The organism is Pontibacter flavimaris, assembly GCF_001907195.1.
GTDB lineage: Bacteria > Bacteroidota > Bacteroidia > Cytophagales > Hymenobacteraceae > Pontibacter > Pontibacter flavimaris.
The window spans coordinates 172,377-228,520 of record NZ_LVWA01000010.1 but is presented as its reverse complement, the minus strand read 5'-3'; the positions used below and the strand labels follow the sequence as shown (position 1 = coordinate 228,520).

Below are 56,144 nucleotides of genomic sequence, written 5' to 3'. Positions count from 1 at the left end.
ACTTGCCGATGCTGGTAACAGAGCGGTTGAGCAGCTGGAACAGCGAGTTGTGCCCGAAAATATCCAGGTCTGAAGTATAGGGGTGGTGATCGTCCACGAACTCCTGCCCGCCGTCGAACTTGCTTAGCTTGCCCTGCAGCCGCTCCACCTCCTGCTCGTTTACCTGCCGCAGCAGGCGCAGCTGCTGGTACCGAAAGTCAAGCCTGCTGTGCCAGCGCATCACAAGTATAAAAAGGGAGTAAAAGCCAAGTATGGCCAAGGCACCGACCGTGTTGTTACCACTCTTAAAGATAAGATAAGCCAGCACCGCGCCAGCCACAAACACACCCACCCGCAGCCACGATACGGCGCTGGAGGTGGAGGCGGCTTTCTTCTCCTGTTCGGCAAAGGCCGAGGCTCTGTCTAGGTATAAATTCTCTCTGCTTTCGCTCACAAGTATGTTTTTTGGCGCTGTTTATACTTTAGTCGATCATGGCGATGCACTTCAGCTCGATGGCGATGGGCGTGGGCAGCCTGCTTACCTCCACGGTAGTGCGGCAGGGCTGGTTATCCTGAAAGTACTCGGCGTACAGGCGGTTGTAGGTGGCAAAGTCATCCTTCATGTTCGTCAGGAAAACGGTTACGTCCACCAGGCTGTCCCAGCCGGATCCGGCATCTTCCAGAATGTAGCGCACGTTCTGAAACACCGCGCGGCACTGCGCCTCTATGTCGTAGCTTAGGATGTTGCCCTGCTCGTCCAGTTCCACGCCGGGTATCTTTTTGGTGCCGCGCTCCCGTGGCCCCACCCCCGACAGGAACAGCAGGTTGCCCACGCGCCGCGCGTGCGGGTACAGGCCCACCGGCTCCGGTGCCTTACTTGAATTGAGTAGCTCTTTGTTAGTTGCCATAGCCAAATATACATAAATAATGAGTGATCAGGTACGACCGCAAACAGGAAGAGCCGGCGGTTGCCAGCTCTTCCATCACCTTAAACAAACTATTATAAATGCTTTTTATTACTTCGTAAACTTCACATCGCCATACTTGGAGGTGATGCTTACCACCCCTTTGGGCGACGCGCCCCCGAACCTGCCTTTGTATTCGGCTGAGGTATAGTCTTTTTCGAGCGACGTTATAGTAACCAACGACTTATCCACGTTAAAGTTGCCGAACTGCACATTCACATCGAAGTTGAAGTTGGTATTATCCGCGAAGTTCAGGTTCAGCGGGGTGAACCCGCTATCCAGGGATATCTTGCGGATGTTGTTGCTGATATTGTCGATCCGGAAGGAGCCGTACTGTACCTTCATGTCCATTGTCTCCTGCAGGCTGCCCAGGCTAAAGTCACCATACTGAGAAGAACCCTGCAGGCCGCCGGCCTCCCCGACTTTCATGTCGGCATAGGCCACTCTGATAATACCGCCGTTAATATAGGCACAGTTACCGGAGCCGTACGTCAGTTTTACGTTGTTGCTGGCGTTTGCCAACCGGTCGCACTTCAGGTTTCCGTACTGCATGTCTATATCCACCTTCCCTTTCATGGAGGCCAGGTACACGTCGCCGAATTTGTTCTGTACGGCAAGGGCATTCTCGGCTGGCATGTAGATGGTATAGTTTATCTCCAGGCTTCTGTTGTTGTGCCCGTTGATGCGCATCGGGCTCTTTTCGGTGCGGAAAGAGTAGGTACTGCCTTCGTGGCTTTCCTTGATAGTAACGTTGTCCAGCATCATCTGGGCTCTTTCGTCGGTGACGGCGCGGGCAATCACCTCCACCTTTACCCTTATCTCCTTTTTATCCCAGGTGTTCACGTGCACCTGGCCCCACTGGTTCTCAATGTTAAGGGCATCTTTGCTGCTCACCTTAAAGGTTTTGTCGATGGTCTTGCGCTTCTCGGCATCGAACATGGCCGCTTCGGTTTCAAGGTTACCCGTTGTACCGGTCTGGTCAGTTATGACCAGGTGTTTCATCTCTGCCAGGTGCTTCAGTTCTGAGAGGCTTTCCAGCGCAGCCAGGCTCTTCAGCTCCTTCAGGTCAGCCAGGTTCTCCAGCTTCATATCCTCCAGCACGCGCAGTCCGGACAGGTCCACGGTTACATCGGGACAGGGCGCACTGTCTTTGGCCTGTGCCGTGGCCAGCATAGGTGCCAGTAGCAGCACCAGCGTAAGGCGTAGAGCGTTATACATTTGTGGTATCATCGTTTTGTGGTTCTTGAATAGGTTGTTGTTTGTTTGGCTCCAGTTTCTGGAGTACTTCCAGTTGACGGTTCAGCACCCTGATCCGTATCTGCAGGTTTTGGATCAGTGCACCTACTATCTCATTGGTATTAGGAGAAGTATAGAGTTGGTTTTTGAGGGAGACATAGCTGCTGTCGAGGCGGATGAGTTCGTTGTCGATCAACTGGTGCTCGTCCAGGCCCAGCACCTTCAGGTCGTACGCGCTCAGCTCCGACTTTTTGGCCTTTATCTGGCTGGCGTAGTAGGCCTCTATTTCCGGTAGCTCCGGCGCAATAGCGTTCACGTCTGCCGCAGGGGCGTTTATACTTTGATTGGATGCCAAGGTGTTGGCGGTATCAGGGGTCTGCTGCTTCATCAGGAAAATGGTGAGGCCGCAACCCAGCAGCAAAACAATGGCCGCCGCCACGCGCATAAAGAAGAAATCGGCGCTGAAGCTGGCGCGCTCGCCAAAGTTGAACTTAATAACTTTGGCCTCTTTTTCGGGTGATGTTTGCGGCAGCTCCTGGCATATGTGCTGCCACAGTTCCGGCCGGGGCTCGAACACATCGAACTCCTCCCGGTTATTCTGTACAAACTTTTCTAAGCTATCTTTCATGGTAAAGTTCTGTCATAGTTCAGCTCATCTTATACTTTCACTCAGGCCACAAACTGCGGCTCCTTCATTATCTCCAGTAGTTTTTTGCGCGCCCTGCTGTACTGCGATTTGGAGGTAGACTCCGAGATGCCCAGCACCTCGCCTATCTCGGCGTGGTCGTAGCCCTCCAGCAAGTATAAACTCAGCACCACCCGGTAGCCATCGGGCAGCTTCTGGATGGCGCGCCGCACCTGCTCCACCTGCCACTCCGAGTCATCCTCCGTCACCTCATCCGGCACCTCGGCCACCGAGCGCTCGTCCATCGGCACCAGTTCCGCACGGCGCTTGCGCACCGCGTTGATAGCCGCGTTGATCACGATCTTCTTCAGCCAACTGCCAAAGCTCGCCTCGCCCTTGTAGTGGTGCATGTTCCGGAAGGCACTCAGGAAAGCCTCCTGCAGCACATCCTCGGCCTCGGCGTAATCGTTGGTGATGCGCATGCTCACGTTAAACATGGCCTTGGAATAGAGCTTGTACAGTTCATACTGCGCCCGATGGTCACCGCCCTTGCAGCGCTGCACCACTTGCTGGTTCACATCCTGGTAGCCAAGTTTTTCCAAAGTTTACTGCTTAACCGGTTAATCGCGCTTCACTCACTTCGTGTATTCCCCTCCGCCTCTCCTAATCTCTGCCTTAAAGACACGCGGCTCTATCTGAAGTTGCATATGGGTTACAAATATTCTTAGAAATTTTTCGACAAGCTCCCTTATCCACACTATCCACAGCCCTGTGTGGAAAAAATATAATGCCTTATCTGCTTCATCTTCTTTACATTATACTTTAAAAGATGCAATAACACAGGAAATGGCTGCTTCCCTGGTTGGTCTTTATACTATCTCAGGCATGTATGAGCTTAGGTTTTCCACATATCCACATACTGGTTATTCACAATTGTGGATAAGTATGCCGTATTCCTTCTGCATGGCGAGAGTATAAAAGTATAAATATGGGTAAAGGAAGTATAAGCAGGGGCAAGTTTGAGAAAACTGTGTAGAGCAGGAAAGGCTACGGAAGTATAAATGCGCAAGAACTGTGGCATAACAGACAATACTTACACAGCCATACTTTATACACAGGTGTTCATAAAAAAACGCCGGCCCTGGGTAGAACCGGCGTTTTATACTTGTAGCTAACAAAACGCCCGCAGGTGCTGCGGAGTTTGTAGCTTAGCTTTAGTCCATGATATCAAACTTGATGCCCTGGGCAAGCGGCAGCTCACGGCTGTAGTTGATGGTGTTGGTCTGGCGACGCATGTAAATTCTCCAGGCGTCGGAGCCGGACTCGCGGCCACCGCCTGTATCTTTCTCGCCACCAAAAGCACCGCCGATCTCGGCACCCGATGTACCGATGTTCACGTTGGCAATGCCGCAGTCGGAACCCCAGTGGCCCAGGAAAGCCTCTGTCTCCAGCAGGTTGGTAGAGAAAATAGCCGAGGACAGGCCCTGACGCACGCCGTTCTGCAGCTCAATGGCATTTTCCACATCACCGCTATACTTGATCAAGTATAAGATTGGGGCGAATGTCTCCTCCTGCACCGTCTCGTAGTGGTTCTCGACCTCCACAATGGCTGGTTTCACATAGGTGCCGGTCTCGTAGCCTTCGCCGCTCAGGATGTCGCCACCAGTTAATAAGGTGCCTCCCTCCTGCTGCACCTTCTCCAGCGCACTGGTGAAGGCATTCACGGCGTCCTTATCGATCAGCGGACCAACCAGCGTTGTGCTGTCCAGCGGGTGGCCGATCGGCAGGTTCGGGTATACTTTCAACAGGCGCTCCTTTACCTGCTCAAAGATGTTCTCGTGGATGATGAGGCGGCGGGTGGAGGTGCAGCGCTGGCCGCAGGTACCCACGGCCCCGAACACGATGGCGCGCAGGGCCATTTCCATGTCAGCGCTCTCGGTAAGTATAATGGCGTTGTTCCCGCCCAGCTCCAGCAGGGATTTTCCTAAACGGGCTCCTACCGCCTCGCCTACTTTCTTGCCCATGCGCGTGGAGCCGGTAGCCGACACCAGCGGCACGCGCTTGTCGTGGCTCATCAGGCTGCCGATCTCGGCATCGCCGATGATCAGGTTGAAGATTCCCTCCGGCAGCTCGTTCTCGGCCAATACCTCCCGGATGATGTGCTGGCAGGCGATACCGGCCAGGGGCGATTTCTCAGAAGGCTTCCAGATTACCACGTCGCCGCACACGGCAGCCAGCATCGCGTTCCAGCTCCAAACCGCCACCGGGAAGTTGAAGGCGGAGATCACACCCACGATGCCCAGCGGGTGGTACTGCTCGTACATGCGGTGCTGCGGCCGCTCCGAGTGCATGGTGTAGCCGTGCAGCTGGCGCGAGAGGCCAACGGCAAAGTCGCAGATGTCAATCATCTCCTGCACCTCGCCCAGGCCCTCCTGGTAGATCTTGCCCATCTCGTAGCTCACCAGTTTGCCCAGCGCCTCCTTGTGCTGGCGCAGCTTCTCGCCTATCTGGCGCACGATCTCGCCACGCTTCGGGGCGGGCACCTTGCGCCATACTTTAAAAGCTTCCTCGGCCTGCTGCACCACCTTGTCGTAATCTTCGGCGGTGGCCATGTGTACGGTGGCAATGGTGTTACCGTCTGCCGGTGAGTTGATGGTGCGGGAGGTGCGCCCTTCGTGGCCGCCCCACACCAAGCCGGTGCTATAGGCCGGGTTTACTTCTTTTATGCCCAGTTGGTGCAGCACGTCGGAAATTTCTTTTACCAGCGGGGCTGCGTCTATGGTTTGCTTCATGGTTTTATCGCTTTACGTCTTTTTTAACAGGCTCTTATACAAAGCTAAAAAATAAAAAAGCTTCTGCAAGGCTGCAGAAGCTTTCTATGGTATTCGCTAGAATTTATTAACCTTTGCCAATCGGGTAGTATGCCTTCAGGCCATCCGGATAGACGCCCTCAATGTATACCACTCCGCCGTCGAAGTTCTTCAGGTGCTTCTCCACATCGCCTGGCTCTTTCACTTCATACTTGTCGATGCGGGTAATGATGAAGCCATCCTTCATGCCTGTGTCGCGGAACTTGCTGTCGGCAACGTCCTTAATCTTGGCGCCCCCGGTAATGCCCAGCTTGCTCATTTCCTGACGCGTCACCGGCTCAAAGGTAGCGCCATCAAAGGTAACGGCCTTGGCATTGCTGCGCTTCACCAGTTCTGTGCTGTTCTCCAGGTTCTTGAGCGTCACATTAGTTGATTTGCTCTTTCCGTCGCGCTGGTAGGCAATCTTCACTTTATCGCCTGGGCGGTAGCGGGCAATCTGCTCCAGCAACTGCGATGACTTGCCCACTTTCACGTCGTTCACGGCTGTGATCACGTCACCGGCCTTCAGGCCAGCCTCCTCGGCACCGCTATTTTCCTGCACGGCCGCCACGTAAACCCCGTTCAGGGTTTTAATGCCTTTCTCCTTCGCAAAGGCTGCGTCAATCTCCTGGATAGAGGCTCCCAGCAAGGCACGCTGTACTTCGCCATACTTCAGCAGGTCATCCACCACCTTGCTTACGATAGCCGACGGAACGGCAAAAGAGTAACCGGCAAAAGATCCCGTCTGCGAGGCGATGGCGGTGTTGATACCCACTAGGTCTCCGTTCAGGTTCACCAGGGCGCCTCCAGAGTTACCCGGGTTCACGGCGGCATCTGTCTGAATAAACGACTCGATGCTCATGTCTTGGGTGGCGCTGGTGCGCAGGATGTTGATGTTACGGCCCTTGGCACTCACGATACCCGCGGTAACGGTAGAAGTCAGGTTCATGGGGTTACCCACGGCCAGCACCCACTCGCCCACCTGCAGGTCATCGGAGTTACCGTAGCGGATGGTTGGCAGGTTTTCGGAGTTGATCTTTAGCAGCGCGATATCGGTGGTAGGGTCGGAGCCCACCAGCGTAGCCTCAAACTTGCGCTTGTCGTCCAGCACTACCTCAATCTTGTCGGCCCTGTCGATGACGTGATTGTTGGTCACGATGTACCCGTTAGAGGCCACGATTACCCCGGAGCCGGAGCCCACCTGCGGGCCACGCGGCACGCTCTGGCCAAAGCCGTCGCCGAAGAACTCACGCAGGAACGGATCCATCGGGCTGCTGTAACGATCGGAGGAGCGAACGCTGTATTCCGTCATCACGTGCACGACTGCGGGCGTGGACACCTGTGCGGCTTTTATAAAATTAAGGCCTTCCGGCACGATCACGTTGCTGCTGCGCATGTCGCTGGTGTAGCGCACGGTTGGGTACTGCTGCTCCGTCTGAACAACCTTGCTATCATCTTCCAGCAGTTTGTAGCTTCCGACAGCCACACCACCGCCTACCACAGCCGAGAGCGCAACGCCAAGTATAAACTGTTTCGTCTTCATATGTTATTTTTAAACTTTACTATATATAATATTCTAAATGAGGTATATTCCCAGTTACTGAACGCTATAATCTTATACGATAGTATGATACCGCCCGGCAGATATTTTGCGCACTTCTGTTTATAAACAAAAAGGAGGCCAATTTTGATGGCCTCCTTTTAAAATTCATACTTGCTCCTTACTTAGACGCGCCGTTTTCCGAGAGTGCTTTTTCTTTTTTCTTCTCCGGTTTTACTTCTCTGGTCTCTGCGGATGCGATGTTGATCTGGCGCTTCATGGTCTTCTTTTCATCCTTGGGCACACGCACCAGCAGGATTCCGTCCCTGAACTCAGCCGAGATATTGTCCGGGTTCACGTTATCGGGCAAATAAAACGTCCTGCTGAAGGAGCCATACTGGGTTTCCAACATGTGGAAGCGGCGGTTCTCCTCTTTCTTCTCAAACCTACGCTCCCCGGTGATTGTCAACCTGCCTTCCTGGAAGTCGATGGAGATATCCTCTTTCTTCACGCCAGGTAAGGCAGCCTCGATCTCGTAGCCGCGCTCTGTCTCGCAGGCATCCACATGGGGGGTAAAGCTGGAAAGGCCCCTGGAATTAACAGACTCGTTGAAGAACCTGTCCAGCATTGCGCTGAACGTGTTCGGCATGTTCTCCTGCATGCCGTTGTATCTTGTAAGTGCCATTTTAACCTCCTTTTTTAAGTCCTTAAACTCATTTTCAAGAAGGATACCGTAAAAAGCGTACCAATCGGATTATCATGCTAAAACATGAAATAATGTCATTTTAGAAGTATGGAAAAAGATAACTTCCTGACTAATTTACAGTTGCATTATACTTTAGTACGAAATACTGGCAGTGCTGGGGGCACGGTTAATGGTATACTTCAGTTCCAGGCCCACCACCGGGGTAATGCGATTGCGCTTGGTGGTATAACCCTCCTCCTGTAGCTGCCCCTGTTCGCTGTATACCGGCGGGATGAGCACGTAATAGTAATCCGTTTGCCGCATAAAGTATGGGTTGAGGCGCAGTTTCTCTGTCAGCTCATAGTTCAGGCTGAGGCGCAGGCGCGTGCGGTCGATGGTGCGCTCCTTGATGAGGCCGTCGTATTGCTTGCCCAGGCTGGAGCGCAGCATGGCTTCGTAGTTTATACTTGGGGTGATGAATTTGCTGCCCAGCGGCAGGCGCTTGCCAAGTTCCGCCGACAGCCGGAAGCGGCCGGACGCGTCCCGGTCCTCCTGGTCCACATACTCGAACAGCAGCTGCTTATTAAAGTACAGACCTTTCACCTCGCCGTTGTGGCGCAGGAACAAGGCATAAAAAGTAGTTTTAGGGTAATCCTCGGCGGCATAACGCACTATGGCCCCGCCCCGCCAGTGCTCCGACAAGGTATGCTCGTAGCCCAGGCTCAGCTCCACCCGCTCAAAGTTACTCAGGATGCCGGAGTCCTTCAGGTCGTTAAAGTCGCCGTCGGTGTTGATGCGGTAGCCGTTGCGCAAAAACAGCAGCCCCTCCTCGCCTAAGCCGTAGCTTGCCTGCAGCTCCGGCCAGATGGTGGTGGGGGCGGTAACCTTGCTCTGTGCCTGCGCCAGCACGGGCAGGAGAAGCAGCAGTATAACGTATAACTTTTTCATACTTATTTGTTGAGTTCTCCTGTAGTGCCTTATCCCGCCAGTTGCTGCAGCGCCACCCATGCCATCAGGCCAATGCCCGTTTCCAGCGCGGCCTCATCCACATCAAAGGTTGGCGTGTGCACGCCGGAGGTAATGCCGCGCTCCTCGTTGCGGGTGCCGAGGCGGTAAAAGCAGGCGGGCACCTGCTGCGTGTAGTAAGCAAAATCCTCCGCGCCCATCCACAGGTCCAGGTCCACCACGTTCTCCGGGCCTAAGTATGCTTCTGCGGCCTCGCGGGCTATACTTGTCACCTCCGGGTCATTCTGCAGGAACGGATAACCGAACTTGATGTCGATGTCGCAGCTGCCGCCCATACTTTCGCAGAGGCCCTCGGCCAGTTTCCTGATCTTCTGGTGTGCCTCGCGCCGCCATACTTCGTTCATAGTCCGGAAAGTGCCTTCCAGCTTTACCTCGTTCGGGATAACGTTGGTCGCGCCCCTGGCCTCCACCTTGCCAAACGAGAGCACCGTCGGCACCTTCGGGCTGGCGTGGCGGCTCACGATCTGTTGCAGCGCCACGATCAGGTGGGCCGAGATCAGCACCGGGTCGATGTTCATTTCTGGCAAGGCAGCATGGCCTCCCTTACCCTTTACCGTGATGTAGATCTCATCGGCACTGGCCATGTACATACCCGACTTAAAACCCACCTTGCCGGCAGGCAGCAGCGGGAACACGTGCTGCCCGATTATACTTGCAGGAGCCGGGTTCTGTAGCACGCCTTCTTTGATCATAAGGGAGGCGCCGCCCGGAAATTTCTCCTCCCCCGGCTGGAAGATCAACTTGATGGTACCCTCAAACTCCCCGCGGATTTCCTGCAGGATACGCGCCGTGCCCAGCACCGAGGCCGTGTGCACATCGTGTCCGCAGGCATGCATCACGCCTTCGTTCTTCGATTTGTACGCCACCTCATTCGCCTCCACTATCGGCAGGGCATCCATATCAGCGCGCAGGGCTATCGTTTTCTTCTCAGGATATTTGCCCTTTATCAGCGCCACCAGACCCGTGTTCGCCATACGTTGTGCTTCTATTCCAAACCTGGCAAGCTCCTGCTCTACATAGGCGGCGGTGTTGTGCTCCTCAAACGAGAGCTCGGGGTTGGCATGGATGTGGCGGCGCACCTGCACCGTATCCGGCGCATAGGCTTTGGCAAGTTCCTTTATTCTGTCTATGGATATCGGCATGGGACTTCTTTCTGAAAACTGGTTACTTATACTTTGGCCTGGCACACAATTACTGTAAAACAAGGTAGCAATTATACTTTATGGCATCAAACATAAAAAGCGTTGCAGCCTCTCCGCCACAACGCTTTTAAAGCCTTTTGCCTTACATTACCTTAGTTCTTCCGGAGGTTGATCTTATCGGGCACGATCTGCGCATTTGGTATCAGGTCTGAGATCTGATTGAGCACCTGCTGGGCCTCCACACGGCTAAAGAAATCACCGACTACCAGGCGGAAGTTGGGTTGCTGGTAGGTGAGGTAATCCTGCACATCGGGCACTCTGGAGATGATGGCCTTGCGCAGGTCCATCACCATCTGGCGCTGCGATCCGTTGTAGGCCAAAATGCGGTAGCCCTGGGCATACTTGATGTTCTTGTTCACGCTGGCCACGGTGTCCATCAGCACGGCCACCTGGTCATTGTTATGCTTTGTGGGCTCTATGCGTGCCATTGCCCCTGTTTCGGTCACCTCATACGTTGGGCGGAACTGGCTCAGGTCCTCCATCACCCGCTCCGACTTGCCTGTGCCTACTTTTGCCTCGCTGCCCACGCGGCCACCACCTTTGGAAGGGGCGCAGGACGAGACTGCCACAAGGAGCAAAACGAGCGAAAAACTAAGAATTCTATTCATGGGAAACTATTTGGATGCTGGCCGAGCAGCCTAACCTGTCGGCGCCAGCCTTTATTAATGCTTCTGCTTCTGCTTTTGTCCGTACGCCGCCGGCAGCCTTTATCTTCATTTTACTGGGCAGCACGCGGCGCATCAGCTTTATGTGCTCTACGGTTGCCCCCTTGGAGGCAAAGCCCGTGGAGGTTTTCACGAAGTCCACGCCGGCGCTGGCGCAGATGCTGCAGGCTTTCACGATCTCCTCCTCCGTTAGCAGGGCGGTTTCGATGATCACCTTCAGCTCGGCCTCCTTTAAGTGGCAGAACTTGGCCAAATCGCTCAGCTCGTTCTCCACCTCCTTATACTTGCCCGATTTAAAGTAGGAGATGTTCATCACTACGTCTATCTCGTTGGCGCCGTCCTCAATGGCCTGGTGCGTTTCCAGGAACTTGACCTTGGGGTGCTGGTAGCCCAACGGAAAGCCAACCACGGTGGCGATCTTAACCAGCGTGCCCACGCCCAGCCGCTCTTTGGCCTGAAGCACGTAGCAGGGCGGTACGCAAACAGCCGCAAAGCCGTAACTCCTGGCCTCGTCGCAAAGCTGCATTACCTGGTCGGCGGTAGCCTCGGGGCGCAGCAGCGTGTGGTCTATGTAAGCAGCGATGTCTTCTCCTGCCATAACGTTAGATAAAAGACAAAGGACATAAGATGAAAGTATACTTCCTCCTATATCCTCTGTTCAGGACAAACATGAAGCCGCCACTAAGTATACTTAGTGGCGGCCGTATTCTTTATTCCTCAATAAGTACGCAGCGGTTGTTGTGCAGATCGTCTTCCACGCTCTTAAACTTCACGTCCTTCAGCACACGGCCATCGGTATACTGCACGCTTACGCGCTCGTTGCGCCCGGCCACCTTCTGGGAGTGGGCCGGCAAAATGCGCTCCGGCTCGGCGGCAGGCGCCGATGTGTGGCCAGCCTCATCCTCCAGCGAGGAGTGTACCTCCTGCTTCTGCTCCTTCAGCACCGGCGGCTTGGGGGCCATCGGTGGTTTTATCGGCTGCTGCATCTGTTGCGGGGCCTGCACAGGTATAAACGCACGGAACAGGAACTCAATTGTCTGCTCGTTCACTTTTCCGATCATGCGCTTAAAGAGCTCAAACGACTCAAACTTGTAAATCAACAGCGGGTCTTTCTGCTCGTACACGGCGTTCTGCACGCTCTGCTTCAGGTTGTCCATCTCGCGCAGGTGGTCGGTCCAGGCCTGGTCGATGGTGCCCAGCGTGATGATCTTCTCCATGGAGCGGATCAGCTCGAGGCCATGCGTTTCGTAGGCCTTGGTTAGGTTCGCCACGGCGGCCAGCTGGCGCTTGCCATCCGTAAACGGCACGGCGATGTTCTCGATCATCGGCCCACGGTTCTGGTGGATGTCGGTGATGATCGGGTACGCCTGCTCCCCGATCTGCTTGTTGCGGTTCAGGTAATGGTTCAGGGCCTCGTTGTAGAGGCGCTCTGCCAGCTGGTTGGCCGGTGCGGCTTTGAACTCATCCTCCGTAATGGCGGACTCGATGCCGAACACGCGCAGCACGTGCAACTGGAAGTTCTCGTAGTCGCTGGTGTTCTTGTAGCTCACGATCACGTCCTCGCTGATGTCGTAGATCATGTTCCAGATATCGAGCTCCAGACGCTCGCCATAAAGCGCGTTCCGGCGGCGCTTGTACACCACCTCCCGCTGGGCGTTCATCACGTCGTCGTACTCCAGCAGGCGCTTACGCATGCCAAAGTTGTTTTCCTCCACTTTCTTCTGGGCACGCTCAATAGAGTTCGTGATCATCGAGTGCTGGATCACCTCGCCTTCCTCCAGGCCCATGCGGTCCATCAGGCGGGCAATTCTGTCAGAGCCGAACAGGCGCATCAGGTTATCCTCCAAACTCACGAAGAACTGCGAAGAACCCGGGTCACCCTGGCGGCCGGCACGGCCACGCAACTGGCGGTCTACGCGGCGTGACTCGTGGCGCTCCGTACCGATAATGGCCAGACCACCCGCTCCCTTCGACTCCGGCGTCAGCTTAATGTCGGTACCACGACCAGCCATGTTGGTAGCGATGGTTACCGTGCTTGGCTTACCGGCTTCGGCTACAACCTCGGCCTCTTTCTGGTGCATCTTGGCGTTCAGAACCTGGTGCTTGATGTTGCGCAGCTTCAGCATACGGCTCAGTAGCTCCGAGATCTCTACCGACGTGGTACCCACCAGCACCGGACGGCCTTGCTCCGTGAGCTGCACAATCTCGTCGGCAACGGCGTTATACTTCTCGCGAACGGTTTTGTATACTTTGTCGTGCTCGTCTTTTCTGGAGATAGGGCGGTTGGTCGGGATCACCACCACGTCCAGCTTATAGATGTCCCAGAACTCGCCTGCCTCTGTCTCGGCAGTACCCGTCATACCAGCCAGTTTGTGGTACATACGGAAGTAGTTCTGCAGCGTAACGGTGGCGTAGGTCTGCGTGGCGTCCTCTACTTTCACGTTCTCTTTTGCCTCAATAGCCTGGTGCAAGCCATCGGAGTAGCGGCGGCCCTCCATGATACGGCCCGTCTGCTCGTCCACGATCTTCACCTTGTTATCCGGCGTCACGATATACTCGGTGTCCTTCTCGAACAGCGTATAGGCCTTCAGCAACTGGTTGATGGTATGGATACGCTTCGACTTCTCCTGGAAATCGGCGATCAGTTTCTCTTTGGCGTGCAGTTGCTCCTCATGCGCCATTGTTTTGTTATGCTCGATCTCGGCGATCTCGGTGCCGATGTCTGGCATGATAAAGAAGTTCGGATCTTCGCCCTGGCCTGTGATCAGGTCGATGCCTTTCTCGGTGAGCTCGATCTGGTTGTGCTTCTCATCGATGGTGAAGTAGAGCGGCTCGTCGGCCTCCGGCATCTGGCGTGAGTTATCCTGCAGGTAGAAGTTCTCCGTTTTCTGCATGATGGCGCGGTTACCCGTCTCGCTCAGGAACTTGATCAGCGGCTTGCTCTTGGGCAGGCCACGGTAGGCGCGGAACAGGGCCAGGCCACCGTCCTGCGTGTTGCCTTCCTTTATCTGGCGCTTGGCCTCTGTCAGGAAGTTCTGCACCACCTTGCGCTGCGCTTCCACCAGCATCGAGATGCGCGGCTTCAGCTGGTAAAACTCGTGCTCATCGCCGCGCGGCACCGGGCCGGAAATAATCAGCGGCGTACGGGCGTCATCTATCAACACGGAGTCCACTTCGTCCACCATGGCGTAGTGGTGCTTGCGCTGCACCAGATCCTGAGGTTCGCGGGCCATGTTGTCGCGCAGGTAGTCGAAGCCGAATTCGTTGTTCGTACCGTAGGTGATGTCTGCCCTGTAGGCGTTGCGGCGGGCTTCGGAGTTTGGCTGGTGCTTGTCGATACAATCGATAGTAAGACCATGGAACTCGAACAAGGGCGCCATCCATTCTGAGTCACGCTTGGCCAGGTAGTCGTTCACGGTTACCACGTGCACGCCGCGCTTGGCCAGGGCATTGAGGTAAGCAGGCAGCGTGGCCACCAGCGTTTTACCCTCACCTGTGGCCATCTCGGCAATCTTACCGCGGTGCAGCACAATACCACCGATCAGCTGTACGTCGTAGTGCAGCATGTCCCAGGTGATCTCGTTGCCGGCAGCCATCCATTTGTTGGCCCAGGTAGCTTTGTCGCCCTCGATCTGCACGTTTGGCTTGCGGCCTGCGATCATGCGATCGTGGTCGGTGGCGGTTACCACCAGCTGGCCATTCTCCTTCCAGCGGCGGGCTGTTTCTTTAACAACGGCAAAACCCACCGGCAGCACCTCCATCAGCACTACTTCCAGGTCTTTGTTGCGTTGCTTCTCCAGCTCATCGATCTCCGAGAAGATGTTCTCCTTCTGCACGATGTTGAGCTCTGTTTCTTCGGCCACACGCTTGTGCAAGGCCGCGATCTTGTCGTCGATCGGCTTGAGGCGCTCATCAATAATGCCCTTAATCTCGAATGTCTTCTGACGAAGCTCGTCGTCTGTAAGTGTGGTTAGCTTGGCGTATTCCTCGTTTACTTTAGATACGTAGGGTAGTACCTCCTTTATATCTCTGTCGGACTTGGTGCCGAATAGCTTCGCAACGGTTTTACCGAAAAAATCAAACATCTGTATGTGTTGTTCTTAAATGAATTCTTCTGTTCGCAATATCGTCAAAAATAGCTGTTTTTCCGATATTTCTAATGTTCTGTACTAAAACAATACCAGAACAAACGGTGTTTTGTCCTTCTGCCATATTTACCGGTAAAGTATAGCGGTTTTGCTATTAATGGCTTCAGGGGCTAATTCGTTATGCCATAATAGGTAACATGTGGCAGTGTGGCAGAAGTTCGTTTTGAGGCTGAGGTTATACTTTATACTTCGGATGTACCTGATGCTCTGTGTTTCTTGGTACTGAGTTTTTCAGCTGCGGATTTTCTGATCCGGGTAAGTCATACTTTTACACTCCGGCTTTACTTCTCTGGTGCAAGCTGAAAGTCACGGAGCATTTCGGGGCGCCCACTTGTGCCTTTCCCTGCTTCTGGCGCAAGTCTCCAGACTTGTGTCCTTTTATGATATCGAGTTTGTAACTCGATTGGCTTGAAAAGCCATACTTGCTTTGACTATACTTTCATACTTGCGCAAGCCTTACTTTATGCTTTCTCTGGCGCAAGCGTCCGCTTGTGCCTCTTTATACTTAAGTTATACTTTTATACTTGCTGGTTTTATACTTCAGTCATACTTCCCTGGCCGCCGCTTCATACAACTGGACACAGGCTATACTTAGTAGCTTCCGCTGATCCTCTAGTTCCCACAAACCTACCATTGCACTTCATACTTTGGCTCCCTCAAGGCCGGGAGGCCTCGCCTTCGGGCATCGCGCTGGGAGCTTTTCCTGCCCTCGTACCTCGGGCTGCCTCACTCTCGTTCGGCACCGGAAAAACTCGCATAGGCGCTCAACCCAAAGGCTGGGATCAGATTCGATAGCCTCTGCTTTCTGTCATCTCGACCTACGGGAGAGATCTATTCAGGATTCCAGATAGACCTCTCGCCCTGTTCGAGATGACAGGTGAAGAAGCAAGTATAAATTCCCCTCTCGGGAGGGGTTGGGGTGGGTTTATACTTCTGTAGGGGAAGATCGTGACCTGTCTGCCCAACGGCAGCAATGAAACTTAAACTTTAGCATCAGTAAGTACGAACTCCCCTCCTTAGACTACCGAGAACGAGAGTTCGAAGGTAGCGAGCGCAGCTCTGAGGGGTTAGGGGTGGTTGGAACAAGTACTGCAGAGGCTCCCTCCCCTGTTTTTAGGGCCGGGGTGGGGTGAAAGTAGTTGGCGCCGAAACAGCCTGCATCCCCTATGATCAACAAATAACTCCCAACCTAGAACACCTTCTGAAACTCCACCACATCCTCCCAGCCATCCAAGGTATGCAGCCATTCTTTCCGCACGCCCACTTGCTGAAAGCCAGCTTGGGTAAAGAGGTGTATACTTGGCAGGTTGGTGGCGGTAACGGAGCAGTATACCTGGTGCAGTTGCAGTTTGCCTTGGCAGTAGCCCAACAGCAGTTGCAGCGCCTCGCGGGCATGGCCATTACCCCGGTGCTCGGCCATCACTACAATGCCTACGCCGGCGCGACGGTGGAGCGGATCGAAATCGAAGAGGTCGATGGCGCCGATGGCTTCGTGGTTGCTGTTGCAGATGACAAGGCGCAGCTGCTTTACCGTATAGATGTCGAGGGCGGCGTTTTCGAGGTAGGCCTCCAGCACGAACTTAGAGTAAGGCGTGAGTGTGTTTCCCACATGCCACACGGAGGTGTCGTTTTCCAGCGCGTAGAGGAAATCCAGGTCGGAGGGCTCCAGGGCACGCAGGTAGGTTTGGTCAGCTTTCAGGAACACGGGTTGATAGGTTATACTTGCACACAAGCTACGCAAAAAAAGAAAAGACTTCCAGTTTATACTTTCCGGAAGTCTTTTACTTTAAAACGACTTATACTTCTCTCAAACCGTAATGCTGCCGGTAAACACCAACTTGGCCGGGCCGATGAGGTAGATATACTTAAAGCTGCCGTCGCTGCTTCTCTCGAAGGCCACCTCCAACTCGCCTCCCGGCACTTTTACCTTCACCGGGCTCTGCATGTCTTTCAGTCCGCCTGCCACCAGCGCGGCAGCAGTCACGCCTGTTCCGCACGACAAAGTTTCATCTTCCACGCCCCGCTCGTAGGTGCGCACATAGATCTCATCGTCGCCCAGGCGCTGCACGAAATTGGCGTTGGTGCCCACTTCCCTGAAACGCTCGTTGTAGCGGATGGCGCGCCCTTCTTCATACACATCCAGGTGCTCCACATCCTCCACAAATCGCACGTAATGCGGCGAGCCGGTGTTCAGGTAGCTATCCTCACCTATCCTCTCCACCGTTTTCACGTCGTTCATCTTCAGCTGGATGAGGCCCCGCTCCACACTGGCCTGGTGCTCGCCGTCGGCCGCCAGGAAGCAGGCCACGTCCTCGATCACGCCCAGTTGCTTGGCGAAGCGAACGGTGCAGCGCGCGCCGTTTCCGCACATGGAACCCACGCGGCCGTCGGCGTTGTAGTACACCATCTCGAAGTCGTAGTCCGGGTGGTCCTGCAGAAGTATGAGCCCGTCGGCGCCAATGCCCATGCGGCGGTCGCAGAGGTGTTTCACCAGCGCCTCGTCCTGTGCAGGAAAAGTAAGCTTCCGGTTGTCGATCATTACGAAATCGTTGCCGGTACCCTGGTATTTATAAAAGCTGATTACCATATAGCTGTAACAAATAAAGCGGTGGCTGCGTGCCTTTTTAAGGTTAGGCAGATAATGCGTAATTTTACCGCATACCGGGCCAAGCCTGAAATAAACGACAAAGATATGTATTCCTTTCTTACAACAGAAAACTGGGCTGACTATGAGTTGGTTGATTCCGGGAATTTTGAAAAACTGGAGCGTTTCGGCCAGTATTACGTGGCCCGCCCCGAGCCGCAGGCCATCTGGGACAAGCACCTGCCCGAGCAGGAGTGGCAGCGCCTGGCCAATGCCGTTTTTACCCGCGACAAAGGCAGCCAGGAGAAAGGCCAGTGGAAACTGAAGAAAGGAATGCCCGAACAGTGGTTTATCAATTATACTTACAATGGCCTGAAGCTGCGTTTCCGCCTCGGCCTGTCGTCTTTTAAGCACGTGGGTTTGTTTCCGGAGCAGGACGCTAACTGGAAGTTTATTTACGACACCACTAAAAAGCTGAAAACGCCGCAGCCTAAGGTGCTGAACATGTTTGCCTACACCGGTGCTGCCACGCTTGCCGCCAAAGCCGCCGGCGCCGACGTAACACACCTCGACTCTATCAAGCAGGTAAACTTCTGGGCCCGCGACAACATGGAGGCCAGCAACCTGGACAACGTGCGCTGGATTGTGGAAGACGCCATGAAATATGCCCGCCGCGAAGTGAAACGAGGCAACAAGTATAACGGCATCATCCTGGACCCGCCAAGTTACGGCCGCGGCCCGAACGGCGAAAAATGGCAACTGGAAGACGAGTTAAATGAAATGATAAAGCTTTGCCGCGAAATGCTGGACGGCACCGATTATTTCCTGCTGATAAACCTGTACTCGATGGGCTTCTCGGCCATGGTGCTCGACAACCTGATGCGCGGCACCTTTGGGGAGATGGTGCAGAACGAAGAACTCGGCGAGCTATACTTGCTGGATGGCGGTAAACGTAAATTGCCGCTGGGGACGTTTTTTCGGTTTAGTTCGGTGGGGAGGTAGGACTAATTTATTTCCTAGTAAGCTACTTTTTCAATGAAGCGCTTTAAATAGGGTAACGCCTTATACGCAAAAGAAAGTAAATGATAATTCAGTTCCAAAATCACATATTTCAAACCAGAACCTAAGTATAATTCATGAATCTTTTTACGACACTTTTCAGGCTACCTGTTATTTTATCTTTAATACTTCTTATGAGTTGTGATGAGGATAAAAACTTCGAGGAACTTGCACCTTACCGTACTTACACAGCTTTGCTAAATCAACAAGATAAAGATGCCCCAGTTGCCACTGTGCTTGAGAATACTTTGAACATAACAATAGAGTGGACAAGAACTAGTACAGGGAAATACTTAGGCGCGCTAAGTCAGCCGGTTGATACCAATAAAAGTACTCTCTGGGTGTCAACGCCTCCAACTCATGCAGTCATGAGAATACGGTTTAATAGCCCGACGGAAATTTACTTGGAAGCTGGTCAAGGAGTTAATTTTCATACTGACACTTTCACTAATGTTTCCTTAGAGCTGAAAGTATATAAATAAGGTGGTAGTTCTTAGTCTATATATTTCTGCTACAACCATAGGTGGCATTCCACATTACGCCTTTCGTTAGAAAGCGCGCTGTATTCAACCTCTATTACAAATTTACACCATGACCAACCGCCTCGCACTCATCGACATGGGCACCAACACCTTTCACCTGCTGGTAACGGAGGTGGATGACCAGGGCCAGCTAACGGAGCTTTACAAGACCAAAGTGCCTGTGCGGCTGGGGCAGGGCGGCATCAGCAACGGAGCCATTGCGGCCGAGGCCTCTGAGCGTGCCCTGAAAACCCTGCGCGAGTTTCGGAGAATCATAGATGAGTTCGGCGCGAAAACGGTGCGGGCCATGGCCACCAGCATGGTGCGCAACGCCAGCAACGGCGACGATTTTATAAAGGACATCTTCAAGCAAACCGATATACAGGTAGAGGTGATAGACGGTGCCCGCGAGGCCGAACTGATCTACTACGGCGTGCGCTTCGCCGGCGTGCTGGACGAGCAGACGGCTATGATCATGGACATCGGCGGCGGCAGCGTGGAGTTTATACTTTGCAACCAGAACAATATCTTCTGGAAGCAGAGTTTTGAACTGGGAGCCCAGCGCCTCATGGACAAGTTCTTCACCGCTGACCCAATACCATCTGAAAGTATAGCCGCCGAAAAAGCATACTTAGAAGAGCGCCTGCAACCGCTCACCGAGGCCGTGGCCAAGTATAAACCAAGCATCCTGGTCGGCTCATCCGGCACTTTCGATACCCTCTGTGATATTGATGCCCTTCGCAAAGGCGACACCTCTCGCCTGCAAAGTATACCACCGGCCGCTATCCTGCCTTTAACCGATTACTACGCCATCCATGAAGAACTGCTCCGCAAAAACCACGACGAGCGCCTGGCCATACCCGGTATGCTGGAAATGCGCGTGGACATGATCGTGCTGGCAAGTATACTGGTGGATTTTGTGCTGCAGAAGTATAATCTCCAGGAGATCAGAACGTCATCTTACGCGCTGAAAGAAGGCGTGCTCTATGAGATGCTGCAGAAGTAATTCTTTCTTTAATCTGCATCAGGATTTGCAGGTCGTGTCCTGCAGACCTCGCAGCGTGCACAGCTCCTGCGAGCGTCTGGCTGCATTGGGACCAACCAGCCCTACCAAAGTATAACCCCTCCCCAACCCTCCCCTAAGAACAGAGGAGGGGGCTATACTAGCTGCTTTCCCTGTCATCTCGAGTACTCTTGAGGCGGGAGCCGGAGAGAGCCAGCGTAGCTGTGAGAGATCTATCGGGAATCCTGAAGAGATCTCACCTGCTGTTCCGGACTTCCTAGTCCGGAACTACTGCTGCTGCGGACGTCTTTGTCTGCGTTTCTGCAACACCAGGTTCAACCACCCCTACCCCTCAGAGCTGCGCTCGCTACCTTCGAACTCTCGTTCTCGGTAGTCTAAGGAGGGGAATCTTACTTACTACTTTTCCTGTCATCCCGACGAAAGGAGGGATCTAAACAGAGTTCTAAAGAGATCTCTCCCTTAGCTCTAAATGACAAGATAGCCGTGGCTATCGAACTGATACCCAGTCCTTGGGTTGAGCGCCTTGTGAGATCCGGTGCCGCGCATGCGGCAGCGCCCTGGCGCAGGAGGGAACACAGCGCGATGCCAAAGGACGAGCCCTCTCGGGCTGGAGAGCACCAATGTCAGAAATGAAACTGTAGGTTTGTGGGAACTACAGGATCAGCGGCAGCTAGCAAGCATAGCTTGTATCAACTAGCAGGAAGCAGTAGCTAAGGAAGTATAGCTCAAGTATAAAGTATGCCTCACGCGGATTGCAAATCCGCGGCTATTATACTTCCGGATTGCAAATCCGAAAGAGCGGAAGGGTTCAAGTGGAAGGAAGCGGCGGCTAAGGAAGTATAGCCAAAGTATAAAAAGGCACAAGCGGACGCCCCGAAATGCTCCGGGACTTTCAGCTTGCGCCAGAAAAAGATGAAGTATAGCCCGCTTAAAATTGCAAAAAAACAGCCCCGGAAGTATAAACTCCCGGGGCTACTAAACCTACCCTTGCTTCGCCAGCCGCTTCCGCTCTTTCTCGTAAGACTTCTTCAGCTGCTTCAGATCGCGGTTGTTCTGGCTATACTTTACGGACTGTACTTTAGCATCCTGCAGCTGCCCTTGCTGCACATCTTTCAGCGCGAGTTGCTGGCCCAGTTGCTGCTGCACTTTCTTCGTTTTGCCCTTGCGGTAGCCCTTCTCCAGCAACAGCGATAGCAACTGAATGGACGCCTGCTCCTCTCCTTGGTTTGCATAAAACCCTACCACGGCCGCAGTAAATGGCTGGTTCGGATGCTCTTTGGCAAAGTTGAAGAGCGAAATGTGATCCAGTCCATACTTGTTTACCTGCTGCGCTACGTAATACACTCGCGCTTCCTCATACTTAAGTATCGCTTCGCTGTACTTGTTCCTACCGATCAGTTGCCCGGCCTCCTCCAGTTTACGCTGGTAATTGGCGGCTGCGGCAATAGCGGCTCTACCATCCTTAGCGGTAAAGGAGGCAATGCCACATTCTGACATTCCGTCTGCCGCATTAATAGCAGCCTCATAGGCCTGGTCGGCGGTGATAAACTTCTTCTCTCGTACCAACGCCTGCGCGTTCTGGAAATGCTTGTCATAAGTAGCTTGTGTATTGATGCACTCCTGGGTAAAGATGCGCTCGCGCAGCAGTTTATACTTGCCGGCCACCTCCACATCCTGCGCCAGCGCAAAGCGCTCCTGCATAGCCGTGGCCTCGCTAGCGGTCTGGCGAGCATTGCTCAGCCTGTTCTGCATCGCCTGCTCATAGCCCTCTCCCAGCATAGCCAGCAGCACCGGCTTGGCCGCCCGCTGCGACAGCTGCCGCAGCTCCTGCACCGGCCTGAAAGTATAAGCTTGTTCCAGCGTCAACGCCTCCTCGAACTGCCCCAGCGCCGCGCGGTGGTTCTGCTGCGCCAGGTAGCGCTTGCCATCGTCTATAAAGCCAAGGTAGTACTGGAACTTCACCTGAGTCAGCAAATCGCCGGCCTCGGTGGCGTTGTGCAGCACGTACTCATACTCCCGCTGGAAGACCAGTGCCTCCTGCGCCACCCGCTCCGCCTCCTGCAGGTCATTTCGTGCCAGCAGGCGCCGGCCGTTATCCACCATACTTCTGTATAGGCCGCTTGCTGCCCGGGCCTCTCCGTCATTTAGTGCCTGCATGCTGCAGCGCAGTCCGCCAATGGTGCTGCACAGGTTGCGTGCTTCGGCGTAGGCCTCCAGCGCATAGCTGTACTCGCCACGGGTGGTAAAGCGGTTTCCTTCGGTGATGTGGGCGGCGTAAATATCATGCGCCAGGGCCAGGGCCATTTGCTCGGTCTGCGGGTCCACGCGCATGCGGGTCAGCACGTCGCGGGTGCGGTTGGTGGCTTCCCGGATGTAGCCGTTGTGCAGGTCGATGCGGGCCAGCTGCACGTGCGCCGGGGCAAAGTTCGGGTTCGCCTCCACCGACTTGGCAAAGTATGTCTGCGCCACCGAGCCGTTGCCATTCTGCAGCAAACTTACGCCCCGGTTGTAGAAATGCTCGTGGATGGTAGCCAACGTATAGTTCACGGCCTTGCGGCGCTCCCCCAACACCTGCCCGAGCTGCTCCATTTTATACTTCAGGCGCTGCGGGTCCTGCTGCTTCAGGTTTAGCTTTTCGGTGTAATTCTCCTTTTTCAGGAGCTCATGCTGCTTCTCCAGCTCGTGCAGCTTGCGCTCGTGCAGGGGCAGGCGGTCAATGTCATCCGGAAGGACAAGCGCCACCTCTTTCAGCGCCTGCAGCACCCGGGCATCGGCGGCAAAGTATGCGCGCACCAGGCTGAGCTGTTCCCGCAATTGCTGCACATCGGCAGAAGTATACTCCACCTGCTCCTCCACCACCCGCAGCTTGTAATTTTGGTTGGCGGCGGTATCCGGTAGCTGCTCCTGCAGCAGTGCCACGCCATTTGGTTTCAGCGTTATGGTACGGTCGTATACTTGCACCACCTCATTCTTGGCGTTCAGCAGCTGTACTTTAATTTTATACTTTTCCGGAAGCAGGGCCTCGCCCAGGTCAAATCCTTTGTAGTCGGTGCTGCCGCTTACCTGCACCTTACCCGCCTGCACCTTTAGCTGCAGCTTTTCCCCGGCATCGGTAACCTGCGCCTGCTGCTCGAAGCGTAGGGTAAACTCGGGCGTGCGCGGCGGCCTGCCGCTGCGGGTGGTTACCTGGTTTTCCTTCAGTATGTTGATGATGCTGTTGAGCTGGGCCTGACTATCCCCGGAGCTGGTGCCATACTTTAGCAGGTAGGCTTCGGCTGTCTTCTCCTCGAACAGCAGCTTGTTTTGCGCCTCGGCGGCAAGGGAAGCAAGGGCAACGGCGAATAATAGTAGCGCTTTTTTCATAGTACAAGGGGCTAACTTTCTGAGGCTAAGGCAAAGCCTGTTCCAGTATTATAAAATCAGCCTGAAAAGTATAGAAAAAAAGTAATATAGCTGGTGAAGTAGCGATAAATTATAGTTTTAGCCCTTTTTAAGGATGCGAACAAAGTATAAGCTAAGGCTTTGGCGTGATATTTTCTTAATTTGCCGGCCTTAACAGAAGACGTTTACATGTACCCATACCGACAATTACTCGATTTTACGCAGGAGGTGTTTCTGCACATGGGCTGCCCGGCAGACGATGCCCGTCTGGCTGCCGAAGTACTGCTCTCCGCCGACCTGCGGGGCGTGGACTCGCATGGCGTGGCCCGCCTGAGCGGCTATGTGAGGCTCTGGGAAGCCGGCCGCATCAATGCGAAGCCTAACATTCGTATCGTGCACGAAACCCCCAGCACCGCCACCGTGGATGGCGACGCGGGCCTTGGCCTGGTGGTTGCCCCACGCGCTATGGAGATCGCTAAACAGAAGGCCGAGCAGGCGGGTACCGGCTGGGTGTCGGTAAAAAACTCGAACCACTTCGGCATTGCCGGCTACCATGCCATGATGGCCCTGGAGAGCGACATGATCGGCATCGCTATGACCAATGCCTCGCCACTGGTGGCCCCCACCTTTTCTACAGACCGCATGCTGGGCACTAACCCCATTGCCGTGGCCGTGCCCGCCGACAGGCAGCCCCCATTTGTAGCCGACCTGGCCACCGCCGCCGCTGCCAACGGCAAGCTGGAGATACTGCAGCGAAAGGAGAAGAGGGCCCCGCTCGGCTGGATCCAGACGAAAGACGGACAGGACTCCACAAACCCGGATGAGCTGAAGGACGGCGGCGCTTTGCTCCCGCTCGGCTCCGACCGCGACCATGGCAGCCACAAGGGCTATGCCCTGGCCTCTGTGGTGGATATTCTGTCGGCTGTGCTCTCCGGTGCAAACTACGGCCCGTGGGTGCCGCCGTTCGTGGCGTTCCTGCCGGTGGCCGACAACCTGCCCGGCGAAGGGATCGGCCATTTCCTGGGGGCCCTGCGCGTAGACGCTTTCCGCCCGGCCGATGAGTTTAAGCAGCACATGGACAACTGGATTGAGACCTTCCGGAGCGCAAACGTGGTGCCGGGCCAGGGGGCGGTACTTATTCCGGGAGACCCGGAGCGGGTGACGGAAGAGATACGCATGATTCAGGGAATCCCGCTGCTCACGCCCGTGGAGCGCGACCTGGAGACCTTGGCACAGCGGTTCGGCATTCAGCTATAGCAAAAAAGTATGGCAGCGGGAGGAGGCACGGCAACGGCACGATTTTTCAGAAGTATAGGGCTTATCTCAGGCAAGCGCAGCATCCTGATGCTGGTCGTATCGTGGACGCTGAACCTGTTCTGGCTGGGGCTGAACTACTTCTGGCGCATCGCCTCCTTGGAGGTGCTGCTGGCCATACCCGCTCTGCTGCTGCTCTACGCCCTGCTGGCCCTTATCGGCTACGTGTACTGGGGCGTGCGGGAAGTGCAGGAGCAGGATGCGCCGTACGCCAGCGTGATGGTTGGAGTGATCGTGGCGGCCACCCTGCTATACTTTAACTTTAGCCTGCTGCAGTTCGTGCTCCAGGCCATAGGACAATAACCAGGGCCATTGCCCGGCTTAGGAGGAGGTAATCTGATTTCCTCCTCTTCCGTAGTATCTCCGCAAAAAAAGGGGATATCCGAAACGGAAGCGTACCATCCTGCTTCATCAAAAGTATAAAGACAGAGCAAGTATAAATACAAAGGCGCCGGCTAAAGTATAGCCAGCGCCTTTGTATTTTCTTCGTTATGCAGCCCCGGAATTATACTTGCAGAGGCTGATCCATACTTTTACTCGATCTTTTTACCGGCCATGGCCTGCTTAATGGAGATCTGCATCACACGCTCGGCAAACGGGCTGGTCTGCTCCTCTAGCCTGTCGATGGCTGCGTAGATAGCGTCCTTATCGCCTCCGGCGGCTAACACGTCCTTCAGCTTCTGCAGGTTCTCCCGCGTCAGGCTGATCTCCTCCTCCGTCAGGTGCTGGCCGTTCTTCTCCACAAAGCGCTCCACCTGGTAGAGCATCTGCTCGGCCGTGGTGCGCGCCTCCACCTGCATCCGCGTGGCCACGTCGTCCTTGGCGTGGGTGATGGAATCCATCAGCATCTGCTCCACCTGCTCGTCAGTCAGGCCATACTGCGGCTTCACCTCCACTTCCTGGCGCACGCCGGAGCGCAGTTCAATGGCCTCTACCTTTAGGATGCCGTCGGCGTTAAGTATAAAGTTCACGTCCACCTTCGGGAAGCCGGCCGGCATGGCGGGTATACCTCTCAGGTCGAACTCGGCCAGTTTGCGGTTTTCCTGCACCACGTCGCGCTCGCCCTGGTAAACCGATATCTTCATGTTCACCTGTCCGTCTACCGAGGTGGTATACTGGCGCCCGGCTTTGGTCGGGATCTTGGAGTTTCGGGGGATGATCGGGTCCATCAGGCCACCCATCGTTTCGATGCCCAGCGTAAGCGGCGTTACGTCCAGCAGCAGGATGTCTTTACGGTTTCCCGCCAGGATGTCTGCCTGAATGGCGGCGCCCAGGGCCACTACCTCATCCGGGTTCAGCTGGTTGTTGGCTGGTTTCCCAAAGAACTCTGACACTGCCTCGTACACCATCGGCACCCGCGTGGAGCCTCCCACCATGATCACCGCATCAATCTGCTCCGGCTGCAGCTTGGCATCGGCCATGGCCTGCCTGCAGCTCTCGATGGTGCGGGCAACGGTCGGCGCGATCAGCGTCTCGAAGGTATGGCGCTCCAGGTGGCAATCAATGTTTCCGTTGATGGTGCCCGTGTATACTTCCTGTGCACTCAGTGTTCGCTTCGCCTCCTCCGCCTTCAGGCGCAGCGCCTGCGAGAGGTGCTTGTCCTCGTTCACGGTATCCGCGATCAGCTGGTTTTCCTGAATCCAGTGGTTGATGATGGCGCGGTCAAAGTCATCGCCGCCCAGGTAGGTATCACCGTGCGTGGAGAGCACCTCGAATATGCCCTGGTGGATGCTGAGGATGGAGATATCAAACGTACCGCCGCCCAGGTCATACACCGCCACCGTTTTCTCCTCGCTTTGGTCGATGCCAATGCCATAGGCCAGCGCCGCCGCCGTGGGCTCGTTTACGATGCGCAGCACCTCCAGCCCGGCCAGCTTTCCGGCATCGCGCGTAGCCTGCCGCTGCGAGTCGTTGAAGTAGGCCGGCACTGTGATCACGGCGCGGTTCACCGGGGTTTTCAGGGAGTGCTCGGCCCGCTCGCGCAGCTCTTTGAGTATCTCCGCCGACAGATCGATTGGGGAGTGAAACTTGTCCTGCACCCGTATCTTCACCAGGCCCTCCGAGTTATCGTCAATGATCTTGTAGCCAAAATAATCCTTATGCTCGCCCAGGTCCTTGTACGACTTGCCCAGCAGGCGCTTTACGGAATAGAAAGTATTCGCCGGGTCAGTGGTTAGGTATTCCTTGGCCTCGGTGCCCACAATTGTGTCGCCCTGCTGCGTAAAGTGCACCACCGACGGCACAATGGCTCCGCGGCCCTGGTCGTTGATCGCGATCGGCTTTTTATCTTCCGGGTGGATGTAGGCCACCAGGCTGTTGGTCGTTCCCAAATCTATACCCACTATCACCTCTTCCTGCTGAAGAGCTCCTGTAGAAAGGTTTATTGCAACTTTTGCCATAGTATCTGTAATTACGTGAGCCCGCCGCCGTTCGGCCGCAGCGCTGTACTACAAAGTTACAAATTATTTGGGGAGGGATTTGTTTTGGGCCGGGAGGATAATCGGTATATACCCGTCATATAAAATCCATACCTGGAACCTCCGGCGGCAATGCGTTTCGGGGCGAAATGCGGTATGGCCTGTACTAAAGTATAAACCTGCGGACTGCGCCCTTTCCTGTAGCGAAACGCGTGTCACACCCAAGAAAGATTTCGCACTTACGGTAGCCTTTATACTTTATACTTTAAAGAAGGGCAGGCTAAAGTATAAGTTTTATACCTGGAGCACCGGGCAACGGTGCGCATCAGCAAGGTCTACTATGAAACCAAGAGCCCCGAAGCGGATGCTTGTGCCACTGTGTTGGACGGGTTATACCTTATACTTTGCAGCAGCGCTGCCCACTCTTCACTTTTAACTATAAACTATACCTCCTACTCTGCCTTCGGCACAATAATGAACACGTCCTCGTTCGGGCGCTTCATCAGGTACTTCTCACGGGCGAACTTCTCCAGCAGCGCCGGGTTGCCCATCAGTTCCTTGCGGTCTTTCTCCACCTCCGCCATCTTCTCCAGGTAATGCTCCTTGTCGCGCTCCAGCTCGCTTAGCTGGCGGCGCATCTGGTACTGCGTCACAAAATCGTTGGAGTCGAAGAACAGCATCCATACGATAAACAGAAAGGAGACGATAAAATAGAAGTTCCTGAATATTTTGGGGATGCGCTGTATCATAATTTTGGCCTAAGGTGTGTCTACAAAAATAAGGCTGTGAGTCTTATAACCCACAGCCTTACCAAATATATTTTCCAGAAATGGTATTTTAGAACTTCCTGCCCGGGAAGTATGCCACCTCGCCCAGTTCCTCCTCTATGCGGAGCAGCTGGTTATACTTGGCCATACGGTCTGAGCGGGAAGCCGAACCTGTTTTGATCTGGCCCGTGTTCAGCGCTACTGCCAGGTCAGCAATGGTGTTGTCCTCCGTCTCGCCCGAACGGTGGCTCATCACGCTCTTATAGCCGTGGCGCATGCCCAGGTTAATCGCGTTGATGGTTTCGGTCAGCGTTCCGATCTGGTTCACCTTGATCAGGATAGAGTTTGCCACGCCCTCATCAATTCCCCGCTGCAGGCGCTCCACGTTCGTTACGAACAGGTCGTCGCCTACCAACTGGCACTTGCTGCCAACTCTATCAGTCAGTTCTTTCCAGCCTGCCCAATCGTCTTCAGCCATACCATCCTCAATCGAGATGATCGGGTATTTATTCACCCACTCGGCCCAGTAGCTCACCATGTCAGAAGAAGACAGCTTGTCGCCGGTAGACTTCTTAAAGTGGTATTGTCCGGAAGCAGCATCATAGAACTCGGAGCTGGCCGCGTCCATGGCGATCATCATATCGTCGCCAGGCTTGTAACCAGCGGCTTCAATCGCCTGCAGCACTACCTCAATGGCCTCCACGTTAGAAGCGATGTTCGGCGCAAAGCCTCCCTCATCACCCACGTTCGTAGACAGACCTTTTTTCTTCAGCACGTTCTTCAGGTGATGGAACACCTCAGAGCCCATGCGCAGCGCCTCAGAGAAAGAAGGAGCGCCCACCGGCATGATCATGAACTCCTGGAAGTCGATGGCGTTATCCGCGTGGCTACCGCCATTCAGGATGTTCATCATCGGCACGGGCAGCGTGTTGGCATTCACGCCACCCACGTAGCGGTACAGCGGCAGGTTCAGTTCCTGCGCAGCCGCGCGCGCAATAGCCAGCGACACGCCAAGTATAGCGTTGGCACCCAGGTTGCCTTTGTTCGGTGTTCCGTCCAGCTCGATCATGACTTTATCGAGCAGGTTCTGGTCAAACACCGGGAAGCCAATTAACTCCTCAGCGATCTTGTCGTTCACGTTCTTAACGGCCTGCAGTACACCTTTGCCCATGTACTTGCCCTTGTCTCCATCGCGAAGCTCTACCGCCTCGTGTATGCCTGTGGAGGCGCCTGATGGCACGGCGGCGCGGCCCATGATGCCTGTCTCAGTCATTACATCAACCTCCACGGTGGGGTTACCGCGAGAATCGAATATTTGTCTGGCTTTGATGTCAGTAATTAAGCTCATTAGTTCTCTCTTTTACGATAGTTATACTTTGTTTTTACTCTTCTCTAGCAGGGCCACAAACTCATCGAACAAGTAGGTGGAGTCGTGCGGCCCGGGCGATGATTCCGGGTGGTACTGTACCGAGAAGGCCGGCTTGGTTCGCATGCGCATGCCCTCAACGGTATTATCGTTCAGGTTGATGTGCGTGATTTCCACCTCCGGATGGTTCTTCAGCTGCTCCATGTCCACCACAAAGCCGTGGTTCTGGCTAGTGATCTCGCTCCTTCCGGTCAGCAGGTTCTTCACCGGGTGGTTTAGGCCCCTGTGGCCATTGTGCATCTTATAGGTGGCAATGCCGTTTGCCTGCGCCAGCACCTGGTGGCCCATACAAATCCCGAACATCGGCTTCTCCTTCTCCAGGATCTGCTTCACGCTGATCACCGCATCTCTAGTAGCAGCCGGGTCGCCGGGGCCATTCGATATAAAGTAGCCGTCGGGGTTCCACTTCTCCATTTCCTCAAACGGAGTGTTGAACGGGTACACCTTCACCTCGCAGCCGCGCTGCATAAAGTTGTTCAGGCTATTGCGCTTCACGCCCAGGTCGAGCACGGCCACTTTATACTTTACCTCATCCGGGACCATGTGGTAGATCTCCGGTGTGCTAACGTGCGATGAAAGCTCCAGACCTGCCATCGACGGCACTTCTGCCAGCCTCTTACGCAGTTCCTCCACATCAGTTATTTCCGATGACACGATGGCGTTCATGGCGCCCTTGTCCCTGATGTGGCGAACGAGCGAGCGTGTGTCTATCTCGCAAATGCCTACCACACCTGCCTTCTCGAAATACTCCTGCAATGAACCCTCAGCTGTCTTCCTGGAGAAGTGATGCGAAAAGTCTTTACAGACCAACCCGTTGATCTGTACCCTGTCGGACTCCACCTCCTGGTGCTGCACGCCATAGTTGCCCACGTGCGATACCGTGTTCACCACAATCTGTCCGTAGTAGGATGGGTCCGTAAATATTTCCTGGTAGCCGGTCATACCTGTGTTGAAGCAAAGCTCACCGCCAGACGTTCCTATCCGCCCTAAGCTCTTGCCCTTGTACATCGTACCGTCTTCCAATAAAAGAATTGCCTCTGATGAAGTATGTTTTTTCATGTTAAAGGATTATTACAAACATAAAAAAGGGACACGACTTACGCCATGTCCCTTTAAGATATTTACAAACAGCGCTTATTTAGCATCATTTGTCTCTTCGTTAGCTTCGTTAGACTCAGCAGCAGGAGCATCAGTTGCCTCCGGGGCCTTAGCCTCAGCAGCAGCAGTGTCCTCAGCCTTCTTCTTACCGCCACGACGACGTGTTTTCTTGGCGCCAGCAGCAGCTGTACCGGTTGTGGCCAGCATATCCTCGTTGTAGTCTACCAGCTCGATCACACACATCTCTGCGTTGTCACCCAGTCTGTAGCCTGTCTTCAGGATACGGGTATAGCCACCTGGTCTGTTAGCGATTTTAACAGACACATCATCAAAAAGCTCCTTAACAGACTCCTTGTTCTGAAGATAAGCAAATACTGTTCTTCTGGAGTGTGTCGTGTCGTTCTTAGACTTTGTAAGCAGAGGCTCCACGTATTTACGAAGTGCTTTAGCTTTTGCTACTGTAGTAGAAACACGCTTGTGCAGGATAAGGGATGATGCCAGGTTAGACAACATAGCCTTACGGTGCGAAGCGGTTCTTCCTAAGTGATTAATTTTTTTACCGTGTCTCATTATTTTGAATTGTGCACGTGCATACCGTCGATCAACCTAAGCGGGATCGGGAATTATGCCGTAGGATTAAATTTTATTCTTCCTCTAATTTATACTTAGAAAGATCCATACCGAAAGTAAGGCCTTTCTCCTGAACCAGGTTCTCGAGTTCTGTCAAAGACTTCTTGCCGAAGTTTCTGAACTTCATCATGTCCGCAATGTCCAACTGTACCAGGTCACCGAGTGTTTTGATATCGGCGGCCTTCAGGCAGTTGTAGGCACGAACAGAAAGGTCCATATCCTGAAGAGGTGTCTTGAGAACCTTGCGCATGTGCAGCAGTTCTTCGTCAACGGCCTCCTCTTCTTCCGGCTTGGCTGTCTCAAAGGTCATGGTGTTGTCAGAGAACAACATGAAGTGCTGGATAAGGATGTTAGCTGCACCCTTCAAGGCATCTTCCGGATGAATAGAGCCATCTGTCTGTATGTCAAGAACAAGTTTCTCGTAGTCAGTCTTCTGCTCCACACGTGTATTCTCTACACTAAACTTCACGTTCTTGATCGGCGTGTAGATAGCGTCGATAGAAATCTGTCCGAACACCTGCTCAACTGGTTTATTCTCTTCAGCAGGCACGTATCCACGGCCTTTCTGAATTGTTATCTCCAGTTCAAAGTTTACGCTGGAGTCGAGGTGGCAAATAACCAACTCGGGGTTCAGCACCTCAAAGCTTGAAGTAAACTTGTTGATATCACCAGCTCTGAACGTATCCTGACCACTGAATGAAACAGTGATTCTTTCGTCTACCACTTCGCTTATCTTCTTAAAGCGAACCATCTTCAGGTTGAGAATAATATCAGATACATCCTCAACCACCCCTTCAACAGACGAGAACTCATGCAGTACACCACCTAAGCGAATGCTGGTAATGGCATATCCCTCCAAAGAAGAAAGAAGGATTCTTCGCAAAGCATTACCGATGGTTACCCCGTAACCTTTTTCAAGCGGCTTGAATTCAAATAAACCATGAAAGTCGTCGGCTTTTTCCATTACAACTTTCTCTGGCATTTGAAATGCTAATATTGACATACTTGCAGTGTTAAAGGTTATAAATTGATTATGCGGCTTACTTAGAGTAAAGCTCAACGATCAGCTGCTCCTGAATTTTCTCAGGAATCTGGTCTCTCTCAGGAGTAGACACAAACTTACCAGCCATTTCGCTAGCATCCCACTCTAACCAGTTAAACTGACGCGCGTTACGCACAGTCAAACTAGTAGTGATAGCCTCAAGAGATTTAGACTTCTCACGTACAGCCACAACATCACCTATTTTAAGAGAATAAGAAGGGATGTTTACAATTTCACCATTAACCAAAATGTGCTTGTGTAGTACAAGCTGGCGTGCTGCTCTTCTAGTTGGGGCGATGCCTAAACGGTAAACAGTATTGTCCAGTCTGGCCTCCAACAGGGCAAGAAGGTTCTCACCTGCAATGCCTCCTTTTCTTTGCGCCTTCTCGAACAAGTTAGCGAACTGCTTCTCCAGAACACCGTATATATATTTTGCTTTCTGCTTTTCAGTAAGCTGAATAGCATACTCAGACAGTTTCTTGCGGCGGCCACGACCGTGCTGCCCTGGAGGATAGCTTTTCTTCTTTAGCGCCTTGCTAGGGCCAAATATTTCCTCGTTGAAACGTCTGGAGATTTTACTCTTGGGACCTGTATATCTTGCCATTTCTGATTCTCTATTTTGAAATTAAACTCTTCTGCGTTTTGGTGGACGGCAACCGTTGTGCGGCAGTGGAGTAACGTCTTTGATGATCGTTACTTCGATGCCAGTGTTTTGCACGGTACGGATAGCAGACTCTCTGCCTGCGCCTGGTCCCTTAACAAAAACTTCTGCCTTACGCATGCCAAGGTCATAAGCAACCTTTGCGCAGTCAGCAGCGGCCATTTGTGCAGCATAAGGAGTGTTCTTTTTAGAACCCTTAAAGCCCATCTTACCAGCAGAAGCCCAAGAGATAACTTGTCCTGCATTATTGGTTACTGATATAATAATGTTGTTGAAAGAGGCTTTGATATGTACTTGGCCAGTAGGTTCAACAATTACTACTCGCTTTTTAGCTTTATCTTTTCTTTTCTGAGCCATGATCTAGTGATTATTTAGATGCCTTCTTCTTGCCAGCAACTGTCTTGCGCTTACCTTTTCTCGTACGAGAGTTGTTCTTTGTTCTCTGACCACGTACAGGCAAGCCTTTACGGTGTCTCAACCCACGGTAGCAACCTATGTCAAGAAGACGCTTAATGTGCAGCTGTACTTCGGATCTCAATACACCCTCCGTTTTGATGTCAGCAGCAATTACATTTCTAATTTCACCGGCTTCGTCCTCAGTCCAGTCTTTTACCTTTTTGTCAAGATCCACCCCGGCTTTAGTCAAAATCTGCTTAGAAAGGCTGCGTCCGATCCCAAAAATATAGGTCAGCGCGATCTCTCCTCTCTTGTTATCCGGAATATCTACTCCTGCTATTCTAGCCATAAATAATTAATTAACCTTGTCTTTGTTTATATCTTGGATTCTTCTTGTTGATGACGTAAAGCTTCCCCTTGCGGCGGATAATCTTACAGTCAACACTTCTCTTTTTAACTGATGCTTTAACTTTCATTGGATTTATTTATATCGGTAAACAATTCTGCCTTTAGTTAGATCATAAGGAGACATCTCCAATTTAACCCTGTCACCCGGAAGTATCTTAATGTAATTCATGCGCATCTTACCAGAAATATGAGCTACTACCTGATGACCATTTTCAAGCTCCACCCGAAACATGGCATTAGACAGAGCTTCTACAATAGTTCCGTCTTGCTCTATGGACGACTGTTTTGCCATTTATGATTTTTTAGCTTGTTCTATATATTCAAAAGTTGTTAATATCTCTGGTTTATCCTTACGAACCACAATTGTATGCTCAAAATGCGCAGAAGGTTTATTGTCCTTCGTGCGAATCGTCCATCCATCTTCCTCCTGCACAATATGTCTTGTTCCTAAGTTTACCATTGGCTCAACGGCGATTACCAAGCCTTTTTGCAATTTAGCGCCCTGCCCACGTTTTCCATAGTTAGGCACCTCTGGTGACTCATGCAGGTTCCTGCCAATTCCGTGGCCCACCAACTCACGAACCACGGTGAAACCATTAGCTTCCACGTACTCCTGAATCGTATGGCTCACATCACCCATCCTGTTTCCGGTAACAGCCTTCTCCAACCCCAGGTACAGAGAGTTCTTCGTGACCTCAAGCAGCTTTTGCACTTCCGGAGAAACCTCTCCTACAGCATGCGTATAGGCACTGTCGCTGTGAAAACCATTTTTATAAACTCCCCCATCAACAGATATAATATCTCCATCGTTCAAAATGTAATTACCAGGAAAACCATGGACAACTACAGAGTTTACAGAGATACACAAACTATAAGGGAATCCGTTATAATTCTTAAAGGAGGGCTTTCCGCCACTATCAAGTATAAACTCTTCAGCTAGTTTGTCTAGTTGAAGAGTGCTTACACCAGGTTTTATAACACGAGCAATTTCGCCATGTGCTTTGCTTAGGATCAAAGCACTCTGGCGAATCAGCTCAATATCTTCTTCAGTTTTGTAAATAATCATTGATTAGGATACCATGGCAATATTCTCAGTTCTGCCGCGCAGCTTCCCTGATTTCATCATACCATCGTAGTGGCGCATCAGAAGGTAGCTTTCAACTTGCTTCAGGGTATCCAGTACAACACCAACCATGATCAGCAAAGAAGTGCCACCGAAAAACTGCGAAAACTCTCTTGTAACACCAAACAACATAGCTATTGCTGGGAATATCGCAACAAGTGCAAGATAAATGGCACCGGGCAGAGTTATCTTAGTCAAGATAGCATCTATATACTCTGAAGTGGAACGGCCAGGCTTAACACCAGGTATAAAGCCACCACTGCGCTTCAAATCATCCGCTATCTGGTTTGGGTTAACACTTATAGCTGTGTAGAAGTACGTGAACACCAGGATAAGCAAACCGAATACCACATTGTACTGCCAGGATGTAAAGTCAGAGAATGTAGCACCAATGTAGTTAGCTGTCTCACTAGATTCTGCCCAGATAGATGCTATCATAGACGGCAGGAACATCAACGACTGCGCAAAAATAATTGGCATTACACCGGCTGCGTTCACCTTGAGCGGGATAAACTGACGCTGACCACTATAGAGTGAGCTTGCACCAACCTGCTTGGCATACTGAACTGGTATTCTTCTTACTGCCTGGGTCAACATCACTACTGACATTACCACCAGGAACAGGATCACTAATTCAAAGATAAAGAGAAGCGCGCCATCCAGTTGCTTAGAGGTAGCCTCAAAAAGTATGGCTCCCGGGAAGCGGCTGATAATACCAATCATAATCAGCATGGATATACCGTTGCCTATCCCTTTGTCTGTGATTTTCTCCCCTAGCCACATACAGAACACGGTACCAGAGGTGAGCACGATCATGGAAGTAATCGTAAACAATGCCTGATTGATGACGATGGCCTCGGCATTAATAGTAGACACAAAGCCAACTGCCTGAGCAAGGGTAATAACAATTGTCAGAACGCGAGTGATCTGGTTGATTTTCTTTCTTCCAGATTCACCCTCTTTCTGCATTTTTTGGAAATAAGGTACAGCTATGGTAAGCAGTTGTAGTACGATAGAAGCTGAGATATACGGCATGATACCCAATGCAAAGATGGAGGCATTGCTAAATGCTCCACCTAAAAAGGTATCCAACAATCCGAAAATACCGGAGGTGTTAGCTTGTAATTGACTAGGATCAACGCCGGGTAAAACAACAAAAGAACCAAGTCTGAAAATAGCTATAAAGAAAAGGGTATTAAGGATTCTCACCCTTAAATCCTCTATAGCAAAAATGTTCTTTAACGTTGTTATAAACTTCTTCATACCTCCTACTGATTAAAGAGCAACTGTTTTACCGCCTGCTTTTTCTATTGATGAGGCAGCAGTTCCAGAGAAAGCATGAGCATGAATCTCAATGGCTTTGCTGATCTCTCCTCTACCCAATACCTTAACTTTGTCTTTCTTCTGAACAAGACCATGCGCTTTGAAAAAATCAAAGTTCATAACAGTCTCATTTGTAGACTCCGCAAGAGCCTGAATAACATCTAAGTTAATGGCTTTAAACTCAACACGGGTGATGTTTTTAAAGCCGAACTTAGGCACACGTCTTTGAAGTGGCATCTGACCACCTTCAAAGCCAGCCTTCTGTGAGTAACCAGAGCGGGATTTAGCACCTTTGTGTCCACGTGTAGAAGTTCCACCTCTACCTGAACCAGCACCTCTACCAATTCTCTTTCTGTTTTTAACAGAACCTTCTGCAGGTTTTAAAGAATGTAAGTACATGATTATTGTTCTTTTACTTCTACCAAATTGTGGACTTTCTTTACCATACCAGCAATCTGCGGAGTGTACTCAACAGACACTGATTTGCTTATCTTACCAAGACCAAGCGCTTTGATAGTCAGCTTCTGAGTCTTTGGTCGGTCGATAATGCTCTTTACTTGAGTGATAGTTACTTTAGCCATTTCAATTATCCGTTGAATACTTTCTGTAAATTAACACCGCGTTGCTGCGCTACCGCCAAAGGATCACGCATTTTAGCAAGAGCATCAAAAGTAGCTTTAACCACGTTATGTGGGTTAGAAGACCCTTTTGACTTGCAAAGTACGTCTTTTATACCAGCACTCTCCAGCACAGCACGCATCGCGCCACCGGCGATTACACCTGTACCTGGGGCAGCCGGTTTAACCAGAACAAAACCACCAGAGTATTTGCCTTCCATCGCGTGAGGCACTGTGTTATGATAAATAGGAACCTTTACCAGGTTCTTCTTCGCATCGTCAATGCCCTTGGCAATAGCGTCTGTTACTTCATTGGCTTTACCAAGTCCATACCCTACAACACCATTTCCATCACCAACTACCACGATAGCGGCAAAGCTAAATCTTCTACCACCCTTCACAACCTTGGCTACACGGTTAATGGCTACTACGCGCTCTTTGAGCTCAATTTCGCTTGCCTTTACGCTACGTATATTATTCTTCAACATATTATTTAGAATTTAAGGCCAGCCTGACGAGCGCCTTCTGCCAATGATTTTACTTTACCGTGATAAAGATAGCCGTTACGATCGAATACTACTTCTGAGATTCCCTTTGCCAACGCTTGCTCAGCGATAGTCGTTCCAACCTTTCCTGCAGTTTCTATGTTAGCTTTTGCATCATCAAGTTTAACTGAAGAGGCTGCCGCTAGTGTCACACCAGTAGTATCATCAACTAGCTGTGCATAAATAGCTTTGTTGCTACGGAACACAGTCAGTCTCGGCCTTTCAGAGGTACCAGAAATTTTATTCCTGATGCCTTTTTTGATTCTTAGTCTTCTGCTTATTTTCTTAGTAGACATGATGATGATTATTTAGACGCTGTCTTACCAGCTTTTCTTCTTACAACTTCTCCTACGAAACGGATACCCTTACCTTTGTATGGCTCAACCTTGCGCAGTGATCTGATTTTAGCAGCAATCTGGCCGATCAATTGCTTGTCGTTGCTTTCCAACGTTACAATTGGGTTTTTACCTTTCTCAGTAAGAGCTGTAATAGTTACTTCGTCTGGCAAACTCAAGAAGATGTTGTGTGAATAACCAAGCGAAAGCTCAAGCACTTTGCCTTGAACCGAAGCCTTGAAACCCACGCCCACCAACTCCAGCTGCTCTTTGTAGCCTTCGCTAACGCCTATTACCATGTTATTGATCAGGGATCTGTAAAGACCGTGCATAGCTTTATGACGCTTCTGCTCAGTAGGACGCTCCACTACAATAGCGTTTTCATCCTGCTTTACAATCATATCCTTATCGATAGTAGTAGTTAGCTCACCTTTAGGGCCCTTTACTGTTACTACATTGTTAGTACCGATGGTAACTTGTGTATTGTTAGGCAGGGTGATTGGCAATTTTCCTATACGTGACATTGTCTATCCTCCTATTAATATACATAACATAACACCTCGCCACCTACATTCAGTGACTTAGCCTCTTTCTCTGTCATAACACCCTTAGATGTAGACAGAATAGCTACTCCAAGTCCGTTCAGCACGCGTGGCATATTCTCTGTACCAGTGTACTTGCGAAGCCCTGGCTTGCTTACCCTCTCCAGTTTCACAATAGCAGGTTGCTTAGTGTTGGGGTTATACTTCAGAGCTATCTTAATCGTGCCTTGTACGCCAGAGTCATCAAATTTATAACTTTGGATATACCCTTTGTCGTACAATACTTTAGTGATCTCTTGTTTAATCTTGCTAGATGGTATCTCAACTATCCTGTGGTTAGCTTTTATAGCGTTACGCACTCTAGTTAAATAATCTGCTATTGGATCTGTGTTCATTATGAATGAATGTAATAATGAATGCTTTATCTAAGCGAGGGGCAAAGATAGTAATATCTTTTTAAGATTCTTAGTATGAATCCTAAAAAATTACCAGCTCGCTTTTGTAACACCAGGAATTTTACCCATAACCGCCAGCTCTCTGAAAACCACACGAGATATACCAAACTTTCTCATATATCCTCTTGGTCTCCCTGACAGCTTGCAACGGTTATGTAGTCTTACAGGAGATGCGTTGCGCGGCAGCTTATCAAGTGCCTCATAATCTCCTTTGGCTTTTAGCTCAGCTCTTTTTGCAGCAAACTTGGCTACAAGCTTTTCTCTTTTAAGCTCTCTGGCTTTTACTGATTCTCTTGCCATGGTTATTTCTTGATATTGGCGAATGGCATACCGAATGCTCTCAGCAGTTCGTAGCTCTCTTCGTCTGTTTTAGCTGTAGTTACAAATGTAATGTCCATACCAGAGATCGCCTTGATTTTATCGATGCTGATCTCGGGGAATATAATCTGCTCTTTAACACCCAGTGTGTAGTTACCTCGGCCGTCAAAGCCTTTGTCGTTTACACCTCTGAAGTCACGTACGCGTGGCAGGGCCACAGTAAGCAGACGATCCAGGAACTCGTACATTTTCTCACCTCTCAGGGTAACACGGGCCCCAATTGGCATTCCCTCACGCAACTTGAAGTTCGAAACCGACTTCTTTGCGATTGTAGGAACAGCCTTTTGGCCAGTGATCGTGGTAAGCTCCTCCACTCCGATATCTACCAACTTCTTGTCGGCAACGGCTGCGCCAATACCTTTGTTGATAGAGATCTTTGTGATGCGGGGCACCTGCATGACGTTCTTATACTGGAACTTCTCTTTCAAGGCAGGCACTACCTCGTTCTGATATTTCTCTTTTAATCTTGCAGTTGCCATCTTAGATTACCTCTCCTGTCTTTTTAGAATAACGCTCTGTTTTACCTTCGCTGTTCTTTCTCCTAGCAGCCTTTGTTGTCTCACCCGATTTTGGGTCAACAAGCATGACATTGCTAGCGTGAATAGGAGCTTCTACCTTGTTGATGCCGCCCTGTGGATTCTGAGCACTAGGTTTCTGGTGCTTGGTTACCATGTTCAGGCCTTCAATAGTTACTCTCTGCTTTTCAGCGTTTACAGCGATTATGCGGCCAGTCTTGCCGCGATCGTCACCGGCTATTACTTTAACTGTATCGCCAGTCTTTACATGAAGTTTTTTCTTATTCATTTTAATCTGAATTTGTAGTTATAGAACTTCAGGAGCTAACGAAACAATTTTCATGAATTGCTTTTCACGAAGTTCACGGGCTACCGGCCCGAAGATACGCGTTCCGCGTGGTTCGTTGTTGGCATTCAAAAGAACGGCTGCATTATCATCAAAGCGAATATATGATCCGTCTTTTCTTCTAATCTCTTTCTTAGTTCTTACTATCACTGCCTTTGAGACAGTTCCTTTTTTAACGTTACCAGAAGAAAGGGCAGATTTAACTGTCACAACAATCCTGTCGCCAACAGATGCATACTTCTTACCAGTACCGCCTAACACACGAATACAAAGAACTTCTTTGGCTCCGCTGTTATCAGCTACACTTAGTCTTGATTCCTGCTGTATCATCTTATTTAGCCCTTTCTATAATTTCCACTAAACGCCATTTCTTGTTCTTGCTGAGCGGACGCGTCTCCTGAATGCGTACCGTATCTCCAATGTTGCAGTCATTGTTCTCGTCGTGAGCCATGAACTTGGTCGATTTGCTAACAAACTTACCGTACATAGGGTGCTTCATCTTGCTTTCCACCATTACAGTAATCGACTTGTCCATCTTATTGCTAACAACCTTGCCGCTTCTTTCTTTTCTTAGGTTTCTCTCCATGATCTTAATCATTATTAAGAGTTAGCTTCATTTTCACGACGACGAACTTCTGTACTCAATCTGGCGACCAGTCTCTTCGTCTCGCGGATTTTTATTGGGTTCTCCAGTGGAGATATAGCATGTGCAAAACGCATGGTCTGCAGGTTAGCTTTCTCAGTGTTAAGCTTCTCTTGCAGGTCTTCCGCAGATAAAGCCGTTATCTCTGAATTTTTCATCTTATTTCTCAACGTAATCTCTACGTACTATAAACTTTGATTTAACAGGCAGTTTCTGAGCAGCAAGTCTCAGTGACTCTTTTGCTACTTCCAGAGGTACACCATCAGATTCGAACATGATTGTACCTGGCTTAACCACTGCTACCCAATATTCAGGAGAACCTTTACCCTTACCCATACGAACCTCTGCAGGCTTCTTCGTGATTGGTTTATCAGGGAAAATACGGATCCAAACTTGACCCTCACGTTTCATTGCTCTTGTCATCGCAATACGGGCTGCCTCAATCTGGCGCGACGTAATCCAAGTTGACTCAAGAGACTTGATAGCGAAAGAACCAAACGCAATAGAGCTGCCTCTGTGAGCCAGACCCTTTACGCGGCCTTTCTGCATTTTTCTATATTTAGTCCTTCTAGGCTGTAACATTTTCTAAAACTTATAATGTTAACACTTGATTATTGACGACGCTTGCGCTTAGGTGCACCTTCACCGCTTTTCTTGTTGCGAGGTCCTCCACCACGTCTGTCGCCAGAGGCTGAACCAGGTCCTTTGCTCTCCATGCCGGCATTAGGAGTAAGATCTCTCTTACCGTATACCTCGCCTTTGAAGATCCAAACTTTGATACCCAGTTTGCCATATACTGTCTGTGCCTCAGATAAAGCGTAGTCAATATCTGCACGTAAAGTATGAAGCGGGGTTCTGCCTTCTTTGTAGTGCTCTGTTCTTGCCATTTCAGCACCACCCAGACGACCGGAAACCTGTACTTTTATACCTTCGGCACCTACACGTAGCGCAGAAGCAATTGCTTGCTTCATAGCACGGCGGAAAGAGATACGAGCCTGCAACTGCTGCGCGATGGACTCACCAACCAGCTTTGCATCAAGCTCAGGACGCTTAATCTCAAAGATATTAATTTGAATATCCTTGTTCGTAAGCTTCTTCAGCTCTTCTTTGATCTTATCTACTTCCTGTCCGCCCTTACCGATCACAACACCCGGTCTAGCCGTGTTGATGGTGATCGTGATGCGCTTAAGCGTTCTTTCAATTATAATTTTAGAAATGCCGCCTTTAGGAATACGAGCTAGTATATATTTTCTGATTTTCTCGTCTTCGATCAGCTTCTCAGCGAAATCTTTGCCGCCATACCAGTTAGAATCCCAACCTTTGATAACACCTAGTCGAAAACCTATCGGATTAACTTTCTGTCCCATAATTCTTACTTGTTGGCTTTTTTAGATTTCTTAGACTGCTGCTGGTCTAGCTGCTCTTCTGTCATGCTGTCGATTACCAGCGTCACGTGGTTTGATCGTTTTCTGATTCGGTAACCACGGCCCTGTGGAGCAGGACGAAGGCGCTTCAGCATTTTACCTTCATCAACAAAGATTGTCTTGATGTAAAGGTTTGCATCCTCGATTCTAGCATCTTCATTCTTTTGCTGCCAGTTTGATAGTGCCGATAGAACAAGCTTCTCAACTTTGGCTGCACCAGCATTGGCTTCAAATTTCAGAATGCCAAGAGCTTTCGATACGCTTTTCCCACGCACCAAGTCGGCTACCATTCTCATCTTACGAGGAGAGGTAGGGACATTTTTAAGTTTTGCTACTGCTTCCATTATTAACGCTTGCCTTTATCTTTCTTAGCAATATGACCTCTAAAGTTTCTGGTTGGAGCAAACTCACCCAGTTTGTGACCGACCATGTTCTCGGTAACATAAACAGGAATGAATTTATTTCCATTATGAACTGCAAAAGTATGACCCACGAAGTCCGGAGAAATCATTGATCTGCGAGACCAAGTCTTGATAACAGACTTCTTGCCAGCCTCGTTCATTACAGTTACTTTCTTCTCGAGCCTAAAGTCAATATAAGGCCCTTTTTTTAATGATCTAGCCATTTACTTTTTCTTTCCTCTATTAACTATAAGCTTCTCAGAATATTTGTTCTTGTTTCTCGTCTTAAGACCTTTTGCATACAGGCCTTTGCGTGAGCGTGGGTGACCGCCTGAAGACTTACCTTCACCACCACCCATTGGGTGATCGACAGGGTTCATGGCAACACCACGTACTCTTGGACGTCTGCCCAACCATCTGTTACGGCCAGCCTTTCCAAGCTTCACATTCATGTGTTCGCCATTGGATACTGTACCTACGGTAGCAGAGCAGTTAACAAGAACCATTCTCAATTCGCCTGAAGGAAGCTTAATTGTTGCGTAGCGTCCTTCACGAGCCACTAGCTGCGCGTAAGAGCCGGCACTTCTTGCAAGTGTAGCACCTGCGCCTGGCTGCAGCTCGATGTTGTGAATGATAGTACCTAGAGGAATGTCTGAAAGTGGTAAGCAATTACCAACCTCCGGAGCGATACCAGGTCCTGAGTTTATTACAGTTCCTACCTGTAGTCCCGCAGGAGCAATGATATAGGTTTTCTCTCCATCAGCGTAGTGAAGCAGCGCAATACGGGCTGTTCTGTTCGGATCGTACTCGATTGTCTTCACTGTAGCTGGTACACCATGCTTGGTGCGCTTGAAGTCAATGACTCTGTACTTTCTCTTATGACCACCGCCCAAATAGCGCATGGTCATTTTACCTGAGTTGTTACGTCCACCAGATTTTGATAGGGGTGCCAACAAAGATTTCTCAGGAGTAGTTGCTGTGATTTCATCAAAAGCAGGGGCTACTCTAAATCTTTGACCTGGTGTTATTGGTCTTAACTTTTTTAAAGCCATTTTAAATTAATTATATGCCGCTGTAAAAGTCTATTACTTCGCCCTCTTTCAGGGTTACAATTGCCTTCTTGATCAGAGAGGTACGGCCAGTTACGGCTCCAGACTTCGTGTACTTGGTCTTTTTCTTACCGATAGAGCGCATTGTCGACACTTTGTCAACCGTTACACCATACATCTTTTCAACTGCCTTTTTGATCTCTACTTTATTGGCATTTTTCTCTACCTCAAAAGCATATTTACCAACCTCGTTCAAGGCAGCGTACTTTTCAGTAATAATTGGTCTTTTCAGAACGTTCATTATTTCGCGCTAAGGAGGTTTTCTAATTCATTTACTGACTGCTCTACAAGCAGAAGCTTCTCTGTGTTCAGCAGGTCATAAGTATTCACATCCTTTACAGTAGCTACTTTTACCTTTGGCAGGTTTCTACCTGAAAGAACGATGTTCTTATCAACAGCAGGAAGTACTATCAGCGTTTTGCCAGTTGACTTCAGGTTGTCCAGAATACCTCTGAATTCCTTTGCCTTAGGAGCCTCCATAGAGAACGACTCAACCAGGGCCACACGATTGTCACGTGCTAACAGAGAAAGAGCTGAAAGACGCGCTACACGCTTTAGCTTCTTGTTTAATTTGAAGCTGTAGTTTCTTGGTTTTGGACCGAACACGCGACCACCTCCAACAAATACTGGAGACTTGATGCTACCGGCACGGGCACCGCCTGTACCTTTCTGCTTTTTGATCTTCTTCGTTGAGCCTGCAACCTCGTTACGCTCTTTTGACTTGTGCGTACCCTGTCTTTGGTTAGCCAGGTACTGCTTCACGTCAAGATACATGGCATGCTCATTTGGCTCAAGTCCAAAAATAGCATCAGAAAGAGTCACCTTTCTGCCTGTATCTTCACCTTTAATATTTAATACAGAGAGCTCCATTTTATTTCTCAATTAACACGTAAGAATTTCTGGCACCAGGAACAGAGCCACTAACTACAATAAGGTTTCTTTCAGCGATGATGCGCAGAACAGTAAGATTTTGAATCTTAACTCTGTTGCCGCCCATTCTACCTGCCATGCGCATACCTTTGAATACTCTTGATGGCCAAGAACATGCACCGATTGAACCCGGGTGTCTTGCTCTGTTGTGCTGACCGTGGGTCTGGCCGCCAACACCGGCAAAGTTGTGGCGCTTTACAACACCTTGAAAACCTTTACCTTTAGATGTACCTACTACATCCACGAATTCGCCTTCTTCGAACAGGGTAGCATCTACTGTGTCACCCAGGCTGTAAGAAACGCCTTCTACATCAAATTCAGCTACCTTCTTCTTGGGAGCAGTATTAGCCTTTTGGTAGTGACCAGCTTCCGCCTTTGTAACTCTTTTGAGTTTCTTGTCACCATAGCCAATCTGCACTGCAGCGTAGCCGTCATTCTCAACCGTCTTCACCTGAGTAACTACACACGGACCTGCTTGGATAAGCGTTACTGGTGTGTATTTACCATCTGCTGTGAAGAGGCTTGTCATTCCGATTTTTTTACCGATAATTCCAGGCATTCAACTTTTGTTTAGAGATGGATACAATAATTCATTGCCCCCTATTTTCGCTAAGGGAGTGCAAAGTTAATAATTTTTTAGGCTTCTTTTCAAACTTTCTCTAAAATATTTATTCTCAAGCAGGTATAAAAAAAGAGGAGAGCCTAGACCCTCCTCTTTTTTTATTATATATGATGTTATCAAACTTTGATTTCAACATCAACTCCACTTGGCAACTCAAGTTTCATCAGTGCATCTACAGTTTTAGAGCTTGTAGAGTAAATATCTACTAATCTCTTGTAAGTGCAAAGCTGAAACTGCTCGCGAGACTTCTTGTTCACGTGTGGTGAACGAAGAACTGTAAACTTATCCTTCTCGGTTGGAAGTGGAATTGGCCCACTCACGATAGCACCAGTCGCTTTTACTGCTTTTACGATCTTCTCTGATGATTTATCCACCAGGTTATGATCATAAGACTTAAGCTTTATTCTTATTTTCTGATTCATCTTATAATACTATTTAGCTGCTGTTCCTTTTATTTTAGCAACGATGGCTTCGGCCAGGTTTTGCGGTACTTGCTCATAATGGGCGAAAGTAAGGGAGGCAGTCGCTCTTCCTGAAGTGATTGTACGCAGATCTGTTACGTAACCGAAAAGTTCAGATAGTGGAACATCAGCTTTCACTACAGTTGCAGTTCCTTTTGTATCCATACCTTTCATGATACCTCTTCTTCTGTTCAAGTCACCAGTTACAGGACCTGTGTATTCATCAGGGGTAACCACGTCAACGGCCATAATTGGCTCGAGAAGTTTAGGAGCACACTGCTTACCTGCCTCCTTAAAGCCCTGACGAGCAGCCAATTCAAATGACAAGGAATCAGAGTCTACATCGTGGAATGAACCATGGAACAGACGCACCTTCATGGAGTCAATAGGGAAGCCAGCCAGAATACCGTTCTTCATAGCATCTTCAAAGCCTTTCTGAACAGCTGGAATGAATTCTCTCGGAATCACACCACCTACGATGCCATTAACAAACTCGAGGCCTGGTTTGCCATCCTCACGTGGTCCCATTTCAAACACGATATCGGCAAACTTACCACGACCACCGGATTGCTTCTTGAATACCTCACGGTGCTCAACGCTTTTGGTGATTGTCTCTTTGTAAGCCACCTGCGGTGCACCCTGGTTCAGTTCTACCTTGAACTCACGCTTCATGCGTTCGATGATGATCTCCAGGTGAAGCTCACCCATACCACGTAGGATCGTCTGACCAGTTTCCTCGTCTGTGTTCACCTGCAATGTTGGATCCTCTTCAATAAGTTTGGCAATCGCCATACCCATTTTATCCGCGTCAGCTTGAGACTTAGGCTCAATAGCATAACCAATTACCGGCTCAGGGAAATCCATGGACTCCAGTACGATCTTCGCATTCTGATCACACAGCGTGTCCCCGGTCTTGATATCCTTAAATCCTACTACCGCACCGATATCTCCTGCTTCCAGTCTTTCGATCTGGTTCTGCTTATTGGCATGCATCTGGAAGATGCGGGAGATACGCTCCTTGTTATTGGAACGTGTGTTGAAAACATATGATCCTGACTCGAGTACTCCGGAGTAGGCTCTTACAAAGCAAAGACGTCCTACGTATGGGTCTGTGGCAATTTTAAATGCCAGGCCAGCGAAAGGCTCTTCTACACTTGGCTTGCGGGAAATCTCCTGCTCCGTGTCCGGGTTGATACCCTTGATGTTATCTCTGTCCAAAGGCGATGGAATTAATGCCATAACGTAGTCAAGCATCGTCTGTACACCTTTGTTTTTGAATGAGGAACCGCAGAGCATTGGCACAATAGCCATGTCAATGGTAGCAGCACGCAGAGCAGCTAGGATCTCATCTTCTGTGATCGAATTTGGATCTTCGAAGTATTTCTCCATCAGCGTCTCATCATACTCGGCTACAGCTTCCAGGAGTTTCTCTCTGTATTCTTCTGCTTCCTCAACCATGTCATCCGGAATCGGAACCTCAGTAAAGGTCATGCCTTTATCTGATTCATTCCAGATGATACCACGGTTATTAACAAGATCCACTACACCCTTGAAGTTATCTTCAGAGCCGATTGGAAGCTGAAGGGCTACTGCATTGCTACCAAGCATTTCCTTTACTTGCTTGCAAACACCCAGGAAGTCTGCACCTGAACGGTCCATCTTGTTAACGAAGCCGATACGTGCTACCTTATAGTTGTCAGCCAGGCGCCAGTTGGTCTCAGACTGTGGCTCTACACCATCTACAGCCGAGAAAAGGAATACCAGACCATCCAATACGCGCAATGAGCGGTTTACCTCTACGGTAAAGTCCACGTGACCTGGCGTATCGATGATGTTGATATGATAGTTATTATTTCTGTATGGCCAGCTTACTGTTACAGCGGCAGAAGTAATAGTGATACCACGCTCCTGCTCCTGCTCCATCCAGTCTGTTGTAGCAGAACCCTCGTGCGTTTCACCTAACTTGTGAGATTTACCTGTATAGTAAAGTATACGCTCCGTTGTCGTGGTCTTGCCGGCATCAATGTGCGCGGCAATACCGATATTCCTTGTATATCTTAAATCTCTTGCCATCGATTAAAATCTAAAGTGTGAGAATGCTTTGTTCGCTTCTGCCATTCTGTGCGTGTCGTCTTTTTTCTTCACGCCAGCACCTTCACCTTTAGCAGCTGCGATAATCTCACCTGCTAATCTATCTTTCATTGTCTTCTCACCTCTCTTGCGAGCGTATGATATCATCCACTTGATACCAAGAGATACTCTGCGGTCCGGACGAACCTCAGTCGGCACTTGGAAAGTAGCACCCCCTACCCTGCGGCTTTTAACTTCGACGCTAGGCATGATGTTGTTCAATGCCTTCTTCCAAGTCTCAAGACCGTTTTCTTTTGTTCTTTGCTCTACTAGTTCTACAGCATCGTAGAAGATTCCGTAGGCAACACTTTTCTTTCCGTCTTCCATCAGGTAGTTAACGAAACGTGTTACCAGGGTCTCTTTGTATTTAGGATCAGGAAGGAGTATTCTACTTTTCGGCTTTGCTTTTCTCATTGTATTAAAACGCTATGATTATTTCTTTTTACCTTTTCCTGCAGCTGCAGCCGCCTGTCCTGGTTTTGGTCTCTTCGCACCATACTTAGAGCGCGACTGAAGACGGCCATTTACACCGGCTGTATCCAGCGCTCCACGTACGATGTGGTAACGTACACCTGGCAGGTCTTTTACCCTACCCCCTCTGATCAGCACAATGGAGTGCTCCTGAAGGTTGTGGCCTTCACCTGGGATATAGGCGTTCACTTCTTTGCCGTTCGTAAGCCTCACCCTAGCTACTTTACGCATAGCTGAGTTTGGTTTCTTAGGCGTAGTGGTATATACTCTTGTACATACCCCACGGCGCTGCGGGCATGAATCTAGGGCCGGAGATTTAGAGTTATAAGTTAACTTTTCTCTTCCCTTTCTTACTAATTGCTGTATAGTAGGCATTTATAATTTGTTAATTATAGATTTTTCCACTTTTGAATTTGGTCTGCAAAGGTATAAAATTCGCCTTGCAAATTCAAAATTTTAATTCATTAATTCTCTGCACCTTAGGCCTCCCCCACTGTTCCCCCGAAGTTCATCGGGAAGGATGGAGCATCCTGAGACTGCTTTATTTCGCCAAAGCTGCTCTCAAATTTCTTGACGTTATCAGCCAGAGCAGCCAAAAGTCTCTTGGCATGCTCTGGTGTGATAACAATTCTTGATTTGACTTTCGCTTTTGGCATACCTGGCATCAACCTTATAAAATCAATCACAAACTCGCTGCTCGAATGCGCGATCATAGCGAGATTTGCATACTCGCCCTCGGCCACCTCTTCTGATAGCTCGATGTTGATTTGATTCTGTTTCTGCAGATCTTCTGCCATGGCTACTTACTTGTTTTGTAGTTCCTGCTGCCTTGGCTTCGCCGATGTCTTTTTCGACTCAACAAGCGCCTCATACTCCTCCTTGCTTCCCACTATCAGGTTTTGGTATTCTCTCAGACCAGTTCCAGCCGGAATCAGGTGGCCAACGATTACGTTCTCCTTTAGTCCAAGCAGTTCGTCCGCCTTACCTTTGATCGCTGCTTCGCTCAGTACTTTAGTAGTTTCCTGGAACGAGGCTGCAGAGATAAAGCTTTGCGTACCCAAAGAGGCCTGCGTAATACCCTGCAGTGTTGGACGTGAAACAGATGGTTGTGCATCACGCACTGTCACCAGTCTCATGTCGCGGCGCTTCAGGCTTGAGTTCTCGTCACGCAGCCTGCGCGGCGTCACGATCTGGCCTGGCTTCAGGTTGGCGGAGTCACCGGCATCCTCTACCACTTTCATGTCGATGATGTGATCGTTCTCCTCCATGAAGGTAATCTTATCCACGGTCTGATGCTCCAGGAAACTTGTATCGCCTGGGTCAACAACAACGACCTTCTGCATCATCTGGCGAACTACCACCTCAATGTGCTTGTCGTTGATCTTCACACCCTGCAAGCGGTATACTTCCTGTATCTCATTCACCAGGTACTCCTGTACGGCGCCTGGCCCCTGGATATTCAGGATGTCTGTTGGCGTAATAGCACCGTCAGACAATGGCATACCTGCCCGTATGAAGTCGTTATCCTGCACCAGGATGTGCTTAGAGAGTGGCACCATGTACTTCTTCTTCACACCGTCCTTGGACTCAATATAGATTTCACGGTTACCTCGCTTCACGCTGCCATAAGTCACCACACCGTCTATCTCAGACACCACCGCTGGGTTGGAAGGGTTACGTGCCTCGAACAACTCTGTCACGCGTGGCAGACCACCTGTGATGTCTCTTGTTTTACCGATAGCACGCGGGATCTTAACCAGAATCTGACCGGCTTTGATCTTCTCACCATTTTCAACCGTTAAGTGAGCTCCCACCGGAATGTTATATCCTTTTGGCTCGCCATTTTTCGGATTAACCACAATGGCAGGGTTCTGTGTCTTGTCTTTTGTATCGACAATCACTTTCTCCCGGTAACCTGTCTGCTCATCAGACTCCTCACGGTAGGTTACACCTTCAATGATCGACTCGTAAGTAATCTCACCGTCAAACTCTGAAAGTATAACTGCGTTATATGGATCCCAGTTACACAGCACTGTTCCCTTCTCCACAACCTGTCCTTCATTTACATGCAGGAAGGAGCCATAAGGCACGTGGTTGCTGATCAACAGCTTGCCAGTGTTGGGATCTACGACTTTTACCTCGCCTGAACGTCCCATCACTACTTTTACCGGCTCCCCTTCGTTATTCACCGTATCCAGTGAGCGGATATCTTCAAACTCGACCTTACCGCCGAACTTGGCCATGATAGTTGCCTCTACTGCAATGTTTGAAGCCGTACCACCTACGTGGAATGTGCGGAGTGTCAGCTGTGTACCAGGCTCACCGATAGACTGTGCGGCAATTACACCAACAGCCTCGCCTTTCTGCACCATAAAACCTGTCGCCAGGTTACGGCCGTAGCACTTGGCGCAGATACCGCGCTTAGACTCGCATGTCAGCACAGAGCGTATTTCCACAGCCTCGATTGCCGTGTTCTCAATATTTCGGGCAACATCCTCTGTTATCTCGGCACCAGACTCAACGATCAATTCATTTGTGATCGGGTCATACACATCGTGTACAGCCACTCGCCCAAGGATACGTTCGGACAGTGATTCCACGATATCTTCGTTGTCCTTCAGGGCGCTCACTTCCAGGCCGCGCAGTGTACCGCAGTCTTCCTCGTTCACAATCACGTCCTGCGACACGTCTACCAGACGACGGGTCAGGTAACCAGCATCCGCCGTCTTAAGGGCCGTATCGGCTAGACCTTTACGGGCACCGTGTGTGGAGATGAAGTACTCGATTACATCCAGACCTTCCTTAAAGTTAGAAAGGATCGGGTTTTCGATAATTTCACCTACTGAACCTTGAAGAGACTTCTGAGGCTTCGCCATCAGACCTCGCATACCACCTAACTGACGAATCTGCTCTCTTGAACCACGGGCTCCGGAGTGCATCATCATGAAGATTGAGTTAAAGCCCTGATCTTCATTTTCCAGACGCCGCATCAACGTTTCAGTAATCTGGTTGTTGATACGCGTCCAGATATCAATTACCTGGTTGTAACGCTCATTATCTGTGATCAGACCCATAGAGTAGTTCTGCCATACAGCATCTACATCTTTTTTAGCCTGCTCAACAAGAATCTCTTTCTCAGCCGGGATGTTAATATCACCCAGTCCCATTGACAGACCGCCTTTGTAGGCAGACTGGAATCCAAGCGTCTTGATATCATCCAGGAACTGAGCGGTACGTGCCATACCTGTTTCTTTGAATACTCTGGAAATTACCTGCTGCAGTTTTTTCTTTGTCAGAAGCTCATCCAGGTAGCCCACCTGTTCAGGCACGAACTGGTTAAAGATTACGCGTCCGGCAACTGTCTCAATCAATTTGAACTCCAGTTCGCCTTTCTCGTTCCTCACCGTGGTTCTCACCTTGATGTAGGCGTGCTTCGATATTCTTCCTTCGTTGATGGCAATGATCACTTCCTCCGCAGAGTAAAAGCTCATCCCTTCGCCAGCAATGTTCTCATTCTCTGTGCTACGCTTTCCTTTGGTTACATAGTATAAACCTAGTACCATGTCCTGAGAAGGCACTGCAATTGGGGCGCCGTTCGCAGGGTTCAGGATGTTGTGTGAGGCAAGCATCAGCATAGAGGCTTCCAGTACAGCAGCAGGCCCTAGTGGAACGTGCACCGCCATCTGGTCACCGTCAAAGTCGGCGTTAAAGGCCGTACACACCAGTGGGTGCAGCTGGATCGCCTTACCTTCGATCAGTTTTGGCTGGAAGGCCTGGATACCAAGTCTGTGGAGCGTAGGGGCACGGTTAAGGAGCACTGGATGGCCTTTCAGCACGTTCTCCAGGATATCCCAAACAACAGGGTCCTTACGATCTACTATTTTCTTGGCTGACTTTACCGTCTTCACGATACCTCTTTCGATCAGCTTGCGGATGATGAACGGCTTGAAAAGTTCCGCTGCCATGTTCTTTGGCAGACCGCACTCGTGCAGCTTCAGTTCAGGACCAACCACAATTACCGAACGGCCGGAGTAGTCCACACGCTTACCAAGTAAGTTCTGACGGAAACGTCCCTGCTTGCCTTTCAGCATATCGGAAAGTGACTTCAGCGCACGGTTACCTTCTGCACGAACAGCGTTCACTTTACGTGAGTTGTCGAACAGAGAGTCTACCGCTTCCTGCAGCATACGCTTCTCATTACGGAGAATTACTTCAGGAGCTTTGATCTCGATCAGACGCTTCAGACGGTTGTTACGGATAATAACACGACGGTACAAGTCGTTCAAGTCAGAAGTAGCAAAACGACCACCATCTAACGGAACAAGTGGACGAAGCTCTGGCGGAATAACAGGAACCATGCGGATGATCATCCACTCTGGTCTATTTTCGATTCTGGTAGCAGCGTCACGGAACGCCTCTACTACGCGCAGGCGCTTCAACGCCTCAGCTTTACGCTGCTGCGAAGTTTCATGTGCGGCAGCATGACGAAGTTCGTATGACAAGTCATCGAGGTTCGTGCGCTCCAACAGCATTTGTAATGCTTCAGCACCCATTTTCGCGATGAACTTGTTCGGATCGTTGTTATCCAGAATCTGGTTCTCGCGCGGCAGTTTATCCACCATGTCCAGGTACTCATCCTCAGTCAGGAAGTCCAGCGTATTCACGCCGTCTTCTGCAAGTATACCTGGCTGGATAACTACATATCTTTCATAGTAGATGATCTGGTCAAGCTTCTTTGTAGGTAAGCCTAACAGATATCCAATTTTGTTCGGAAGGGATTTGAAGTACCAGATGTGCGCTACCGGAACCACCAGTTCGATGTGGCCCATACGCTCGCGGCGCACTTTTTTCTCAGTCACCTCCACGCCGCAACGGTCGCAGATGATGCCCTTGTATCTGATTCTTTTATACTTTCCGCAGTGGCATTCCCAGTCCTTTACGGGGCCGAATATTCTTTCGCAGAACAGGCCGCCCATCTCAGGCTTGTAGGTTCTATAGTTTATGGTCTCAGGTTTTACCACCTCCCCGTTGGAACGCTCCAGGATTGACTCCGGTGAAGCCAAGCTGATGGTTACTTTCGAGAAGTCCTGAGATAGCTTTTTGTTTTTCGCAAATGCCATATTATTAGAATAATGTCGATACAATGAATATGCCTTACAGCTTAATCAGTATAAGTATGCAAAGCGCTTTGGCTAATGCCGCAGCGCTTTGCTTTATACTTTACTACTCCAGTGTTATCTCCAGAGCCAGGCCTCTTAACTCGTGAATCAGTACGTTGAATGATTCCGGTATATTTGGCTTTGGCAGCACGTCGCCTTTTACAATAGCCTCGTAGGCTTTTGCACGGCCTATCACGTCGTCTGACTTCACTGTAAGTATCTCTTGCAGCACGTTTGAAGCACCGAAGGCCTCCAGTGCCCACACCTCCATCTCACCGAAACGCTGTCCACCGAACTGGGCTTTACCGCCCAGTGGCTGCTGCGTGATCAATGAGTATGGTCCGATAGAACGGGCGTGCATCTTATCATCCACCAGGTGACCCAGCTTCAGCATGTAAATCACGCCTACTGTTACTGGCTGGTCGAACCTGTCGCCTGATAAGCCGTCGTACAGGTATGTTCTACCGAACTTTGGCAGGCCGGCCTCCGCCAATTCTGCGGACACCTGATCTTCCGTGGCGCCATCGAAGATTGGCGTTGCATACTTGCGGCCCAACTTCAGTCCTGCCCATCCAAGCACCGTCTCGTAGATCTGACCGATGTTCATCCTGGAAGGTACGCCCAGTGGGTTTAGCACGATGTCCATTGGCGTTCCATCTTCCAGGAACGGCATGTCCTCGTCGCGCACGATACGGGCTACAATACCCTTGTTACCGTGGCGTCCGGCCATCTTATCACCCACCTTCAGCTTACGCTTCTTGGCGATGTATACTTTGGCAAGCTGCACAATGCCTGCTGGTAGTTCGTCTCCCACCTCCAGCGTGAAACGCTCGCGCTTGAAGTGTGCTGAAACGATGTTGCGGCGCTTGTTATAGTTCTTCACCAGCTCCACCAGCATGCTGTTCACCTTCTCGTCTGCGCTCCAGTTTTCCAGGATCAGGTCTTTGAACATGTTCACCTCTTCCGGAACAGCGTAGTTGCTTTCGTCCTTGTAAGGGTTCTTCTCCGGGAACAACGCTTCTGTGATGTTCTTGCGGGAGAACTTTACGCCTTTGCTCAGTATTTCGTCGCCAAACTTGTGGCGGATACCCTGCGAGGTCTTGCCTTCCAGTAAAGCCACCAGCTTGTCCACCATCACGTTCTTGATAACGATCAGCTCCTTGGCATACTTTACCTTCAGCTCTTCTACCTCTTTCTTGGACTTGGCGCGCAGGTTCTTGTCTTTCTTCGGACGAGAGAACAACTTGGTCTCTATTACGACACCGTTCAGTGATGGCGGCGCCTTCAGCGAGGCATCCTTCACATCGCCGGCTTTATCCCCGAAGATCGCACGAAGCAGTTTCTCCTCCGGAGTCGGGTCTGTCTCTCCTTTCGGTGTGATCTTTCCGATCAGGATGTCTCCCTCACGAACCTCTGCACCAATGCGGATAATCCCGTTTTCATCCAGGTTACGAACAGCCTCTTCGCTCACGTTCGGAATCTCCGACGTCAGTTCTTCCTCGCCACGCTTCGTCTCACGTACCTCCAGCTCAAATTCCTCGATGTGGATGGACGTGAAGATGTCATCACGCACCACGCGCTCAGAGATCACGATGGCATCCTCGAAGTTATACCCTTGCCAAGGCATGAACGCCACCTGCATGTTTCTACCGATTGCCAGCTCCCCTTCGTTGGTAGCATAGCCTTCGCAAAGTGGCTCTCCCTTGGTTACGCGCTGGCCTTTCTTAACAAGCGGCGTCAGGTTGATGCAGGTATCCTGGTTCGTTCTTCTGAATTTAACCAGTTTATAGGTTACATATTCGGCATCAAAAGAAACAAGCTTCTCCTCTTCTGTCAGATCATACTTTACAATGATCCTGTTCGCATCCACAGAATCGATCACGCCTTCTCCTTCTGCAATCACCAGTGCTCTTGAGTCGATAGCGGCTCTTCTCTCCAGTCCGGTACCCACAATCGGGGCTTCCGGCTTCAGAAGTGGCACCGCCTGGCGCTGCATGTTCGAACCCATCAGGGCACGGTTAGCGTCGTCATGCTCCAGGAACGGGATAAGCGAGGCTGCCACCGATACGATCTGGTTCGGAGCAATGTCCATATAAGTATAAGTGGACGGTTCTTCTACAGGGAAGTCACCCTCAAATCTACCTTTCACTCTTTCATTGATGAAGTTGCCTTCATCGTCGATCAGCGCATTTGCCTGGGCAATGTGGTGTGTATCCTCTTCCTCAGCTGTCAGGTACTCCACTGTACCGTCCACCTGTACTTTTCCTTCCACCACCTTACGGTATGGTGTTTCTATAAAGCCCATGTGGTTCACGCGTGCGTGTACACACAGCGAAGAGATCAGGCCGATGTTTGGTCCCTCTGGTGTCTCGATTGTACAAAGGCGTCCATAGTGCGTGTAGTGTACGTCACGAACCTCAAAGCCTGCCCGCTCTCTGGAAAGACCGCCTGGTCCCAGCGCAGAAACACGGCGTTTGTGCGTCACTTCGGCCAGCGGGTTCGTCTGGTCCATGAACTGAGACAGCTGGTTGGTGCCAAAGAACGAGTTGATCACCGAAGACAGCGTACGCGCGTTGATCAGGTCAACCGGTTTGAAGTCCTCGTTATCACGCACGTTCATACGCTCCTTGATGGTACGGGCCATACGTGCCAGACCAACGCCGAACTGTGCATACAGCTGCTCGCCTACCGTTCTTACACGGCGGTTACTCAAGTGGTCGATATCATCCACTACAGCTCTGGAGTTGATCAGACCGATCAGGTATTTCACGATCAGAACGATATCCTCATTTGTCAGAACCTTGGCATCCCAGTTGCTGTCCAGACCAAGCTTCTTGTTAATTCTGTAGCGGCCTACTTCACCCAGGTCATAACGCTTATCGGAGAAGAACAGCTTCTGGATAATATCACGTGCCGTTTCCTCATCCGGAGCCTCTGTGTTACGAAGCTGGCGGTAAATCTGCTCTA

62 protein-coding genes (2 of these 62 cut by a window edge) are annotated in these 56,144 nt (G+C 50.6%); 6 read left to right on the top strand and 56 right to left on the bottom strand.

Annotated elements, in window-relative coordinates; translation table 11 throughout:
- From A3841_RS16445 to secA, 13 genes are all read right to left on the bottom strand, one after another.
- A protein-coding gene (locus A3841_RS16445) for a MutS family DNA mismatch repair protein (RefSeq protein ID WP_073853891.1) crosses the window boundary here: on the bottom strand, nt 1–433 show its 5' portion. The gene continues 1,382 nt to the left of window position 1, outside the view; the window shows 433 of its 1,815 coding nt (coding positions 1–433); its start codon is at nt 431–433; the stop codon falls past the left edge of the window.
- 28 nt (nt 434–461) lie between these two features.
- Entirely contained in the window at nt 462–887 is a 426-nt protein-coding gene (locus A3841_RS16440; protein WP_073853889.1) for a RidA family protein, read from the bottom strand.
- 108 nt (nt 888–995) lie between these two features.
- Nucleotides 996–2,162, bottom strand: coding sequence for a DUF4097 family beta strand repeat-containing protein (locus tag A3841_RS16435; RefSeq protein ID WP_083610398.1), 1,167 nt, complete (start codon nt 2,160–2,162; stop codon nt 996–998).
- Entirely contained in the window at nt 2,155–2,808 is a 654-nt protein-coding gene (locus tag A3841_RS16430) for a hypothetical protein (RefSeq protein ID WP_073853887.1), read from the bottom strand. Before A3841_RS16430 ends, A3841_RS16435 begins: the two co-directional genes overlap by 8 nt.
- A 41-nt stretch (nt 2,809–2,849) precedes the next feature.
- Nucleotides 2,850–3,407: an RNA polymerase sigma factor gene (locus A3841_RS16425; protein WP_073853885.1), complete on the bottom strand. Its 558-nt coding sequence runs from the start codon at nt 3,405–3,407 to the stop codon at nt 2,850–2,852.
- A gap of 612 nt (nt 3,408–4,019) precedes the next feature.
- Nucleotides 4,020–5,597: an L-piperidine-6-carboxylate dehydrogenase gene (amaB, locus tag A3841_RS16420; RefSeq protein ID WP_073853883.1), complete on the bottom strand. Its 1,578-nt coding sequence runs from the start codon at nt 5,595–5,597 to the stop codon at nt 4,020–4,022.
- 106 nt (nt 5,598–5,703) lie between these two features.
- Nucleotides 5,704–7,197 carry a Do family serine endopeptidase gene (locus A3841_RS16415; protein ID WP_073853881.1) on the bottom strand — a complete coding sequence of 498 codons (1,494 nt, stop codon included), beginning with the start codon at nt 7,195–7,197 and terminating at the stop codon, nt 5,704–5,706.
- A gap of 178 nt (nt 7,198–7,375) precedes the next feature.
- Complete coding sequence (locus A3841_RS16410) at nt 7,376–7,879, bottom strand: Hsp20/alpha crystallin family protein (RefSeq protein WP_073853879.1); 504 nt, start codon at nt 7,877–7,879, stop codon at nt 7,376–7,378.
- 153 nt (nt 7,880–8,032) lie between these two features.
- Nucleotides 8,033–8,827: a DUF2490 domain-containing protein gene (locus A3841_RS16405; protein ID WP_073853877.1), complete on the bottom strand. Its 795-nt coding sequence runs from the start codon at nt 8,825–8,827 to the stop codon at nt 8,033–8,035.
- Between the two features lie 29 nt (nt 8,828–8,856).
- Nucleotides 8,857–10,047 (bottom strand): M20 metallopeptidase family protein, encoded by a 1,191-nt coding sequence (locus A3841_RS16400; protein ID WP_073853875.1) that lies wholly within the window; start codon nt 10,045–10,047, stop codon nt 8,857–8,859.
- Between the two features lie 152 nt (nt 10,048–10,199).
- Nucleotides 10,200–10,715: a sporulation protein gene (locus tag A3841_RS16395; RefSeq protein ID WP_073853873.1), complete on the bottom strand. Its 516-nt coding sequence runs from the start codon at nt 10,713–10,715 to the stop codon at nt 10,200–10,202.
- The gene (gene deoC, locus A3841_RS16390; protein WP_073853871.1) at nt 10,708–11,370 is read right to left on the bottom strand and encodes a deoxyribose-phosphate aldolase; all 663 of its coding nucleotides are present in this window, start codon (nt 11,368–11,370) and stop codon (nt 10,708–10,710) included. Before deoC ends, A3841_RS16395 begins: the two co-directional genes overlap by 8 nt.
- 112 nt (nt 11,371–11,482) lie before the next feature.
- Entirely contained in the window at nt 11,483–14,857 is a 3,375-nt protein-coding gene (secA, locus tag A3841_RS16385; RefSeq protein WP_073853869.1) for a preprotein translocase subunit SecA, read from the bottom strand.
- Between the two features lie 490 nt (nt 14,858–15,347).
- Between secA and A3841_RS20405 the strand changes: the two genes are divergently transcribed.
- Nucleotides 15,348–15,515: a hypothetical protein gene (locus A3841_RS20405; protein WP_170866220.1), complete on the top strand. Its 168-nt coding sequence runs from the start codon at nt 15,348–15,350 to the stop codon at nt 15,513–15,515.
- A gap of 594 nt (nt 15,516–16,109) precedes the next feature.
- On the opposite strand, the gene A3841_RS16380 is transcribed toward A3841_RS20405, so the two are convergent.
- Both A3841_RS16380 and dapF read right to left on the bottom strand, forming a co-directional pair.
- On the bottom strand, nt 16,110–16,625 hold the full coding sequence (locus A3841_RS16380) for a GNAT family N-acetyltransferase (protein ID WP_073853867.1): 516 nt from the start codon (nt 16,623–16,625) through the stop codon (nt 16,110–16,112).
- Nucleotides 16,626–16,727: 102 nt separating this feature from the next.
- A complete protein-coding gene (gene dapF, locus A3841_RS16375) occupies nt 16,728–17,507 on the bottom strand; it encodes a diaminopimelate epimerase (RefSeq protein ID WP_073853864.1) in 780 nt (259 codons plus the stop codon).
- Nucleotides 17,508–17,612: 105 nt separating this feature from the next.
- On the opposite strand from dapF, the gene A3841_RS16370 reads away from it, so the two are divergent.
- The 3 genes from A3841_RS16370 (at nt 17,613) to A3841_RS16360 (ending at nt 20,090) form a co-directional block, all read left to right on the top strand.
- Nucleotides 17,613–18,506: a class I SAM-dependent methyltransferase gene (locus A3841_RS16370; RefSeq protein WP_073854235.1), complete on the top strand. Its 894-nt coding sequence runs from the start codon at nt 17,613–17,615 to the stop codon at nt 18,504–18,506.
- Between the two features lie 134 nt (nt 18,507–18,640).
- On the top strand, nt 18,641–19,045 hold the full coding sequence (locus tag A3841_RS16365; RefSeq protein ID WP_073853862.1) for a hypothetical protein: 405 nt from the start codon (nt 18,641–18,643) through the stop codon (nt 19,043–19,045).
- 109 nt (nt 19,046–19,154) lie between these two features.
- On the top strand, nt 19,155–20,090 hold the full coding sequence (locus A3841_RS16360) for a Ppx/GppA phosphatase family protein (protein WP_073853860.1): 936 nt from the start codon (nt 19,155–19,157) through the stop codon (nt 20,088–20,090).
- Between the two features lie 999 nt (nt 20,091–21,089).
- Here A3841_RS16360 and A3841_RS16355 read toward each other — a convergent pair.
- Nucleotides 21,090–23,471 carry a tetratricopeptide repeat protein gene (locus tag A3841_RS16355; protein ID WP_073853858.1) on the bottom strand — a complete coding sequence of 794 codons (2,382 nt, stop codon included), beginning with the start codon at nt 23,469–23,471 and terminating at the stop codon, nt 21,090–21,092.
- A 207-nt stretch (nt 23,472–23,678) separates the two neighbouring features.
- Between A3841_RS16355 and A3841_RS16350 the strand changes: the two genes are divergently transcribed.
- Nucleotides 23,679–24,746 carry an Ldh family oxidoreductase gene (locus tag A3841_RS16350; RefSeq protein WP_073854233.1) on the top strand — a complete coding sequence of 356 codons (1,068 nt, stop codon included), beginning with the start codon at nt 23,679–23,681 and terminating at the stop codon, nt 24,744–24,746.
- A gap of 9 nt (nt 24,747–24,755) precedes the next feature.
- The gene (locus tag A3841_RS16345; RefSeq protein ID WP_073853856.1) at nt 24,756–25,106 is read left to right on the top strand and encodes a hypothetical protein; all 351 of its coding nucleotides are present in this window, start codon (nt 24,756–24,758) and stop codon (nt 25,104–25,106) included.
- Between the two features lie 230 nt (nt 25,107–25,336).
- On the opposite strand, the gene hscA is transcribed toward A3841_RS16345, so the two are convergent.
- From hscA to rpoB, 40 genes are all read right to left on the bottom strand, one after another.
- Complete coding sequence (hscA, locus tag A3841_RS16340; protein WP_073853854.1) at nt 25,337–27,202, bottom strand: Fe-S protein assembly chaperone HscA; 1,866 nt, start codon at nt 27,200–27,202, stop codon at nt 25,337–25,339.
- A 470-nt stretch (nt 27,203–27,672) separates the two neighbouring features.
- Complete coding sequence (locus tag A3841_RS16335) at nt 27,673–27,969, bottom strand: FtsB family cell division protein (protein ID WP_073853852.1); 297 nt, start codon at nt 27,967–27,969, stop codon at nt 27,673–27,675.
- 88 nt (nt 27,970–28,057) lie between these two features.
- Complete coding sequence (eno, locus tag A3841_RS16330; RefSeq protein WP_073853850.1) at nt 28,058–29,335, bottom strand: phosphopyruvate hydratase; 1,278 nt, start codon at nt 29,333–29,335, stop codon at nt 28,058–28,060.
- 21 nt (nt 29,336–29,356) lie between these two features.
- Nucleotides 29,357–30,472: a glutamine-hydrolyzing carbamoyl-phosphate synthase small subunit gene (carA, locus tag A3841_RS16325; protein WP_073853848.1), complete on the bottom strand. Its 1,116-nt coding sequence runs from the start codon at nt 30,470–30,472 to the stop codon at nt 29,357–29,359.
- A gap of 75 nt (nt 30,473–30,547) precedes the next feature.
- Nucleotides 30,548–31,081, bottom strand: a complete 534-nt coding sequence (gene rplQ / locus A3841_RS16320) for a 50S ribosomal protein L17 (protein WP_073853846.1) — start codon at nt 31,079–31,081, stop codon at nt 30,548–30,550.
- A 73-nt stretch (nt 31,082–31,154) separates the two neighbouring features.
- On the bottom strand, nt 31,155–32,144 hold the full coding sequence (locus tag A3841_RS16315) for a DNA-directed RNA polymerase subunit alpha (RefSeq protein WP_073853844.1): 990 nt from the start codon (nt 32,142–32,144) through the stop codon (nt 31,155–31,157).
- 37 nt (nt 32,145–32,181) lie between these two features.
- Entirely contained in the window at nt 32,182–32,787 is a 606-nt protein-coding gene (gene rpsD, locus A3841_RS16310; RefSeq protein ID WP_073853842.1) for a 30S ribosomal protein S4, read from the bottom strand.
- A gap of 21 nt (nt 32,788–32,808) precedes the next feature.
- Nucleotides 32,809–33,201 carry a 30S ribosomal protein S11 gene (gene rpsK / locus A3841_RS16305; protein WP_073853840.1) on the bottom strand — a complete coding sequence of 131 codons (393 nt, stop codon included), beginning with the start codon at nt 33,199–33,201 and terminating at the stop codon, nt 32,809–32,811.
- A 10-nt stretch (nt 33,202–33,211) separates the two neighbouring features.
- Complete coding sequence (rpsM, locus tag A3841_RS16300) at nt 33,212–33,589, bottom strand: 30S ribosomal protein S13 (RefSeq protein ID WP_073853838.1); 378 nt, start codon at nt 33,587–33,589, stop codon at nt 33,212–33,214.
- A 10-nt stretch (nt 33,590–33,599) separates the two neighbouring features.
- Nucleotides 33,600–33,716 carry a 50S ribosomal protein L36 gene (rpmJ, locus tag A3841_RS16295; RefSeq protein WP_045688470.1) on the bottom strand — a complete coding sequence of 39 codons (117 nt, stop codon included), beginning with the start codon at nt 33,714–33,716 and terminating at the stop codon, nt 33,600–33,602.
- Between the two features lie 5 nt (nt 33,717–33,721).
- Nucleotides 33,722–33,940: a translation initiation factor IF-1 gene (gene infA, locus A3841_RS16290; RefSeq protein ID WP_025609076.1), complete on the bottom strand. Its 219-nt coding sequence runs from the start codon at nt 33,938–33,940 to the stop codon at nt 33,722–33,724.
- Nucleotides 33,941–34,714, bottom strand: coding sequence for a type I methionyl aminopeptidase (gene map, locus A3841_RS16285; RefSeq protein ID WP_073853835.1), 774 nt, complete (start codon nt 34,712–34,714; stop codon nt 33,941–33,943).
- Between the two features lie 3 nt (nt 34,715–34,717).
- Nucleotides 34,718–36,034 carry a preprotein translocase subunit SecY gene (gene secY / locus A3841_RS16280; protein ID WP_073853833.1) on the bottom strand — a complete coding sequence of 439 codons (1,317 nt, stop codon included), beginning with the start codon at nt 36,032–36,034 and terminating at the stop codon, nt 34,718–34,720.
- A gap of 12 nt (nt 36,035–36,046) precedes the next feature.
- Nucleotides 36,047–36,493: a 50S ribosomal protein L15 gene (gene rplO / locus A3841_RS16275; RefSeq protein WP_073853831.1), complete on the bottom strand. Its 447-nt coding sequence runs from the start codon at nt 36,491–36,493 to the stop codon at nt 36,047–36,049.
- A 2-nt stretch (nt 36,494–36,495) separates the two neighbouring features.
- Nucleotides 36,496–36,675, bottom strand: a complete 180-nt coding sequence (rpmD, locus tag A3841_RS16270; RefSeq protein WP_073853829.1) for a 50S ribosomal protein L30 — start codon at nt 36,673–36,675, stop codon at nt 36,496–36,498.
- A 5-nt stretch (nt 36,676–36,680) separates the two neighbouring features.
- Nucleotides 36,681–37,199 carry a 30S ribosomal protein S5 gene (gene rpsE, locus A3841_RS16265; RefSeq protein WP_073853827.1) on the bottom strand — a complete coding sequence of 173 codons (519 nt, stop codon included), beginning with the start codon at nt 37,197–37,199 and terminating at the stop codon, nt 36,681–36,683.
- 5 nt (nt 37,200–37,204) lie between these two features.
- The gene (gene rplR / locus A3841_RS16260) at nt 37,205–37,552 is read right to left on the bottom strand and encodes a 50S ribosomal protein L18 (RefSeq protein ID WP_073853825.1); all 348 of its coding nucleotides are present in this window, start codon (nt 37,550–37,552) and stop codon (nt 37,205–37,207) included.
- An 8-nt stretch (nt 37,553–37,560) separates the two neighbouring features.
- A complete protein-coding gene (gene rplF, locus A3841_RS16255) occupies nt 37,561–38,115 on the bottom strand; it encodes a 50S ribosomal protein L6 (protein ID WP_073853823.1) in 555 nt (184 codons plus the stop codon).
- A 14-nt stretch (nt 38,116–38,129) separates the two neighbouring features.
- The gene (gene rpsH, locus A3841_RS16250) at nt 38,130–38,528 is read right to left on the bottom strand and encodes a 30S ribosomal protein S8 (RefSeq protein WP_073853821.1); all 399 of its coding nucleotides are present in this window, start codon (nt 38,526–38,528) and stop codon (nt 38,130–38,132) included.
- 90 nt (nt 38,529–38,618) lie between these two features.
- The gene (gene rpsN, locus A3841_RS16245; protein WP_073853819.1) at nt 38,619–38,888 is read right to left on the bottom strand and encodes a 30S ribosomal protein S14; all 270 of its coding nucleotides are present in this window, start codon (nt 38,886–38,888) and stop codon (nt 38,619–38,621) included.
- 2 nt (nt 38,889–38,890) lie between these two features.
- A complete protein-coding gene (gene rplE / locus A3841_RS16240) occupies nt 38,891–39,445 on the bottom strand; it encodes a 50S ribosomal protein L5 (protein WP_073853816.1) in 555 nt (184 codons plus the stop codon).
- A gap of 1 nt (nt 39,446) precedes the next feature.
- Complete coding sequence (rplX, locus tag A3841_RS16235) at nt 39,447–39,770, bottom strand: 50S ribosomal protein L24 (RefSeq protein WP_073853814.1); 324 nt, start codon at nt 39,768–39,770, stop codon at nt 39,447–39,449.
- Nucleotides 39,771–39,788: 18 nt separating this feature from the next.
- Entirely contained in the window at nt 39,789–40,157 is a 369-nt protein-coding gene (rplN, locus tag A3841_RS16230) for a 50S ribosomal protein L14 (protein WP_073853812.1), read from the bottom strand.
- A 1-nt stretch (nt 40,158) separates the two neighbouring features.
- Nucleotides 40,159–40,413: a 30S ribosomal protein S17 gene (gene rpsQ / locus A3841_RS16225; protein ID WP_317042498.1), complete on the bottom strand. Its 255-nt coding sequence runs from the start codon at nt 40,411–40,413 to the stop codon at nt 40,159–40,161.
- Between the two features lie 14 nt (nt 40,414–40,427).
- Entirely contained in the window at nt 40,428–40,628 is a 201-nt protein-coding gene (gene rpmC / locus A3841_RS16220; RefSeq protein ID WP_073853808.1) for a 50S ribosomal protein L29, read from the bottom strand.
- Between the two features lies 1 nt (nt 40,629).
- The gene (gene rplP / locus A3841_RS16215) at nt 40,630–41,052 is read right to left on the bottom strand and encodes a 50S ribosomal protein L16 (protein ID WP_073853806.1); all 423 of its coding nucleotides are present in this window, start codon (nt 41,050–41,052) and stop codon (nt 40,630–40,632) included.
- A 29-nt stretch (nt 41,053–41,081) separates the two neighbouring features.
- On the bottom strand, nt 41,082–41,837 hold the full coding sequence (gene rpsC, locus A3841_RS16210; protein ID WP_073853804.1) for a 30S ribosomal protein S3: 756 nt from the start codon (nt 41,835–41,837) through the stop codon (nt 41,082–41,084).
- A gap of 5 nt (nt 41,838–41,842) precedes the next feature.
- On the bottom strand, nt 41,843–42,238 hold the full coding sequence (rplV, locus tag A3841_RS16205) for a 50S ribosomal protein L22 (protein ID WP_073853802.1): 396 nt from the start codon (nt 42,236–42,238) through the stop codon (nt 41,843–41,845).
- Nucleotides 42,239–42,240: 2 nt separating this feature from the next.
- The gene (gene rpsS / locus A3841_RS16200) at nt 42,241–42,519 is read right to left on the bottom strand and encodes a 30S ribosomal protein S19 (RefSeq protein WP_025609055.1); all 279 of its coding nucleotides are present in this window, start codon (nt 42,517–42,519) and stop codon (nt 42,241–42,243) included.
- Nucleotides 42,520–43,347 carry a 50S ribosomal protein L2 gene (gene rplB, locus A3841_RS16195; RefSeq protein ID WP_073853800.1) on the bottom strand — a complete coding sequence of 276 codons (828 nt, stop codon included), beginning with the start codon at nt 43,345–43,347 and terminating at the stop codon, nt 42,520–42,522.
- Nucleotides 43,348–43,357: 10 nt separating this feature from the next.
- Nucleotides 43,358–43,645, bottom strand: coding sequence for a 50S ribosomal protein L23 (rplW, locus tag A3841_RS16190; protein WP_073853798.1), 288 nt, complete (start codon nt 43,643–43,645; stop codon nt 43,358–43,360).
- A complete protein-coding gene (gene rplD, locus A3841_RS16185; RefSeq protein ID WP_073853796.1) occupies nt 43,645–44,274 on the bottom strand; it encodes a 50S ribosomal protein L4 in 630 nt (209 codons plus the stop codon). Before rplD ends, rplW begins: the two co-directional genes overlap by 1 nt.
- Before the next feature lies 1 nt (nt 44,275).
- A complete protein-coding gene (rplC, locus tag A3841_RS16180) occupies nt 44,276–44,893 on the bottom strand; it encodes a 50S ribosomal protein L3 (RefSeq protein ID WP_073853794.1) in 618 nt (205 codons plus the stop codon).
- A 179-nt stretch (nt 44,894–45,072) separates the two neighbouring features.
- A complete protein-coding gene (rpsJ, locus tag A3841_RS16175) occupies nt 45,073–45,378 on the bottom strand; it encodes a 30S ribosomal protein S10 (RefSeq protein ID WP_007654312.1) in 306 nt (101 codons plus the stop codon).
- A gap of 9 nt (nt 45,379–45,387) precedes the next feature.
- Entirely contained in the window at nt 45,388–47,490 is a 2,103-nt protein-coding gene (gene fusA / locus A3841_RS16170) for an elongation factor G (RefSeq protein WP_073853792.1), read from the bottom strand.
- Between the two features lie 3 nt (nt 47,491–47,493).
- Complete coding sequence (gene rpsG, locus A3841_RS16165; protein WP_073853789.1) at nt 47,494–47,961, bottom strand: 30S ribosomal protein S7; 468 nt, start codon at nt 47,959–47,961, stop codon at nt 47,494–47,496.
- Between the two features lie 18 nt (nt 47,962–47,979).
- A complete protein-coding gene (rpsL, locus tag A3841_RS16160) occupies nt 47,980–48,393 on the bottom strand; it encodes a 30S ribosomal protein S12 (RefSeq protein WP_073853787.1) in 414 nt (137 codons plus the stop codon).
- 104 nt (nt 48,394–48,497) lie between these two features.
- A complete protein-coding gene (locus A3841_RS16155; protein ID WP_073853785.1) occupies nt 48,498–48,815 on the bottom strand; it encodes a DUF3467 domain-containing protein in 318 nt (105 codons plus the stop codon).
- 6 nt (nt 48,816–48,821) lie between these two features.
- Nucleotides 48,822–53,138, bottom strand: coding sequence for a DNA-directed RNA polymerase subunit beta' (gene rpoC, locus A3841_RS16150; RefSeq protein WP_073853783.1), 4,317 nt, complete (start codon nt 53,136–53,138; stop codon nt 48,822–48,824).
- Nucleotides 53,139–53,241: 103 nt separating this feature from the next.
- A protein-coding gene (gene rpoB / locus A3841_RS16145) for a DNA-directed RNA polymerase subunit beta (protein WP_073853781.1) crosses the window boundary here: on the bottom strand, nt 53,242–56,144 show its 3' portion. It continues 970 nt past the right edge of the window; only the last 2,903 of its 3,873 coding nucleotides appear in the window; its start codon lies off the right edge, out of view — the gene reads right to left on this strand; the stop codon is at nt 53,242–53,244.

What these genes read in the sequence shown, in the direction of transcription:
- A3841_RS16440 (WP_073853889.1), bottom strand. Translation starts at nt 887, where the DNA reads ATGGCAACTAACAAAGAGCTACTCAATTCAAGTAAGGCACCGGAGCCG.
- A3841_RS16435 (WP_083610398.1), bottom strand. Translation starts at nt 2,162, where the DNA reads ATGTATAACGCTCTACGCCTTACGCTGGTGCTGCTACTGGCACCTATG.
- A3841_RS16430 (WP_073853887.1), bottom strand. Translation starts at nt 2,808, where the DNA reads ATGAAAGATAGCTTAGAAAAGTTTGTACAGAATAACCGGGAGGAGTTC.
- amaB (WP_073853883.1), bottom strand. Translation starts at nt 5,597, where the DNA reads ATGAAGCAAACCATAGACGCAGCCCCGCTGGTAAAAGAAATTTCCGAC.
- A3841_RS16415 (WP_073853881.1), bottom strand. Translation starts at nt 7,197, where the DNA reads ATGAAGACGAAACAGTTTATACTTGGCGTTGCGCTCTCGGCTGTGGTA.
- A3841_RS16410 (WP_073853879.1), bottom strand. Translation starts at nt 7,879, where the DNA reads ATGGCACTTACAAGATACAACGGCATGCAGGAGAACATGCCGAACACG.
- A3841_RS16405 (WP_073853877.1), bottom strand. Translation starts at nt 8,827, where the DNA reads ATGAAAAAGTTATACGTTATACTGCTGCTTCTCCTGCCCGTGCTGGCG.
- A3841_RS16400 (WP_073853875.1), bottom strand. Translation starts at nt 10,047, where the DNA reads ATGCCGATATCCATAGACAGAATAAAGGAACTTGCCAAAGCCTATGCG.
- A3841_RS16395 (WP_073853873.1), bottom strand. Translation starts at nt 10,715, where the DNA reads ATGAATAGAATTCTTAGTTTTTCGCTCGTTTTGCTCCTTGTGGCAGTC.
- deoC (WP_073853871.1), bottom strand. Translation starts at nt 11,370, where the DNA reads ATGGCAGGAGAAGACATCGCTGCTTACATAGACCACACGCTGCTGCGC.
- secA (WP_073853869.1), bottom strand. Translation starts at nt 14,857, where the DNA reads ATGTTTGATTTTTTCGGTAAAACCGTTGCGAAGCTATTCGGCACCAAG.
- dapF (WP_073853864.1), bottom strand. Translation starts at nt 17,507, where the DNA reads ATGGTAATCAGCTTTTATAAATACCAGGGTACCGGCAACGATTTCGTA.
- A3841_RS16370 (WP_073854235.1), top strand. Translation starts at nt 17,613, where the DNA reads ATGTATTCCTTTCTTACAACAGAAAACTGGGCTGACTATGAGTTGGTT.
- A3841_RS16365 (WP_073853862.1), top strand. Translation starts at nt 18,641, where the DNA reads ATGAATCTTTTTACGACACTTTTCAGGCTACCTGTTATTTTATCTTTA.
- A3841_RS16360 (WP_073853860.1), top strand. Translation starts at nt 19,155, where the DNA reads ATGACCAACCGCCTCGCACTCATCGACATGGGCACCAACACCTTTCAC.
- A3841_RS16355 (WP_073853858.1), bottom strand. Translation starts at nt 23,471, where the DNA reads ATGAAAAAAGCGCTACTATTATTCGCCGTTGCCCTTGCTTCCCTTGCC.
- A3841_RS16350 (WP_073854233.1), top strand. Translation starts at nt 23,679, where the DNA reads ATGTACCCATACCGACAATTACTCGATTTTACGCAGGAGGTGTTTCTG.
- A3841_RS16345 (WP_073853856.1), top strand. Translation starts at nt 24,756, where the DNA reads ATGGCAGCGGGAGGAGGCACGGCAACGGCACGATTTTTCAGAAGTATA.
- hscA (WP_073853854.1), bottom strand. Translation starts at nt 27,202, where the DNA reads ATGGCAAAAGTTGCAATAAACCTTTCTACAGGAGCTCTTCAGCAGGAA.
- A3841_RS16335 (WP_073853852.1), bottom strand. Translation starts at nt 27,969, where the DNA reads ATGATACAGCGCATCCCCAAAATATTCAGGAACTTCTATTTTATCGTC.
- eno (WP_073853850.1), bottom strand. Translation starts at nt 29,335, where the DNA reads ATGAGCTTAATTACTGACATCAAAGCCAGACAAATATTCGATTCTCGC.
- carA (WP_073853848.1), bottom strand. Translation starts at nt 30,472, where the DNA reads ATGAAAAAACATACTTCATCAGAGGCAATTCTTTTATTGGAAGACGGT.
- rplQ (WP_073853846.1), bottom strand. Translation starts at nt 31,081, where the DNA reads ATGAGACACGGTAAAAAAATTAATCACTTAGGAAGAACCGCTTCGCAC.
- A3841_RS16315 (WP_073853844.1), bottom strand. Translation starts at nt 32,144, where the DNA reads ATGTCAATATTAGCATTTCAAATGCCAGAGAAAGTTGTAATGGAAAAA.
- rpsD (WP_073853842.1), bottom strand. Translation starts at nt 32,787, where the DNA reads ATGGCAAGATATACAGGTCCCAAGAGTAAAATCTCCAGACGTTTCAAC.
- rpsK (WP_073853840.1), bottom strand. Translation starts at nt 33,201, where the DNA reads ATGGCTCAGAAAAGAAAAGATAAAGCTAAAAAGCGAGTAGTAATTGTT.
- rpsM (WP_073853838.1), bottom strand. Translation starts at nt 33,589, where the DNA reads ATGGCTAGAATAGCAGGAGTAGATATTCCGGATAACAAGAGAGGAGAG.
- rpmJ (WP_045688470.1), bottom strand. Translation starts at nt 33,716, where the DNA reads ATGAAAGTTAAAGCATCAGTTAAAAAGAGAAGTGTTGACTGTAAGATT.
- infA (WP_025609076.1), bottom strand. Translation starts at nt 33,940, where the DNA reads ATGGCAAAACAGTCGTCCATAGAGCAAGACGGAACTATTGTAGAAGCT.
- map (WP_073853835.1), bottom strand. Translation starts at nt 34,714, where the DNA reads ATGATTATTTACAAAACTGAAGAAGATATTGAGCTGATTCGCCAGAGT.
- secY (WP_073853833.1), bottom strand. Translation starts at nt 36,034, where the DNA reads ATGAAGAAGTTTATAACAACGTTAAAGAACATTTTTGCTATAGAGGAT.
- rplO (WP_073853831.1), bottom strand. Translation starts at nt 36,493, where the DNA reads ATGTACTTACATTCTTTAAAACCTGCAGAAGGTTCTGTTAAAAACAGA.
- rpmD (WP_073853829.1), bottom strand. Translation starts at nt 36,675, where the DNA reads ATGGCTAAAGTAACTATCACTCAAGTAAAGAGCATTATCGACCGACCA.
- rpsE (WP_073853827.1), bottom strand. Translation starts at nt 37,199, where the DNA reads ATGTTGAAGAATAATATACGTAGCGTAAAGGCAAGCGAAATTGAGCTC.
- rplR (WP_073853825.1), bottom strand. Translation starts at nt 37,552, where the DNA reads ATGTCTACTAAGAAAATAAGCAGAAGACTAAGAATCAAAAAAGGCATC.
- rplF (WP_073853823.1), bottom strand. Translation starts at nt 38,115, where the DNA reads ATGTCACGTATAGGAAAATTGCCAATCACCCTGCCTAACAATACACAA.
- rpsH (WP_073853821.1), bottom strand. Translation starts at nt 38,528, where the DNA reads ATGAACACAGATCCAATAGCAGATTATTTAACTAGAGTGCGTAACGCT.
- rpsN (WP_073853819.1), bottom strand. Translation starts at nt 38,888, where the DNA reads ATGGCAAGAGAATCAGTAAAAGCCAGAGAGCTTAAAAGAGAAAAGCTT.
- rplE (WP_073853816.1), bottom strand. Translation starts at nt 39,445, where the DNA reads ATGGCAACTGCAAGATTAAAAGAGAAATATCAGAACGAGGTAGTGCCT.
- rplX (WP_073853814.1), bottom strand. Translation starts at nt 39,770, where the DNA reads ATGAATAAGAAAAAACTTCATGTAAAGACTGGCGATACAGTTAAAGTA.
- rplN (WP_073853812.1), bottom strand. Translation starts at nt 40,157, where the DNA reads ATGATACAGCAGGAATCAAGACTAAGTGTAGCTGATAACAGCGGAGCC.
- rpsQ (WP_317042498.1), bottom strand. Translation starts at nt 40,413, where the DNA reads ATGGAGAGAAACCTAAGAAAAGAAAGAAGCGGCAAGGTTGTTAGCAAT.
- rpmC (WP_073853808.1), bottom strand. Translation starts at nt 40,628, where the DNA reads ATGAAAAATTCAGAGATAACGGCTTTATCTGCGGAAGACCTGCAAGAG.
- rplP (WP_073853806.1), bottom strand. Translation starts at nt 41,052, where the DNA reads ATGTTACAGCCTAGAAGGACTAAATATAGAAAAATGCAGAAAGGCCGC.
- rpsC (WP_073853804.1), bottom strand. Translation starts at nt 41,837, where the DNA reads ATGGGACAGAAAGTTAATCCGATAGGTTTTCGACTAGGTGTTATCAAA.
- rplV (WP_073853802.1), bottom strand. Translation starts at nt 42,238, where the DNA reads ATGGAAGCAGTAGCAAAACTTAAAAATGTCCCTACCTCTCCTCGTAAG.
- rpsS (WP_025609055.1), bottom strand. Translation starts at nt 42,519, where the DNA reads ATGGCTAGATCATTAAAAAAAGGGCCTTATATTGACTTTAGGCTCGAG.
- rplB (WP_073853800.1), bottom strand. Translation starts at nt 43,347, where the DNA reads ATGGCTTTAAAAAAGTTAAGACCAATAACACCAGGTCAAAGATTTAGA.
- rplW (WP_073853798.1), bottom strand. Translation starts at nt 43,645, where the DNA reads ATGAACGTTCTGAAAAGACCAATTATTACTGAAAAGTACGCTGCCTTG.
- rplD (WP_073853796.1), bottom strand. Translation starts at nt 44,274, where the DNA reads ATGGAGCTCTCTGTATTAAATATTAAAGGTGAAGATACAGGCAGAAAG.
- rplC (WP_073853794.1), bottom strand. Translation starts at nt 44,893, where the DNA reads ATGCCTGGAATTATCGGTAAAAAAATCGGAATGACAAGCCTCTTCACA.
- rpsJ (WP_007654312.1), bottom strand. Translation starts at nt 45,378, where the DNA reads ATGAATCAGAAAATAAGAATAAAGCTTAAGTCTTATGATCATAACCTG.
- fusA (WP_073853792.1), bottom strand. Translation starts at nt 47,490, where the DNA reads ATGGCAAGAGATTTAAGATATACAAGGAATATCGGTATTGCCGCGCAC.
- rpsG (WP_073853789.1), bottom strand. Translation starts at nt 47,961, where the DNA reads ATGAGAAAAGCAAAGCCGAAAAGTAGAATACTCCTTCCTGATCCTAAA.
- rpsL (WP_073853787.1), bottom strand. Translation starts at nt 48,393, where the DNA reads ATGCCTACTATACAGCAATTAGTAAGAAAGGGAAGAGAAAAGTTAACT.
- A3841_RS16155 (WP_073853785.1), bottom strand. Translation starts at nt 48,815, where the DNA reads ATGGCAGAAGATCTGCAGAAACAGAATCAAATCAACATCGAGCTATCA.
- rpoC (WP_073853783.1), bottom strand. Translation starts at nt 53,138, where the DNA reads ATGGCATTTGCGAAAAACAAAAAGCTATCTCAGGACTTCTCGAAAGTA.